60 protein-coding genes, 1 tRNA gene and 1 pseudogene (1 of these 62 cut by a window edge) are annotated in these 43,987 nt (G+C 37.9%); 44 read left to right on the plus strand and 18 right to left on the minus strand.

Features of this window, described 5'->3' with window-relative positions:
• From IYQ91_RS03540 to IYQ91_RS03595, 12 genes are all read right to left on the minus strand, one after another.
• Nucleotides 1–694 carry the start of an FUSC family protein gene (locus tag IYQ91_RS03540; RefSeq protein WP_022525063.1) on the minus strand. The gene continues 1,382 nt to the left of window position 1, outside the view, so 694 of the gene's 2,076 nt are visible here — the first part of the coding sequence; its start codon is at nt 692–694; its stop codon lies beyond the left edge, outside the window.
• A gap of 2 nt (nt 695–696) precedes the next feature.
• Nucleotides 697–3,144, minus strand: coding sequence for an ATP-binding protein (locus IYQ91_RS03545; protein WP_006906975.1), 2,448 nt, complete (start codon nt 3,142–3,144; stop codon nt 697–699).
• Nucleotides 3,128–3,520, minus strand: a complete 393-nt coding sequence (locus tag IYQ91_RS03550) for a conjugal transfer protein (RefSeq protein ID WP_006906976.1) — start codon at nt 3,518–3,520, stop codon at nt 3,128–3,130. Before IYQ91_RS03550 ends, IYQ91_RS03545 begins: the two co-directional genes overlap by 17 nt.
• Before the next feature lie 84 nt (nt 3,521–3,604).
• Nucleotides 3,605–4,102 carry an antirestriction protein ArdA gene (locus IYQ91_RS03555; protein ID WP_006906977.1) on the minus strand — a complete coding sequence of 166 codons (498 nt, stop codon included), beginning with the start codon at nt 4,100–4,102 and terminating at the stop codon, nt 3,605–3,607.
• Nucleotides 4,103–4,117: 15 nt separating this feature from the next.
• Nucleotides 4,118–4,339 (minus strand): hypothetical protein, encoded by a 222-nt coding sequence (locus IYQ91_RS03560; protein WP_006906978.1) that lies wholly within the window; start codon nt 4,337–4,339, stop codon nt 4,118–4,120.
• 38 nt (nt 4,340–4,377) lie between these two features.
• Nucleotides 4,378–5,559, minus strand: coding sequence for a MobT family relaxase (gene mobT, locus IYQ91_RS03565; protein WP_198017395.1), 1,182 nt, complete (start codon nt 5,557–5,559; stop codon nt 4,378–4,380).
• A 210-nt stretch (nt 5,560–5,769) separates the two neighbouring features.
• Nucleotides 5,770–7,146, minus strand: coding sequence for an FtsK/SpoIIIE domain-containing protein (locus IYQ91_RS03570; protein WP_006906981.1), 1,377 nt, complete (start codon nt 7,144–7,146; stop codon nt 5,770–5,772).
• Between the two features lie 35 nt (nt 7,147–7,181).
• Complete coding sequence (locus IYQ91_RS03575; protein WP_006906982.1) at nt 7,182–7,562, minus strand: YdcP family protein; 381 nt, start codon at nt 7,560–7,562, stop codon at nt 7,182–7,184.
• Between the two features lie 16 nt (nt 7,563–7,578).
• Nucleotides 7,579–7,893 carry a YdcP family protein gene (locus IYQ91_RS03580; protein ID WP_037593289.1) on the minus strand — a complete coding sequence of 105 codons (315 nt, stop codon included), beginning with the start codon at nt 7,891–7,893 and terminating at the stop codon, nt 7,579–7,581.
• Nucleotides 7,894–8,310: 417 nt separating this feature from the next.
• A complete protein-coding gene (locus IYQ91_RS03585; protein ID WP_195673084.1) occupies nt 8,311–9,468 on the minus strand; it encodes a tyrosine-type recombinase/integrase in 1,158 nt (385 codons plus the stop codon).
• Between the two features lie 114 nt (nt 9,469–9,582).
• Nucleotides 9,583–10,047, minus strand: coding sequence for a hypothetical protein (locus tag IYQ91_RS03590; protein ID WP_195673085.1), 465 nt, complete (start codon nt 10,045–10,047; stop codon nt 9,583–9,585).
• A 10-nt stretch (nt 10,048–10,057) separates the two neighbouring features.
• Nucleotides 10,058–10,810, minus strand: coding sequence for an XRE family transcriptional regulator (locus tag IYQ91_RS03595; protein WP_195673086.1), 753 nt, complete (start codon nt 10,808–10,810; stop codon nt 10,058–10,060).
• 178 nt (nt 10,811–10,988) lie between these two features.
• Here IYQ91_RS03595 and IYQ91_RS03600 point away from each other — a divergent pair, with 178 nt between their 5' ends.
• On the plus strand, nt 10,989–11,159 hold the full coding sequence (locus IYQ91_RS03600) for a hypothetical protein (RefSeq protein WP_195673087.1): 171 nt from the start codon (nt 10,989–10,991) through the stop codon (nt 11,157–11,159).
• On the opposite strand, the gene IYQ91_RS03605 is transcribed toward IYQ91_RS03600, so the two are convergent.
• Nucleotides 11,140–12,012, minus strand: a complete 873-nt coding sequence (locus tag IYQ91_RS03605) for an Abi-alpha family protein (protein ID WP_195673088.1) — start codon at nt 12,010–12,012, stop codon at nt 11,140–11,142. The genes IYQ91_RS03600 and IYQ91_RS03605 overlap by 20 nt on opposite strands.
• A 60-nt stretch (nt 12,013–12,072) precedes the next feature.
• Here IYQ91_RS03605 and IYQ91_RS03610 point away from each other — a divergent pair, with 60 nt between their 5' ends.
• The 25 genes and pseudogenes from IYQ91_RS03610 (at nt 12,073) to IYQ91_RS03730 (ending at nt 24,637) form a co-directional block, all read left to right on the plus strand.
• Nucleotides 12,073–12,282, plus strand: a complete 210-nt coding sequence (locus IYQ91_RS03610) for a helix-turn-helix transcriptional regulator (protein WP_070836486.1) — start codon at nt 12,073–12,075, stop codon at nt 12,280–12,282.
• Nucleotides 12,283–12,331: 49 nt separating this feature from the next.
• Nucleotides 12,332–12,670: a hypothetical protein gene (locus IYQ91_RS03615; protein ID WP_229311627.1), complete on the plus strand. Its 339-nt coding sequence runs from the start codon at nt 12,332–12,334 to the stop codon at nt 12,668–12,670.
• Between the two features lie 30 nt (nt 12,671–12,700).
• On the plus strand, nt 12,701–13,621 hold the full coding sequence (locus tag IYQ91_RS03620) for a DUF3102 domain-containing protein (RefSeq protein WP_195673089.1): 921 nt from the start codon (nt 12,701–12,703) through the stop codon (nt 13,619–13,621).
• On the plus strand, nt 13,618–14,052 hold the full coding sequence (locus tag IYQ91_RS03625) for an ORF6C domain-containing protein (protein ID WP_195673090.1): 435 nt from the start codon (nt 13,618–13,620) through the stop codon (nt 14,050–14,052). The genes IYQ91_RS03620 and IYQ91_RS03625 overlap by 4 nt, the downstream gene beginning before the upstream one ends.
• On the plus strand, nt 14,049–14,360 hold the full coding sequence (locus IYQ91_RS03630; RefSeq protein WP_195673091.1) for a hypothetical protein: 312 nt from the start codon (nt 14,049–14,051) through the stop codon (nt 14,358–14,360). Before IYQ91_RS03625 ends, IYQ91_RS03630 begins: the two co-directional genes overlap by 4 nt.
• Nucleotides 14,361–14,374: 14 nt before the next feature.
• Nucleotides 14,375–14,776, plus strand: coding sequence for a hypothetical protein (locus IYQ91_RS03635; RefSeq protein ID WP_195673092.1), 402 nt, complete (start codon nt 14,375–14,377; stop codon nt 14,774–14,776).
• Nucleotides 14,777–14,790: 14 nt separating this feature from the next.
• Nucleotides 14,791–15,192, plus strand: coding sequence for a YopX family protein (locus IYQ91_RS03640; RefSeq protein WP_195673093.1), 402 nt, complete (start codon nt 14,791–14,793; stop codon nt 15,190–15,192).
• Between the two features lie 588 nt (nt 15,193–15,780).
• Complete coding sequence (locus IYQ91_RS03645; RefSeq protein WP_195673094.1) at nt 15,781–16,113, plus strand: hypothetical protein; 333 nt, start codon at nt 15,781–15,783, stop codon at nt 16,111–16,113.
• 1 nt (nt 16,114) lies between these two features.
• On the plus strand, nt 16,115–17,212 hold the full coding sequence (locus tag IYQ91_RS03650) for a DNA cytosine methyltransferase (protein ID WP_195673095.1): 1,098 nt from the start codon (nt 16,115–16,117) through the stop codon (nt 17,210–17,212).
• A 3-nt stretch (nt 17,213–17,215) separates the two neighbouring features.
• Complete coding sequence (locus tag IYQ91_RS03655; RefSeq protein WP_083324122.1) at nt 17,216–17,779, plus strand: DUF1642 domain-containing protein; 564 nt, start codon at nt 17,216–17,218, stop codon at nt 17,777–17,779.
• A complete protein-coding gene (locus IYQ91_RS03660) occupies nt 17,780–18,013 on the plus strand; it encodes a hypothetical protein (RefSeq protein WP_195673096.1) in 234 nt (77 codons plus the stop codon). It begins immediately after the preceding gene.
• 5 nt (nt 18,014–18,018) lie between these two features.
• Nucleotides 18,019–18,252, plus strand: coding sequence for a hypothetical protein (locus IYQ91_RS03665; protein WP_195673097.1), 234 nt, complete (start codon nt 18,019–18,021; stop codon nt 18,250–18,252).
• Between the two features lie 19 nt (nt 18,253–18,271).
• On the plus strand, nt 18,272–18,655 hold the full coding sequence (locus IYQ91_RS03670; RefSeq protein ID WP_195673098.1) for a hypothetical protein: 384 nt from the start codon (nt 18,272–18,274) through the stop codon (nt 18,653–18,655).
• Nucleotides 18,656–18,856: 201 nt separating this feature from the next.
• Complete coding sequence (locus tag IYQ91_RS03675; RefSeq protein WP_195673099.1) at nt 18,857–19,012, plus strand: hypothetical protein; 156 nt, start codon at nt 18,857–18,859, stop codon at nt 19,010–19,012.
• Nucleotides 19,005–19,322 (plus strand): annotated as a pseudogene (ssb, locus tag IYQ91_RS03680) (single-stranded DNA-binding protein); the annotation flags it as partial. The gene IYQ91_RS03675 and the pseudogene ssb, both read left to right, overlap by 8 nt.
• Nucleotides 19,323–19,678: 356 nt before the next feature.
• Complete coding sequence (locus IYQ91_RS03685; RefSeq protein WP_195673101.1) at nt 19,679–20,062, plus strand: hypothetical protein; 384 nt, start codon at nt 19,679–19,681, stop codon at nt 20,060–20,062.
• Nucleotides 20,055–20,579, plus strand: coding sequence for a hypothetical protein (locus IYQ91_RS03690; RefSeq protein ID WP_195673102.1), 525 nt, complete (start codon nt 20,055–20,057; stop codon nt 20,577–20,579). The genes IYQ91_RS03685 and IYQ91_RS03690 overlap by 8 nt, the downstream gene beginning before the upstream one ends.
• Before the next feature lie 96 nt (nt 20,580–20,675).
• A complete protein-coding gene (locus tag IYQ91_RS03695) occupies nt 20,676–21,401 on the plus strand; it encodes a conserved phage C-terminal domain-containing protein (RefSeq protein ID WP_195673103.1) in 726 nt (241 codons plus the stop codon).
• A gap of 9 nt (nt 21,402–21,410) precedes the next feature.
• Complete coding sequence (locus IYQ91_RS03700) at nt 21,411–21,791, plus strand: hypothetical protein (protein WP_195673104.1); 381 nt, start codon at nt 21,411–21,413, stop codon at nt 21,789–21,791.
• Nucleotides 21,788–21,940, plus strand: a complete 153-nt coding sequence (locus IYQ91_RS03705) for a hypothetical protein (protein WP_195673105.1) — start codon at nt 21,788–21,790, stop codon at nt 21,938–21,940. Before IYQ91_RS03700 ends, IYQ91_RS03705 begins: the two co-directional genes overlap by 4 nt.
• A gap of 1 nt (nt 21,941) precedes the next feature.
• The gene (locus tag IYQ91_RS03710) at nt 21,942–22,709 is read left to right on the plus strand and encodes an ATP-binding protein (RefSeq protein WP_195673106.1); all 768 of its coding nucleotides are present in this window, start codon (nt 21,942–21,944) and stop codon (nt 22,707–22,709) included.
• Between the two features lie 10 nt (nt 22,710–22,719).
• Nucleotides 22,720–22,923: a hypothetical protein gene (locus IYQ91_RS03715; protein ID WP_070836465.1), complete on the plus strand. Its 204-nt coding sequence runs from the start codon at nt 22,720–22,722 to the stop codon at nt 22,921–22,923.
• A 23-nt stretch (nt 22,924–22,946) separates the two neighbouring features.
• On the plus strand, nt 22,947–23,318 hold the full coding sequence (locus IYQ91_RS03720) for a DUF1492 domain-containing protein (RefSeq protein ID WP_224785196.1): 372 nt from the start codon (nt 22,947–22,949) through the stop codon (nt 23,316–23,318).
• A 140-nt stretch (nt 23,319–23,458) separates the two neighbouring features.
• The gene (locus IYQ91_RS03725) at nt 23,459–24,031 is read left to right on the plus strand and encodes a site-specific integrase (RefSeq protein WP_070241876.1); all 573 of its coding nucleotides are present in this window, start codon (nt 23,459–23,461) and stop codon (nt 24,029–24,031) included.
• A gap of 177 nt (nt 24,032–24,208) precedes the next feature.
• On the plus strand, nt 24,209–24,637 hold the full coding sequence (locus tag IYQ91_RS03730; protein ID WP_195673107.1) for a hypothetical protein: 429 nt from the start codon (nt 24,209–24,211) through the stop codon (nt 24,635–24,637).
• Nucleotides 24,638–25,212: 575 nt separating this feature from the next.
• Here the strand turns inward: IYQ91_RS03730 and IYQ91_RS03735 are convergent.
• The 5 genes from IYQ91_RS03735 to IYQ91_RS03755 all read right to left on the minus strand — a co-directional run bounded on the left by IYQ91_RS03735 (nt 25,213) and on the right by IYQ91_RS03755 (nt 26,940).
• Nucleotides 25,213–25,398, minus strand: coding sequence for a hypothetical protein (locus tag IYQ91_RS03735; protein WP_195673108.1), 186 nt, complete (start codon nt 25,396–25,398; stop codon nt 25,213–25,215).
• 35 nt (nt 25,399–25,433) lie between these two features.
• A complete protein-coding gene (locus tag IYQ91_RS03740; protein WP_195673109.1) occupies nt 25,434–25,802 on the minus strand; it encodes a hypothetical protein in 369 nt (122 codons plus the stop codon).
• 11 nt (nt 25,803–25,813) lie between these two features.
• Entirely contained in the window at nt 25,814–25,987 is a 174-nt protein-coding gene (locus IYQ91_RS03745) for a hypothetical protein (RefSeq protein WP_195673110.1), read from the minus strand.
• 50 nt (nt 25,988–26,037) lie between these two features.
• Nucleotides 26,038–26,532, minus strand: a complete 495-nt coding sequence (locus tag IYQ91_RS03750; protein WP_195673111.1) for a hypothetical protein — start codon at nt 26,530–26,532, stop codon at nt 26,038–26,040.
• A gap of 246 nt (nt 26,533–26,778) precedes the next feature.
• Entirely contained in the window at nt 26,779–26,940 is a 162-nt protein-coding gene (locus IYQ91_RS03755) for a hypothetical protein (protein ID WP_195673112.1), read from the minus strand.
• Between the two features lie 389 nt (nt 26,941–27,329).
• Here IYQ91_RS03755 and IYQ91_RS03760 point away from each other — a divergent pair, with 389 nt between their 5' ends.
• The 18 genes from IYQ91_RS03760 to IYQ91_RS03845 form a co-directional block, all read left to right on the plus strand.
• Nucleotides 27,330–27,635, plus strand: coding sequence for an HNH endonuclease (locus tag IYQ91_RS03760; RefSeq protein ID WP_195673123.1), 306 nt, complete (start codon nt 27,330–27,332; stop codon nt 27,633–27,635).
• Nucleotides 27,636–27,843: 208 nt separating this feature from the next.
• Nucleotides 27,844–28,182: a P27 family phage terminase small subunit gene (locus IYQ91_RS03765; protein WP_148131495.1), complete on the plus strand. Its 339-nt coding sequence runs from the start codon at nt 27,844–27,846 to the stop codon at nt 28,180–28,182.
• Nucleotides 28,179–29,933, plus strand: a complete 1,755-nt coding sequence (locus IYQ91_RS03770) for a terminase TerL endonuclease subunit (RefSeq protein WP_195673113.1) — start codon at nt 28,179–28,181, stop codon at nt 29,931–29,933. Before IYQ91_RS03765 ends, IYQ91_RS03770 begins: the two co-directional genes overlap by 4 nt.
• 279 nt (nt 29,934–30,212) lie before the next feature.
• Nucleotides 30,213–30,282, plus strand: a tRNA-Leu gene (locus IYQ91_RS03775).
• 194 nt (nt 30,283–30,476) lie between these two features.
• Nucleotides 30,477–31,664: a phage portal protein gene (locus IYQ91_RS03780; protein ID WP_195673114.1), complete on the plus strand. Its 1,188-nt coding sequence runs from the start codon at nt 30,477–30,479 to the stop codon at nt 31,662–31,664.
• On the plus strand, nt 31,651–32,400 hold the full coding sequence (locus tag IYQ91_RS03785; protein WP_070241864.1) for a head maturation protease, ClpP-related: 750 nt from the start codon (nt 31,651–31,653) through the stop codon (nt 32,398–32,400). The genes IYQ91_RS03780 and IYQ91_RS03785 overlap by 14 nt, the downstream gene beginning before the upstream one ends.
• A 14-nt stretch (nt 32,401–32,414) precedes the next feature.
• Nucleotides 32,415–33,548, plus strand: a complete 1,134-nt coding sequence (locus IYQ91_RS03790; RefSeq protein WP_195673115.1) for a phage major capsid protein — start codon at nt 32,415–32,417, stop codon at nt 33,546–33,548.
• 14 nt (nt 33,549–33,562) lie between these two features.
• On the plus strand, nt 33,563–33,727 hold the full coding sequence (locus IYQ91_RS03795) for a hypothetical protein (protein ID WP_195673116.1): 165 nt from the start codon (nt 33,563–33,565) through the stop codon (nt 33,725–33,727).
• 6 nt (nt 33,728–33,733) lie between these two features.
• On the plus strand, nt 33,734–34,042 hold the full coding sequence (locus IYQ91_RS03800) for a hypothetical protein (protein WP_070836456.1): 309 nt from the start codon (nt 33,734–33,736) through the stop codon (nt 34,040–34,042).
• Entirely contained in the window at nt 34,020–34,400 is a 381-nt protein-coding gene (locus tag IYQ91_RS03805) for a hypothetical protein (protein WP_070241862.1), read from the plus strand. Before IYQ91_RS03800 ends, IYQ91_RS03805 begins: the two co-directional genes overlap by 23 nt.
• A complete protein-coding gene (locus IYQ91_RS03810; protein ID WP_070241861.1) occupies nt 34,381–34,794 on the plus strand; it encodes a hypothetical protein in 414 nt (137 codons plus the stop codon). Before IYQ91_RS03805 ends, IYQ91_RS03810 begins: the two co-directional genes overlap by 20 nt.
• Complete coding sequence (locus IYQ91_RS03815; RefSeq protein WP_195673117.1) at nt 34,791–35,171, plus strand: hypothetical protein; 381 nt, start codon at nt 34,791–34,793, stop codon at nt 35,169–35,171. Before IYQ91_RS03810 ends, IYQ91_RS03815 begins: the two co-directional genes overlap by 4 nt.
• A gap of 14 nt (nt 35,172–35,185) precedes the next feature.
• Nucleotides 35,186–35,761, plus strand: a complete 576-nt coding sequence (locus IYQ91_RS03820) for a major tail protein (protein WP_070836453.1) — start codon at nt 35,186–35,188, stop codon at nt 35,759–35,761.
• A 56-nt stretch (nt 35,762–35,817) separates the two neighbouring features.
• Nucleotides 35,818–36,165 (plus strand): phage tail assembly chaperone G, encoded by a 348-nt coding sequence (gpG, locus tag IYQ91_RS03825; RefSeq protein WP_195673118.1) that lies wholly within the window; start codon nt 35,818–35,820, stop codon nt 36,163–36,165.
• A 14-nt stretch (nt 36,166–36,179) separates the two neighbouring features.
• Complete coding sequence (locus tag IYQ91_RS03830; RefSeq protein ID WP_224785203.1) at nt 36,180–36,332, plus strand: hypothetical protein; 153 nt, start codon at nt 36,180–36,182, stop codon at nt 36,330–36,332.
• Between the two features lie 22 nt (nt 36,333–36,354).
• Entirely contained in the window at nt 36,355–40,422 is a 4,068-nt protein-coding gene (locus tag IYQ91_RS03835; protein ID WP_195673119.1) for a phage tail tape measure protein, read from the plus strand.
• Nucleotides 40,419–41,909, plus strand: coding sequence for a distal tail protein Dit (locus IYQ91_RS03840; RefSeq protein WP_229311628.1), 1,491 nt, complete (start codon nt 40,419–40,421; stop codon nt 41,907–41,909). The genes IYQ91_RS03835 and IYQ91_RS03840 overlap by 4 nt, the downstream gene beginning before the upstream one ends.
• Before the next feature lie 3 nt (nt 41,910–41,912).
• On the plus strand, nt 41,913–43,987 hold a 2,075-nt coding region (locus tag IYQ91_RS03845), incomplete at its 3' end, for a phage tail spike protein (RefSeq protein ID WP_195673120.1).

Raw genomic sequence — 43,987 nt, forward strand, 5'->3', positions numbered from 1 at the left:
TGGCTTCGGAATCCGGCAAGGTGATTTTTGTGCCAAGCGATAAGCTGGCATTGCTGATGTCCGACGAAAAATCATTGATTTTCGCAATGTAATCCGGCGCATAGGCAATGAAGGAAGCGGACAGGATAAATACCAGTACGAAATTGACAATCGCATGAACCGCCTTTGTCGTTTCTCTTTTGATAAGTCCTGTATAGCTGACATAGATACCGAGTACCAGAATAAAAATCAAAAGAAAACCGACATAAAAGCCCTCTGATGACAGACCGTATGAAGTAACACCGGCTAAGGTCTGCATGTTTTTTCCGATGGCATTCGCCGTGGAAGAAATGAAATCCAAGGAATACGCTTCTTTTACCAAGTAACCTGTGGCGTTTGAGATATACAGACTGATTGTCCAGATGAAATTGGTAATCGCATAAAGTCCATACATGACCTGCTTTCCAATGCCATCTGTCCAGTTCCACGGCAGCCAGTCCCAAGAATTATCGACATAAAAATCAAGCTGGTAGTTTGACAGCGGATATTTGCTGTATTCATTGGCAGTATTGACCGTATCGTCAACCAGTCCTGCGGCGTGTACTACGGTTCCGACCACAGACAGAAATACTAAGGTGGCAATAAGAATCGCACCTGCTATCAGTATGACTTTCCCAATTCGCTTGACTACTTTTGCTATATTTTGCTGTTTCATGCTTACACCTCAATTCTTACCGGCGGTCTGGTATCAAAGGCATGGAGCAGTTCCTCAAACACAGGGTGAAACTGTATCACGCCGACACGCCCATATAAATCACTGATTAGACACTGCCCGTTTTCCAAGTTACGCAGACGCTTTTGGTTGTACTCATCTTCGGGGTCAACCCCAAAGAACGCCAAAGTCTTTTTTATCTCATTGATGTCCGTGGAGCGGAAAGCAAATTTCAGCCCCAGATTATTTTTGAGCTTTTCATCTAAGAGGTCGTCCGTATTTTGTGTCACGAAATAGACACCGGCATTCATGGCACGACCGGCACGCACTAATTTCATGGATAGGGTCTTGCCCTGCGCCACCTGTAAAAAGCTCCATGCTTCGTCCAAGTCCACAATCTTGAAAATGCTTCTGTCCGTATGGATAAAATCCAATGCAAAGGTGCTGATAACAATGAGCATTGCCACAGACAGCAGTTCCATAGTAGTATATTCTTCAAAATCGGTTTCCTTGTCCGGAAGCACCAAATCGGCAACCTGTATGATGTTTAGCTGTTTTTCCAAGCTGATGGACTGTTTTACCTCACCGTCACTAAAGAGAAGATGAGCAAAATCATAGTCGGTAAAACTTTCAATATGCTCTGCAATGCTTGTGGCGGTATCCGTTCCCTCAATTCTCAATTCTTCAATAACCTTTAATAAGCCCCTTACTTCACTGTTTGTTACGGCACGAATGGCTTTTCTAAGGACGGGGAAACGGTCGGAATCACGGGAAGAAATCCCTGTCAAAAAGGTCAATATATCAATCGCAAGAGATTCTGAATCCTTTGGATTTTTCATAATTACATAAGGGTCAAGTAATCCCATGTTTTTCTTTTCAGAGGTCAGATTGACAATATTTATTTCATGAGCGATTTCAGGCAGGGTTTCTTTCCAACTTCCACGTTCCGCTTTCGGGTCAACAATAAGAGCCTGTGCCCCGAAAAGCACCGCATAATAGACAATCAGATTATTGGCAAAGGATTTTCCACCGCCAAGAGAGCCGACAAAAGCGGAAGCCAAGGCATTCGTCACAGAGCCTTTTACTCCCTGTGAAGCAAGAGCCGGTTTCAGATAAACATTTCTTCCCGTATCCAGATTGTAACCGACATAGATTCCGTCTTTTTCCCCAAGCATTTGTGTTGCCCCAAAGCCAAGTCCGGCAAGAAAATCCGAAGTCACATACTGGATATAGTCATTCATATAGCGTTTGCTGGCTGGCAGAAATTCTCCCTGCAAGCCCAACATGTCGCCAAACGGTCGCACCAGCTTTACGCTTAAATCATCGTAAAAATCCTTCACCTCATCACAACGTCGTTTCAGCTCATCCATATCATTAGCGGATACACGCACTACATAGGAGAGCTTATACATGGATTCCTTGCTCTGGTCTAAACTGCTTTCCAGCTCACTGACACTTTCTAAAGCGTCGGCGACATTGGTGCTGGTTTCATTGTCATTCTGCCAAGCGTGGTTATCCAAATCTTTCAGTTCCTTTTTCTTATTTCTGACTGTCCCCAAAGCCTTTTTATTGGCTACAATTTCTACATTCATGGATGTATCAATCGGAAACGTGAATTGCTGTTGCTGATAGTAGAAAATTTCACTTGATGGGAAATCCAGTTCTCCGACAACGCTGTTAATCGTAAAGTAAGCAACGTACACGGTTCTATCTTCCTGTTCCAGTTTCAAATATCGCTGCTTTTCTTCAATCAGGCAACGGGTCGGCTTAATCAGGTCATAGTATTTTACCAGTGTTTCTCCATCCGTCTTTTTCTTTGAAAGATGGTAGGTATAATCTTCATAGGCTGTGCCGGTCTGTCCATAGATGTGTTCAATGAGATAACCGAAATCATCTTTATTTAATGGTCGGATTTTAAATCTTCTTGAAATCTTGTTCGAGAGCAGCTTTTCCATCTTTGAATAGCGTAAAATCTCATCATTGCTCATGCTGACAAAATCGCCCATCAGCTTATGGTTGACATCATAGATAAAATCCAAAGCCGCATTTTTGGCTTCTTTTGTAAATTCCCTGACGGATACATCCTGTTCGCCAAAAAGGAGCTTAAAGCCGATATAAAAGCGGTAATCGACCTGATTTTCTCCAATCATGGAAATCAAAGCCTCTGTCTGCTCATCAATTCTTTTTTCGGCAACTTCTTTTAATTTCCCGACGATTCCCTTTTTGGAATTTTCCTGAATGGAACGTATGCTGGATTCCGTACTGATTTGCAGAGCATGAATTTTCCCGTTACGGTTTTGTGCGATAAGCTGTCTGAAAGAATCATGCACCTGTAATTTTTGCTCAGGGCTTAGAAAAGAATAGTTATAGGGAAGAAGTTCATAGTAGGCAAAGCATTCCCCGTCATTGTTCCAGACCAGATTGTTTTCAATATATTTAATGGGATATTTCATCGTATTCACTCCTGACTGCTGTAATTGCTTCCTGCATATTGTTTTTTCTTAAATGTATGGTTTTGCCTGCATAAGTCAGCTTCGGTCTGAACCAAAAGGAAATTACCGACTTCAAAAATCCGTAAGGCTTTTTTCCGTCGAATGTTTTCTGGCTCATAAACCAAGTCAGGACGACCGGGATTCCAAAATATTTCAGGAATGCCCCATCAATAAAAGACAGTGGCGGAAGATTCCCAAGAAGTATGACTGCAAATACAGACACCACAAACCATGTCATTTGCGTAAAGGTGATAGGGAAAGGCAGCTTAAAGTCATTGATAGAGTAAAGCACCTTTTCCACCGACCAGATATTGGTATAGCTTCGTATTTTTTTCATTTTTATTTCTTTATCCTTTCATAAAAAGGGATAGTTTTTGGACTATCCCCTTAAGTCAAACCAATCTGTCTGTGTCATCAGACATCAGTAGATAATTTCAAAAATCCCACGGCTTGCATGGATAAAAGTTCCTGAAAGCTCTAAGTCACGCCCAAAGGATTCATAATCAATATAGTTTTGCAGACTTGCCGGAACTTCACCAAGCATACCCGTTTCCTCAATGTAGTAGCGTGCCACATCTGCCATATCATCACAGCCGGAATGCAGAATAATATCGTCCTGATGTTCGCTTAATTCTTCAATGCTGGGAAAGTGCGTAAGCAAGGCGGAAAGCTCTGACTGTAATTCTTCGGGCAGATCACATACCAGCTCATAAAGATGGTTCAGTTCTGCAAGGGAGGTGTATTCGTCAATGTCAAAGGGCAGCTCGTAATCATGAATGGCGTATTCCTCATACTCATCATTCAAGCCGATTTTTTCTTTGACTTCTTCAAAATCTACGGGGAGCTTAAACCAAGCTCCCACGAGTTCCCCCTCGTTATATTTGCCGAGGTTGGCAATATATACCTGCATATCGTCCATTCATTTTCCTCCTCTCTAAGCTCCAATAATTTTATTGAACAGCTCCAGTAAAATGTCCTTGACACCGGCTGCGTTGAATACCAGTCCTACTGCAATAATCGCAATGATAAGAAAGCCGATAAGTTTGGAAAATTCACGCTTAAAGCCAAGATATAAGCCAATCACAACAATAGCTAAAAGCACCAGTGATTGTGCGTTCGATAAAAACCAGTTATAAAGATTTTGTCCAAAGTTCATTGAAAAATATTCTCCTCTCTGTTAAAAATGAATTTGTGTCATACAATGACATTTTTGATATTTGCTGACTGTTGTTTGAGAATCTGCTTATGCTTGTCCGTCAGCTTTGCATGTGCAAGCAGAGTATTTACCGTCTGTGTCTGATTGATTTCGTCCAGCTTTAGTGCCACCTTTAAGGTAGGAGCGACCTGACGAGCCAGCCAGTTTAGCGTTCGCTCATAGGTATAGGGTTCCGGTTTTGTCGTGAGTTTTAAGCGGTCACGGTGATTGCCGATAAACCAAGCCCATTCATCATTCAATTTCCAGTCACAGCGAGGTCTGTTATCATCCCTGTCTACAAAACGGATATAGCGGTTGATAATCTTAAAGGCGGTCTGCTCCGGATTGTCAAAGATAAGCAGGTCACGAACGGCATAATAGGCACGCTCATTTTTCAGACGGATTTCAAAGCGGTTTTTCACTTCCGCTTCACGGATGGGAATATGATTCTTCCTGTACTGCTCATAGTCCTTTTCATAAATGCAAAAGTAAACTTCGCTTTGAAGAGAACCAATATAGAGAGTATTTCCCATACATTCCTTTTCATCTTTGCGTACCAGTTCACCGCTTCGGTAGCTTTTGAAACTGCGAAAGACGGAGATACATTCCTCATTCCTGCATTTTTCGGTAAGCATGGGAATATTCAAAATGCCGGTTCTGTCATTGATGGCTAAATCCAGTCGCTTCATCACACCGCCAGCCGATAAGGCGTCCATGAAAAATTCATACCAGCTTCGCTCCTGTGCCAGAAGATAGGCTTCAAACTGTCTGCACCCACGTCCCTTTAGTTCTACCAGCACACCCTTACTAAGCTCCGATGAACAGAGAACAAATATATCTCCTAAAGCGTAATGCTCCGAATAGGAGTAGAAGCCGTAATCCTCATGAAGAAAATAGGACAGCTTTAATCGCAGGATTTGTTCTACCACATATCTGACATCTGTTGTCGGAAAGCGAATCCTTACATAGTCAAAAATAAGCTCAAGCGGAGAGTTAGGATTGAACCGTTCCAAGGTTTCAAAGAGTACATGTTCCAGTTCCTTTGACGGTATGACTTTCCCTGTTTCAATATCACTTAAATACTGCCTTGTAATACCTGCTCCGGTTGCCAGACGGCTCTGTGAAATACCATAAGCCAATCGTGTTTCTTTTATCTTTTCGATATGATTTTCTTTCTCCAGTAAAATCCCTCCTGTCTAAAAAGGCAGATGTCAACTTTGAAAGCTCACTTGACACCTGCCGTAATTTCTATAATCCCTTGTCCTGTAAAGAATAAGAGATGATAAATAAATTGTTTTTTGTCGATTTGTACCCCCCTGTTAGATACGGGGGGTTGAATGGTTGGCGTGGCTGCCGCCACACCAACCGGCAAACCGTCCGCACGGCAAGGCTTACGCTTCGCACGCCTTTTGTGCGTCCTGCCTGCCGTCTGTGAGTTTCCGTATCTCCTCTAAAAAATCATGTCCTTTGGGAACAAGGGGCGTATAAAATTCAGATATGACGCTTGTTCCCACATCAACATAGCCACGCCCTTTGATTTGTTTTGAGAAGAAATCCTTTTGCACATCACTTCCAAACATCATGCCGTATCCCATTTCAGACATACGACCTAAAGCTACTCTGAAATGAAACTGGTCACGGATTCCGTCGCCAAGGTATTTTGCGTCCGGTCTTTGACAGGCTAATATTAGGAAAAATCCTGCCTGACGACCTAACATGACAATCTGCTTTAATTTATTTAAGACGGCAGTATTCTCCTTTGTTCCCAGCATTTCCATAAAAGCGACATATTCATCAAAAATCAGGAAATGAGCCGGAAGCCCCAAGTAGGAATAATTTTCGCCTGTTTTATAGTTTTCCATTTCTTTCATGGCGAGGCTTCGCTTCACCATTTCTTCATAGAATCTGTCAATGCAGGAAAGGATATCTTCCTTTTGAAAATACACCTCTTTCATAACAGAGCCTAAGTCGGCAAGATCGGCATTTTTCGGGTCAAGGATATACAGCTTTGCATTTGTACGGAGCAGGGCTTCAATCAGTGTCAGGATAAAATAGGTTTTACCGCCGCCTGTACCACCGGCAATTAACATATGAGGGAGCTTGTCATATTCCCACCATATATTTTTCATAAGGCGTAGCTTTCCGCTTTTTGCCTGTACCTCGTCAATGGAAATACGATTGGCAATCATGTCATAAAGCAGGGTATATTCCACATAGGAATCTTTCAGCTCCTTTTCGGTCAGCTCACAATATAAGCCGCTCTCCAGCTTTTTCTCCAAATGCAGGAGCTGTTCCTGATACTTGCCCAGCGTAATTTCTACACGTATCTGAATCAGACCGTTTTTCATGCGGTAATAGACTTTCGGGAAGTAGCTTATCTTTTCTCTTGTCCGGCTGGAAGAATCTTTAAAAATCCCCTCTGATTTTACCTGCTTTGCTTCATACCATTTGTTTTCCAGTATCATTCTGGCTAATTTCTGACGATGATAGAGCTGTTTTATCCAGTCATAGCGATAGCGTTTAATCACCAAAACAAGCAGCAGGCAGATAACACCGGAGCTAATACAGCTTATGGAAAGATAGGGAACATTGATTTCACCTGCTTTTGGTAAATGAAAATCCTGCCAGTTTATCTCTGAGATTGTCTTTGCATGAAACAGGGCAACAACAAGAATAAAAACCGGCAGGAATATTGATACGGCTGTATGAAAGACCAAATCCTTATCGCTTGGTCGAATCCGTTTACCGGAAAGAAGCCACTGTTTCATGTGCCTGTTTCTCCTTTCGATTTGCGTTCTTTACCTTACTTTTCAGATATGGGTTCTTTTTTAGGAGCTTCCCTCTTGAAATTTCCTGAATCCTTCGCCGGCACAATATCATCTGCCTTGATATACCAGTCCACCTCTGCTCCCTGAAAGGTTGCGGTCGCTACCGTATCGGCTACCGGATTGATAAGCTCTACATGTGCGTTATAGTCAAATTCTTTCAGCGGAACGCTTGCAGGAATGCTCACCTGAATCATTCGTCCCTGTCCTTTGGATTTGAGGTCATAGGTACGCTCCTTAATTTCTTCCGAAAGCGTGCCATCTTCCTTTTGAATGCGTACCTCACGGCGAAGTGCGGAGAATTTCAACTCTCCAAATGTCGCTTCCTTTTCTAAGACGATACCGTTTGCTAATCTCATTTCTTTTCCTCGCTTTCTATGCCTTTATCATGTCGTCGGCTTCCAGAATGTAATTGGTAAATCCTCGTGTGCCGATTTTATATCCCTCTGCTCTGATACGGGGATGGATGAGTTTTACTTTTTCCTCAAAGGCAAAGTTCTTTTCGCCTGCTTCTGCCGGAAGTATCACGATAATATCGTCTGCTCTCTGCACATCGGAATAGAGGTTGTAGCTTCTTGATAAGACCGTAAGCTGTCCGTTGATTCTTCTTTGTATGACTTTATCCTCACCGGCAAATTCTAAGTTTCCAAAAGTCTTTTCCATGTTGGGAATAACAAATTTTAGTTCCATATTTTTTCGTCCTTTCTGTGATCTATTGATTTTTATGTTTTCAGCGTATCTTTCGTAGGAGAACGACATTTCCTTTCCAAAGTTTTTCTTTCCATCATTATCACGACCTTTCAAATTAAATACAAAAATAGACACCTCATTGTTGAAGTGTCTACCTTTATGAATATTCAATTTGTGCTGGAGGTATCTATTAAATCTTCACCTTTCAAGGAAAATCGTCGTACCAAAGCTCATTCATACGTAGTAAATCAGTAGTAATTTAATTGGTTTTATCCTTGATAAGGTGCAGTGTCTCCAGTGTTTATGCAGATAATTGGGATTTTATGATGTTTTTATGCTAAAATAGAACATATTTTCCAAATAACTTAGTAATATCAAGGTTTTGAGAGGTTGTAGATTAAGTGACTACGTTTTTAACTACGCTTCTTTTCTTTCGGACATGTATTCGTTAAAACGATTTGCTACTTGTTCGTGTCGTTCTTTGGTGACATGAGCGTAGATTTCCATAGTTGTTTTTATGTTACTATGTCCTAATCTTTCTTGAACCTCTTTAATGGTTGCGCCAGATTCAAATAGTAGGGAGCAATGAGTATGACGGAAGCCATGTATTGTGATTCTCCGCATGTTAAATCTTTTCGCAAGCACATTATTTAAATCAGATATATGGTTGTAGGAATACCATTTGCAATCTCTATTAGTGAATATATATTGTTCGTTACCCTCAAATTTTACTCCATGAGCCATAAATCGTTTCATTTGGTAAATTTTCCAAGTTTTCAACAATGAAATTGTATGGTCATCGATGGAGATGGTTCTACGGCTTTTTTTAGTTTTTGGAGATTGGCAAAATTGTTTTCCGTCAACTTTTACTGCTGTTCGAGAAACTTTTAGAGTTTTATTTTGAAAGTCTATGTCTTTCCATTTTAGTCCAAGAGCTTCACCTTTTCTTAGCCCGGTATATCCTAAAACGTGGAAAAATGTCACATTAAATGGTGAGCGTGAATTTTGACATTTATTTAAAAATTCTAGTAACTCCATTCTAGTATAGAAGTTATCTACTTGCTCTTCTTGATTTTCTTCTGTATATTTTTTTCTAGGGATAATGACTTTATCCATAGGATTTTCAGGGATAATTTCTAGGTGGTAAGCGTATTTAAAGATACGCTTGATAACACTAAATAATAGACTTGAACTTTTATATTTATCCTGTATCTTTTGAACGTTATTTTGACAAATTAAAACAGTAATATTTTTTATCTTCATACCGTCAAAATATTTTATGACAGTTTTAAGCATATACTTTGCTGTTGCGAGAGTAGTTGGTTTCACCGTGGATTTATACGAATCCATCCACATCTCGGCGATTTCTTCGAAGGTATAATCTTGGTATATTTTTGTAAATTTTTGTTCTTCTGCTTGAAATCGCAAGAGAGCTTCTGCTTGCCTTGCTGCTCTCTCTGACTTGAACCCTCTACGTGTCGTCCGTCTTTGCTTTCCTGTCAATGGATCAATGCCGAGATAGGCTTTCAATATGTAGCGAGTTTCTCCATTTGCTGTAGTATATTTTTTAATCATCTTTCTTCTCCTTTTTTAGCTTGCCCGCATAGTTGAGAGAATGAAGTGATTGTGTTATACTAATGTTGGTATATTTTTTAATCCATCACCTTTGACTACGGGTGATGGACTTTTTTAATTTCTATTTGCAAAATCAGGTAAATATCTAAAGGATGCAAGAGCAGGATAGCCTTCTTGCTCATCAGTAACAAAACCGTATGAAATAAATTTATCTCCTTTTTTTAAAGTGTACTTATAATATTCTGGAAGTATTAAAACTAAAAACTTATCTTTTCCATTTTTACAAACAATAACTTTTGCATTGTTTCCCTCCATAACGTCAAGGACAGTCCCTCTAACTCGTACTTTGTCATTGTAAGCCCATTCTTCAATTGGAGTTTCTTCATATCCTTCGTTTTTGACTTCAGGGTAAAATGCTTCAAACTGGCTGTAAGTGATCTTTTCTTTTTTCTTTGATGAAGTTGTTTCAATGCTAGAGTCACCCACTGTGGACTTTTCTTTTGAATGTTGGTTACTCGAACAAGAAACGAGAATAATTGTCGCAAAAAGAGCCAATCCTAAAACAAATACTTTTTTCATAATTTTTCCCCTAATTTTCCATTGGCATGAAATTACCGACTACTTTACCTATAATCCGTGGTTCTTCACTAAAAGGTGCGAATTTATCAGCATATTTATCATTTAACGAGACGAGTCTTAAACCGTCTTTTTCTTTGTAGACTTTCTTGATGTAGCTTTGTCCGTCCCAATCAACAGCGTAGACGGCACCATCATAGTCCCATCCGGTTTCTTTGATAAGAGCAACAGAGCCGTCAAGGAATTTAGGCTCCATAGAATCACCATAGACCCAAGAAGCAAAGTCATGGTCTATATCTTTGTTGTAAAATACGACATCATAATTGCGGTCTTCCATGTAGTCGTAACCATTTCCTGCAGAGAGTTTTTCAAAGACATGATATTCTGTTCGTTCTTCGTTGAGTTCGTTCTGTGCTCGTTTTTGCTCCTCTAGCTGCATTTTAGCTGTGTCAAGCACAATTACTCTACGAGGTTCTTCTAAACGTTCTACAGTATCGGAAATTGCCTTAGCAGTATTAGTTAAAGGTAATGAAACAATATTAGTTGTTTGAATTGGTGGAAATAAATCATCAATAGATATGTCAAATGCTTTAGCCAATTTGAATAAGGTATTCTTTTTGGGAGTTCTGAAACCTTTTTCGTAATTAGCGATTGTAGTATCCCCCATGCCTATTTTTTTAGCTAACTCTTTTTGAGTCAATCCTTTTAATTTTCTATATTCTTTTATCTTTTCACCAATATAGATAGCTAGTTCAACGTCTGTCATGTTACACCTCCTGCTACTGTTTGTTAAAAGTATTATAACAAAAATCTCACGTTTTGAAAAGTTTTTTTGTTTTTTTCACAAAAAACTGTTGACACTTCACAAAACGTGAGGTAAAATATAATCAAGGTCAGGGAAATGACCAAAATTGAAATTTTATTTTTAAGGAGGGAGAAAACAAATGATTATTATTGTTATAGTTATTTCTTTTGCGGTATCGGCAATATCTTCATTATTGCTCATGAAGTATATAACTGAAACATTAGCAGCTTCTTGGCTCCATATTTCAGTTGATAGTTATCGGAGAGCTAAAGGAGAATATGATGCTATTCTCAAAGAGGGTCGTAGGTGAGGGCTTCTTTCAGTTCTTCACCGATTGGAGTTAGAGTATAAACTTTGTGTTTGATATTAAATTGTACTTTAGAAGTATAGAATTCATTTTCTTTGATAATATTTTGTACTTGTTCATCATTATCAAAGACAAATTTTTTGATACTAGGAATGAATTGATGGCAGTTGTATTCTGGACTTTCTTGTATTAATTTTTTTGATAACAAGAATAAGACAGAGTTTTCAATTTCTAAGCTTTCAGAGTAAGATACATTGTATTTGTAAATTTCTTCAAGAGGAACAGCATTTTCGGGTAAAAATTGACTATCATAGTCTCTAAAAACCATAAAATTTTCTACAATTTTAGATTTAAAATAGCGTTTTGGCCAATACCATCTATATAAGTCTGGGTTAGAAAATAAGTGGTTATCACTAGTTATTTGCACTTCGAATAAAAAAGTATATTTAAAAAAATAGTCAAGCAAATTAGCTTCTTCAGACGACATCTCTCTGATGAGTGAAGAATAAAATGGTTTAACATGCTTTCGGTTATCACAAGAAGCAGCAATCAATTTAGCATAATATTCTCTAAATTGTTTATTGTCTAATTGATAAATTGAGTCGTCTAGAATTTTACCGATTTGTTTTATATTTTCAAAACTTTGATTCTCATAAGGGATATCGGCAAATTTATTTCTAGTAGATTTTGCTAGTTCTTCTAATTCAATTTTAGAAATAACATTGTATTGTCTTGGCTTTTGAAAAACAAATGCAAATATTCCTGCTAAACCTTCACTAAGGGGCTTTAAAATCTCACTAGAAGATTCAATAAAGGGAGTTAAATCGCCTTTTAAGTCAATGTTAATGGGTGACATAAACTTTTTCTCCAATCGTTTTTATTTACATTATATCAAATTTAGAAAGGGGTGAGGAGTGTGCAGATAAAATTATATGAATTGCGAAAGAAAGCAGGGTTAAAACAAGAAGACCTTGCTAAAATGTTAGGAATTTCTCAAAATTCATACGGTCATAAAGAAAGAGGAGACACAGATTTCAAATTATCTGAAATGTTTAAAATCGCCAACTTCTTTAATAGAAAAATTGGCGATATTTTTAGCGACTCAACTTCACGAAAAGTGAAATAAATTATATAACTAACTACGCTTGCCCGCATAGTTGAGGGAAGGAGAAGAAATGAGACCAAAGAAATATCCATATAATAAAAAGCCTGTAAAAGAGCAGGAAAGAAGACTTGTTTTAAATAAAGGAGTACCGCTAATTCAAAAGTTAGAAATTGAGATTAGCAACGAGCAAAGCTATCCTAAGGTTATTCTTAACGGTATTGATTTCAAAGAAAAGAAGATTGGTTTACAGGGATTGAAAATTGATTGGAGGACAAGAGATGACGCTGCTGTTGATACAGTCATGCAGGTTGATTATCTAGTTATGTCTGATGGTTTCAATGAAGTGTCAGTAAGACAGAGTTTTCCAAACACTCGTTTAAAAATAAAGGATGATGAAGACAGTAATTGATTACTGTATATCAAATTAGAAAGGAAAAAAATGAATGAATTAGCATTATCAAATAATCTAGCTCAGATTGAATATGAAATCAGAGAACATAAAGCCAAAATTGGTGAGTCGATTTGGGAAATCGGTAGACGGTTGAAACATGTTAAAGAAAATGACTTAACACACGGACAATTCTTGAACTGGGTTGAAACAGTTGGCATCGCTAGGAATGAAGCTCAGAAATACATAAGAATTGTTAACGAACTTAGCCCAAATTATGAAACGTTTAATAATTTGGGTCTATCAGCCCTCTATCTCATAGCCACTTTGCCAGATGACCAAAAGCAAGAGCAACTAAATCGCATTGAAGAGGGCGACAATCCAACAGTTCGAGAATTGCAGGAACTGCGTCGGCAACTCAATCTGTCTAAAGCAGACAATGAAGAATTGCGGCAAAAGAATGAGCAACTAGCCGAGCAGGCTTTAGCAAAGTTTGAAACAAAGATAGTCACTAAGGAGGTTGCACCTCAAGACTATGACTCTACTAAGTCTTTAAACAAGACATTGATGGAAAAGAATAAGGAGCTGAAAAGTGACTTAGAAAGTTTAGAAGAACGAAATAAATTTGTTGAAAGTCAATATCAAAGCCTTTTGAAAGAACGAGAAACGGTGGATGCTAATTCTAAGAAATACGAAGAATTAACAGAAGCTATCCAACAGTCGAAAGGGCAATTAAATGACGTTCAGAAAAAAATGTCCGATTACAAGGACATTTTGGAAATTGTCCGTTCAGGGGACGATTTATTAACAAAGATGTCGGGATTGATTTACAAAGATGAGGAGAAATTTAGACAAGCAGACCATGTTATCGGTCTTGAAATTGATAGCTTGGTGAATCGCATGCAGTTACTCATCAACGACCTTTCGCAAATGAGAGGGGCGACAACTATTATTGAAGGAGAGTTTAAATGAAGAATGAACTTTTAGAGAGTATTACCGATGTTACACAAGAAGATATTTTGATTCAGGTTTTGGAAAATCAAAAACAATTGAAGCAGCAACAAAAATCATTAGAGAGTGATGTTGATTACTTGAAAAATGAACAACCTGTTAATCCGTCTGTTTGTCTTGATTTGGAGCGGATACGCAAGAAAAAGGTGATTGATATTTTAGGTGGGAAAGATAGTCCTGCTTATCGTGATAGTCATTTTGCTCGTTCTGTGTTTGCGCAAGCTGCAAAGGATTTTAAAGATCATTTTCGGATTCCACGTTATGATTTGCTGAAACGCAAGGACGAATTGAATGCTTATGAGTATTGGCGAAATTGGGAACCAAACACAAATACTAAGATTTGTATTAAGACAAAAAATAAGCAGCTTGAACTTTTTGGAGGTTTGTTATGAATGAATCAAGCCAATCAAGCAGATTGCCACCGTTAATGTCTGACGAGATGGCGCAGTTATACATTCGTGAGCAGACGAATATTATCCGTGAGGAGGTTCGGAAAGAGCTAGAGGCGGAAAAAGTTCCTTTAAATCAAAAAGAACTTATGGAAAAGTTTGGCTTTGATGCTAATTATTTGAAAAAGATGCTAGCGAATGGATTGAAAAGACGTAAGCAAGGTAGGGATTGGAAGTACGACCTTGCGGATGTCTATGAGGTATTGGACTATCTGAAAGAGAATTTCAGAGGGTATCAGCCGAAAAGATGAGAGGATAGAGGAAAATGAAACAAATTAAAAATATTGTACTTACAGGATTAGTTTTAATTAGCTTATTTGGATTAGCTGCTTGTCGTGAAAGCGATAAGGTCTCACATAATATCAGCCAAGAGGCAGATAATTTTAATGTTATTCGTCGTGTTGCAGTTATCAATACACGAACAGACAAAATAGAATTTGAAGTGATTGGACGGATTTCTGTTGACACCGAAGCAAACAAAGGAAAACGTTTGGAAATTTTGGTTGAAACAGATAAAGGTGTTTATAAGAAACACATGGTCAATTTAACTGGTTGGAATATGTATGTCGTTGAAGATATTGAGGGGGCAAAAGTCAACCAATATAAATACGAAATCAATTATATGCCAGAAAGCATTGTCCCGTTTAATATTACAAAAAAGAAATAAGGAGAGAGTAGAAGATGATACCAAGATTTAGAGGACGGTCAACCGTCGAAGATGATAAAGGTAAATGGGTATATGGACATCTTCTAATTGATAACAACATAATACTCATCATCAATGGAATAATTGAAGCTAATGATGAATATGTTGCGTTGGGAGACTGGTGTAGTGTCGACATAGACACGGTGGGACAATCAACAGGGTTCAAAGACAAGCACGAAGTGGAGATTTTCGAGGGTGATGTGGTTGAACAAAAAATGCTGATACCAACTTCTGGAATTGAAGAAATTACAGGAGTAGTCAAAATGCTTGAGGGTGCTTGGACGATTGTTAATGACAAGAAAAAAATAGCTTGTAACTTGTGGCGTGAAGGAGCTGAAATGGAAATTTTAGGGAATATATGGGAAGGAGGAGAATAAAATAATCAATCTTATTATAGGAGTTATATCTCTATTTGTTCTTACTGGATGGATTGCGTTTGGTCTTCCGTTGATAATCAATATAATTGTCCGAAAATTTAACTCGATTCACAAGCGGATAGATAAGAGCAATAAATGCAATGATTGATGTTACTGTAATAAAAACTGTTTCAGTCATAGTTATTGATAACGATACAGTAATTGAGATAGAAAAATAAAGAACTGTAAATGGTTTAAATAATTTCTTAATAGATCTAGGAATTTTTTCTTGAAAAGAAATGGGAAAATATAATATTCCAATAAAAAAGATAAGAAAAATGACTTGCAGAATTGAAAATTGTATAAAAAATTTCCACCAATTAAAATTTATAATATGCGAAAAATAACTATGTTTAACCCATGATTGGTCAATAAATTTTGCCCAAATAATAATTGTAAACATACTAGAAAATAAAAAAGTTATTCCGGTTATAAGAATCGAAATATTAACTAGTTGCATTAATAATTGGTATGAGGTTTTACTTTTCATAACCATTCTCCGTCGTTTTTATTTACATTATACCAAATTTAGAAAGGATGTAGTAAACGATGACACTAAATGAACGAGTTAGCACGCTAGAAGTTAAGCACATAACGAACAAGCGCTCAATAGCGAATGCTAATCTAATCATGACTGCTTTAGCGTTTGTTATGTTGCTGTTTGCTGTAGGCTTAATCACATCCACAGAACATCAGCAACGGCAAATCAGCGAGCTAAAGACAGAGCTGCAAAAGAAAGCGGAAGAAATCGAAAAGCTACAAAACAGAAATTCGGCGCAGGATATTATCTTGAACAAGCTGAATAGCGAGTATCAGCTTAAAGAGCGCCAGAAAGCAGAAGAAGCGAAACGGATTGCGGACGCAAACGGAGTGGGAGGATAGATTGAAATTTCTTGATTTATTTGCGGGAATCGGTGGCTTTCGTCTTGGAATGGAATCAGCAGGGCATGAGTGCATTGGTTTTTGCGAAATTGATAAGTTTGCTCGCAAATCTTACAAAGCAATACACGACACAGAAGGAGAAGTTGAACTACATGACATTACAACAGTCACAGATGAGTTTATTCGAGGAATCGGAAGTGTGGACGTTATCTGTGGAGGATTTCCGTGCCAGGCTTTCTCAATTGCAGGAAATAGACGAGGTTTTGAAGATACACGAGGAACTCTGTTTTTTGAAATCGCACGGTTCGCATCTATTCTCAGGCCTAAATATCTATTCCTTGAAAACGTCAAAGGACTCCTCAATCACGAAAACGGAATTACGTTTGAGACCATTATCTCAACCTTGGACGAATTGGGGTATGATGTGGAATGGCAAGTGCTTAACAGCAAAGATTTTGGAGTCCCCCAAAATCGGGAACGTGTGTTCATTATCGGACATCTTAGAGGAGGATGTACCAGAGCAATATTTCCTCTCGGCGGAAATGACAAAACGACTGATTGCAAACAACCAAAAATCAAAAAAGTAGGAAATATTCGTAAAAAAGGCAAATCGCAAAGTGGTGATGTTGTCTCAACAGATTCGCTCGCTCCAACACTATGCAGTACGACCACTCAAAAAGACCCTTTGAAAGTGGCGATACCAGTCTTAACTCCTAATCGCATTGACAAGCGACAAAATGGTCGCAGATTTAAAGATGACGGAGAGCCTATGTTTACCTTGACCAGTCAAGACAGGCACAGGATTGTGGTTGCAGGGAAATTGCCAGGTAATCACGACCAAAACTCAAGAGTATATGATACAGATGGACTAGCTCCTACATTGTCCACGATGCAAGGTGGTGGGCAAGAACCTAAAATCATGCAGAACTTTCGTATTCGCAAGCTAACACCTCGTGAGTGTTGGCGACTGCAAGGTTTCCCAGACTGGGCGTTTGATAAAGCACAAGAGGTCAATTCTAACAGTCAATTATATAAGCAAGCAGGAAATAGCGTGACGGTCAACGTCATCGCTGAAATAGCAAAAAAGATTATGAGGTAAGAAATGAACAAACAAGAAGCAATCGAAAAGATAAATGAATCCAGACTAGCATTTGCGGCAATTTTGAGCAGACGAAACGGAAAGAGGCCTTATTTTGAAAAAGAAGTCGTGGTAATGAAAGAGAAAGACCTTGTTGACATCATTAACCAAATTGACGAGGTAGAAAAGACTATTGTGCCGTGGTTCGTGGCTGATTGGTATGAGAAATATAAAGATGAATTTGAATATTATCTAAAAGGATTTATTGCGAAAGTTGGTTATGAAATCAACCACAACACCAAAGATGAATTTTATCAATGGCTTGGCAATCCTCACAATGACTCTATTTTAAAACTTGTCAACATGCACCAATTCGGCTATGAGGTCGAGAAAGAAAAACGGTACCAAGTTAAATTCATCCAAACCGGGCAACATCTCGCAAAGAATGTCTTTCTGCCAGGCGAATATTTTGTCATCCAGGCCAACGCCATTAGCTCCACTGATAGTTTTACTCGCAAAGAGCTAGAAGAAGCAGGTTTCGGCTGGGTGTTTGATTGCGAGGGTGCGAAAGTGGAAGAGGTGGAATAAATGGAAGATAAAGTAATTCATTTTCACATCAAGCAAGATTTCAACCTACTTGACATGGGAAAAGTTCAATCCATTGTGTATACAGGAATAAAAAATGAAATTGAATTTATTTCAACGGTGCACGGGTTACGTGCTAGATTTCGACTTGACAAATCCATGTTTGAGACGGACGAAGGGACTGCAAAAGCATTGGAATATTATAGACAACAAGCTTATATGTATTTTAGGAGATAGAAAAAATGAGTGAAATTTTAGGAGCGGTCTTCATGCTCGCATTCGTTTTCGTCGCTGGGGCATTCTGCAACCATCTTGACTGGCGCAAAGCCAGAAAGCAAGCAGAGCAGCAAGCACGAGAAGACGAACGCATAGAGCTAGAAGCTATGTATGTGGTCTGCGCAATCGAGCATGACCGCAAAGAGCGCATGCGCAGATTAGCAGAGGCACGGAAGAAGAATCCGGGTTGGCAGTATTGAATATAAGGAAGAATGCTGAATGAATAAACGTATCAAAAAGAAAGTCAAAAAAAGAAGTTATAAAATACCTAAATATATTATTCGACTAACTAAAAAGTGGACTGAACTAGACGATAACATGGTATTTCTAGCCGAATTCCGAAACATTGAAGATCAATTTCCAAAAAAGTTGATAGAAAGTATGAAGCGGAAATACAAAAGAATTAACTCATTCCTTGATGAAATTGAAGATGATGGGATATTTCGATACAATTTTTCCATTTATCACGGAGCGTACGGGGATGAGCAGTTGAACGGAGAATATTGTGACCAATCTTGTGGCTATTCTGGAGATGATTTCCATGGTGTTTATTATTATCCAATAGGTAACAAATTATATTTTGCCTATAATTATGAATGTTAATTAGAAAGGTATTATTATGCTTCCAATAACAATAATTGAATTTAAAGTCAGATCTATTGGAACTAAAAAAAGGAACGGAAAGTAAAAAATGTGGAAGATAATCTTGATTGGAGTAGTAATACTATTTTTTGCGCAGACACTTTTAACTTACTCATTACTAAAAATATCAAGTCTGATAGATAAACGAGAGGAGAAAAATCGATGATTAGAAAAAGACCGAAACGTTATCCATACTCAAAAAGTCAGTACGAATATTCCTGCAGACCGGTTTATCTTTATGGTGAAAATAAACCATATTTTAAAATGTGGTTTAAAAGAAATGTGATTACAGGGGAGGTAGGGTCTATATATGATTAACAATGTTGTACTTGTGGGGCGCTTGACCCGTGATGCTGAACTTCGTTATACTCCACAAAATCAAGCGGTCGCAACTTTTAATCTTGCTGTCAATCGTAACTTCAAAAATCAAAGTGGCGAAAGAGAAGCGGATTTTATTAACGTTGTGATTTGGCGGCAGCAAGCAGAAAACCTTGCAAATTGGACGAAAAAAGGTTCTCTCATTGGAATCACAGGTCGCATTCAGACACGTAGTTATGAAAATCAACAGGGACAGCGTGTCTATGTGACGGAGGTTGTGGCAGACAGTTTTCAAATATTAGAAAAACGGGATAATTCAGCGAACCATTCAAGTATGGATAGCCAGATGCCGCCATTTTCAGATGATGACTTGCCATTTTAAAGGAAAATTTATATGAGATTAAAAATTTTAAGAAGGAACAGTCCAATTATAAATTATGAATACTGTTACATTATTTTTAATCCAAGTGACAACATGGATGTAGTGGAAATATATGATAATAGCATTCAAATTGATAATTTTGAGGACTTTTCGTATTGGCTTGAGCAACAAATCTATTATCTTACAAGAGATCAATTTCGAAAGATTGATGGTATCTGGTTGAGGATGATGATTGACTGTTATAAAAAACGGGACGAGCTGTTATTTTAAGGAGAAAAAGAAGAATGAATGAAGAAATATTGAATGAATTGAAAAAGCTTCTAGGGTTATTTCCTAAATCATATATCAATCAAAATTTAGAAGTGATTCTAATCCCAAAAACAAACACTTATTTTAATCTTGAAGGAGTTGGCTCAAGACGTGATATTATCGCAAAATTGCTGATGTGGTGTACCAGAACAATCGTAAAAGGTCAACCGTTTCGAACTCAGAAAAGGAATAACCTATTTATAGAAGTAACTAAAAAGTCTTTAAATTACTACTTAGGAACACTTTTTTCAGATGAAGATATGGATTTGATTTATCAAAGATTAGGTAATGGCATCAATCCAGAATTAACCTATAGATTTATTGATAGCGATTTTGATATGGAGGTATTAAATGGCTAAACTAATAGGTTTTGGAAGATGCCTTGGTAAGACAACAATGGCTATTTTAGAAAGCCATGCGACAGGCAATCAGATTATCTGTGCAAATAATATAATTGCAAAGAATACCTCTACTTATGCCCGACAGCTAGGCTATACCATTCCTCAGCCAATATCAATCAACAACCCTAACTTAAAAGAAATTATCAACAACCTCAATAGAGCCCATATTGGTATTGTGGTTGACGATGTTGAAATGGTTTTACAATCATTGCTAGGCTGTCAAATTGACACTATCACATTTGACAGCCCAAATGTACAATCAGTTGAAGATCGTTATGCTGAAGAAATAGCTGAGTTGAAAAAAGAGGTAAATGCTTGTTATCGAGAAAAAACGGAAGACCAGAGTACAATCGAATCCTTAAAAGACAAATGCGTGAATCTTATGCTTGAAAATGCAGATTATGTCTGGGACGAAATGGCTCGCTCTGATATGGCAAAAAGAGCAAACAAAAGAAAATGGAGGGCGAAAGTGTGAAATGTGAGTTATTTCATGACAATTTTCAAACTTTCAAGCCAGTTTATTTTGAACAGGGGGAACAGATGACGATATTTGATTTTTTGGAGGATGAAAATGGCACAACGTAGAATGTTTAGTAAGAAAATAACTGATACAGATAAGTTTTTGGAGATGCCGCTTTCTTCTCAGGCTCTTTATTTTCACTTAAATATGGGAGCAGATGATGATGGTTTTATTGATCGACCGAAAACGATTCAAAAAACTATTGGGGCAAGTGATGATGATATGAAATTGCTAACTGTAAAACAATTCATCATTCCTTTTGAAAGCGGTATTGTAGTAATTAAGGATTGGAGAATCCATAATTACATTCGTAAAGATACATATCAGCCAACAATCTATCAAGAAGAAAAAAGATTGGTTGAAAATACGATGACAAAATTACCAGAAAAAACGTCCACGAGCCGTCCACGAAAAGTTGACGCAGGTAAGGATAGGATAGGTAAGGATAGGATAGATAAGGATAATCTATATAATGCAGATGATAAAGAAAAAATTCCGTTTCAAACTATTATTGATTATCTAAATTTAAAAGCAGGCACGAAATATCGTGCTTCCTCAGCTAAAACGAAACACTTTATCAAATCAAGATGGAATGAGGGCTTTAGAGAGGAGGACTTTAAGCAAGTTATTGATATAAAAGTTCGTCAATGGTTGTATGATCCAAAAATGAATAAGTTTCTTAGACCTGAAACGCTTTTTGGTACAAAATTTGAGAGCTATCTCAATGAGCGACCGATTAAGCAAGCACAGCCAATTGATGATGATATTGGAATTTGAGGTGATGTGATGAAAATTGAAAAGAAAAATCGTTTTAAAATTAAAAATATAGAACTTATTCGACAACTAAAAGAAGGAGATAAGTTAGCTGATAAATACTTTATGTTTATCAATGATGCAATGGGTGGCATACCTTGCCATAATCGATCTTTCGGGAGCAAAGCAGATTTTAAATATGGATCAAATTATGAAGTTCTGTCTCAATTTTATGCAGACAAAGGCTATATGGAATTGTCTTGTTGCGCTTTTGGAGGTATGTGCGGTTTCACTTTTGACACAGATGAAATAAGTACTGGCAATATGAGCAATCTAGAACGCGAATGTGCAGGTTATGCCAAAAACTATATTAATAATTTAGTAGAAGCAAGAATAATTGAGGTAGACGAATGAAAACAGTAACTCTTGAAGAAGTGATTGAAGCTTTTGAAAAGCAATTTTATCCGCTAGGAGAGCTACAAAAAGAAAAGATGTTACAGCATCCAAATCCTCAAGCAGTTCTTGGGAAGTTAGCGTTTTTAATAGATTGTGCGAGGTGTTGATATGGAATTTGGAAGATGGGCATCGAAACCAGCTCAAAAAGTTTGTCAAATACACGGAGAGCAAATGTTTTATATCGGCCCTAACAATGTTCTTGTTTGTAGTAAATGTGGTAAAGAGCTTATAGAACGAGATGAGCAAAAATTGCAAGATGATTTTTGGGAAGTTGAAGAACAACGATTAGAAGCTAAGCGAATTGATGTGTTATTTAATTCGTCAATTGTTAATGCAGAGCTAAAACAAGCAACGTTAAATAATTACGAAGTTTTAAATCAAGACCAGAAAGAAAAGTTAGATATTGCTTTCAAATTGGCTAGTGGTTATATTGCAGGAGATACGAATAACACATTATTTCTGGGGCCTGCAGGGACTGGCAAGAGTCATCTGGCTTATGGCATTATCAAGCATATTTCTGATAAAACCAAGAAGCATGCTATGTTTATCAAAATTCCTGAACTGTTAGCTAGGATTAAGAGTGATTTTAACTCATCAGAGCAGACACAGCAAAAATGGATTGCTCGTTTGTCAAAAGTTCCTTATCTTGTTTTAGATGATTTGGGAACAGAGAAAGTGACAGATTGGAGCAAAGAAATTCTATTCTCAATTTTAGACAATCGTAATTGTACGATTATTACAAGTAATTTGCGGAGCAGTGCTGAAATCGGGAATATTTACGGTGAAGCGATTAAAGACAGGATTTGTAAGGGTGTTGATAGACAACATGGCATATCTTTTGATGGCATGAAAAGCCAACGAAGAAAATATTATTAGAAGGTGAAAGATGATACAAAAAAAGATGTGGGTTGTTCGGCAATATGCGAAGAAATTTAGTTGGTCAGGTAATCATCCAGTAGATTTCAAAGAATGGGAATTTGAAAGTAGATCAAAAGCAATTAAATTTGAAAAAAGATTGCAAAAGGGAATGATTTCAGAAGCATTTAAAAATACAAATATTGAAATTTATGAAAGGAGTTGGCAGTCCTGAACATTAAGCAACGACTGCAATCATTGAAATATATTGATTGCAAAATAAAATCTAAACATCAAGAACTAGCTAGTCTCAAAACGGGCATTGTGAGAGGACAGAAATTTGATGGAAAACGAGCCAACCAGGATAAAAATCAATCAGAAGAAATAAATATTAAACTAATTGATAAAGCGGATACACTTTATGATGAAATAACAGCTCTTATAAAAGAGCGGGAAGATTTAACAAAAGCAATTGAAACGCTGGATGATCCTTTAGAAAATATTGTGATGAGATTATTCTTTATCAATGGCTATTCTTGGTCTGAGGTTGAAGCTAAGCTCAATGCCGGACATGGAACTATTCAACGCGTTAGAAGTTCTGCTTTAAAAAAAATATCGCAGCTTGTATAATTTTTGGTACGATTGGTACACATTGGTACAATCAAAGTGATATTATGATAGTGTCAGAGTGTGACTAATAATACTTGCGAAAAAGAGTGCAGTTAATAACTGTGCTCTTTTTTAGACAAAAAAAAGAAAGGAGAAAAGATATGAAAAACGTCCAACCGATCAGAGACAAAGACCAAATAGAGATGTTAAAGGATTATTTAAAAGAATGGAATCCTAGAAATTTCTTGTTACTGGTTTTTGGGTTGAATTCTGGCCTGCGAATAAGTGACATTCTGCCTTTAAAAGTAAAGGATTTGGAAGGTACTCATATTGTTATTGTTGAAAAAAAGACAGGAAAACCGAAGACATTTTTTATCAACGACACTTTAAGAAAGGAAGTCAACAAATATGTGAAACTAAAAGGCTTAAAACCTTATGATTATCTTTTTGAAAGTAAAAAGAGAAGCAAACAGCCGGGAAAAGAAGGGCAGAAACAGCCAATTAGTAGGGAGCATGCTTGGAAGATTTTAAACAAAGCTGCAAAAGAATTTGGTATCCATCACATTGGAACGCATTCTATGCGAAAATCATTTGGTTATCACATGTACAAGAAAACGCAAAATGTAGCGTTACTTATGGAAATGTTTAATCACTCGTCGCCTGATATTACTTTAAAATATATTGGAATAAATCAGGAAGAGCAGGATAAAGAAGTGGCTGATTTTAGCCTATAATATTTTTTTTAAAATTTTATAATGATACACAATGAAAAAATATTGCATTATATATTTTTAAAAACGGGCTGATGTCTTAGAAAATATAGCGATTAGGCTATATTTAAAAAAAGAAACACTCTATAAGATATGTGACATTCGAGAGGGTAAAAAACATTAAAGAAAGGTTGATGACTTTTGAATAAAAAAGATTTAACAATTGAGTTTAATTCTGAAATTTTATGGCTACAGCGTTATTTTAAAAGTACGCTTAAAAAAATGATTGCTGACAGACGAGAAGAATTGCGCTATCCATTCAAAGAAAAAAATGATAAGTTGGGGATTAAGTCAAATAAGCAAGCGACTCCACGAGCGTTGCAGATTATCATAGCAGAGGAAGAAGATCCACGCTTACAAATGATGTTGACATGGGAAAAGGTTATCTGCGATTATGTAAATGCGACAGATGAGAGCCTTTTGCGAGTGATTAAAGCTGTATTTGTTGCAAAGTCTATGAATATTTCTGGCGCTGGCCGTCGTTATATGTATTACGGAAAGACGACCACTTATAAAATGATTTATGAATGGCTGCAGGGGCTATCTATTGCATATTTTAAAGCAAAATAAAAGAGCCGAGAAGGCTCTTAGTTTTTATTTGGGTCATTGTGAAAATCAATTATTAGGCAGATTATTGCAATAGCAAGAACAAATAATATAAACCCGATAATAATTTTTATAATGATATTCGAAAAGTAAAACAAGGAAATAAATAATAATAAAAATAAGATTAACCAATTCCACATAAAAGGCTCCTTTTAAATATTATAACATGAAGAATTAGAATTGTGTACAAAATCCATTGTCTTATCGTTTACATCTGCTATATTCCAACGCTATTTTGTTATAATATTTTTTAATTATTTTTAAAATTTCTTCACGTTTTAAATTGATATCTTTTAACTTCAAACATTCCAATTTGTCATCTAAGATTTTCCAACGTGGAAAATCTTTATCTTGAAGCGCTTCTCTTGCTCTGAGAGAAAAGAAGTAACCCGAATTGTTTTGAAAACAAGCGATAACAATTGTATAGTTGGTGGTACTACTTTGCAATAATAGGACTATCAAATGTAGCAAGTTCTAAATTGTTGTAAATGTTTTCTTCAATCCAAATATTTGGATTGTCTGTTAGAGTATTAAGATAGTTAGCCATTTTGTTGTATCTCCTTTATTTTTGGTAAGTTTAATTGATTTCTGAAATTTTTAAAATATCTTTTTTCAATCATTCGTAAGGCTGCTTGACCTTGCCTAGTTTTAGGCTTTTCAGTTGCTGTTTTGATTGTTTTAGTTATGATTGTAGGGCTGCCTACATAATCCATGATATAGTACATGTTTCTTACCTCTTTCTTATACGAATAACTCAAATTTAAGAAATTTTTTCAAAAATATCTATTGTTTTAAGAGCATGCGCCATTTGCTCGGCTTCAAACCAATTATGGGGTTTGTTTGCGATAGCTTCATGGCATTTCTGTAAGTTTGTTATTCCATATTGAGCGGCATCACGAAGTAACATAACTTCATGGTAAGGTAGACAAATGGCTTTTAATGTTTTGCGATTGACAGAAAAGCAGTTTTTATCCCAAGGGCGCAGGCTTTCGCAAAGCGGGATATAATAATCCGTTCCCATTCGTTGTCCGATGTTCCAAACGTGGAAACCGTTTGGAATTTTCTTGACTGTTTCAAATGTGCGTGTTCTGCTTGCGTTATTAATCGTTAGTATTTCTTTATTCTTCATTTTTTTGATCCTTATTTATTTTTTTCAAGCAATCCCGAAATGTGATAATCTAATTTTTCGTTGTATTCGTAAAGCTGGTTTATTTGTTGTTGTAGTTCTTGATTTTTCTTTTCAAGTCTATAAAAACCAAATGCGATAGTAAGCATGATAATGATTGTTGTAATGATAGTGATTGATTTTTTCATGATGTTTACCTCTTTTTTTATTTTTTAGGGGGGCGGAGTGTTCTGCTCGGTTATGCTGTTAATCTTTCAATTCTTATCATGGCTTTTGCCATGTCGTAAGAGTCAGAAATGCTGAAACGTTTTTGTTTATTTCCTTGATGAAATGACAAGATCTTTTCATTAGGGAAGATGTAGACTTTAATTTTTTCATCTTCATAAAATATTTTTCCATATCCAGATTCACACTCAAATTTATCTAAATTATCAAGAATCTTTTGAGCGTCGGCTTTGCGTTGTTTAATAGCTTGATACATAGCTTCTTCATCGTATTCAACCATTACGAAAGTATTTCCACCTTGCAAAATTTCACCCGTTCGATAGTCATGATCGATTGATTCATATTGTTCTTTTAAAATGCTATCAATTTCATCTAAACTAAGCATTACATTTTTAACTGTCACATTGATATAGATATCAGCACAGCCACGATGTTTGACGCTTATTTTTAAATCTTTGACGTTGTAACCTAATTCTTTAAGTTCGTTCTTGATGTCAGTTGCTTTCATAATATACCTTCTTTCTTTTTTGGCGAGGTACGAAAAAACGTACCTAGTTGACTCAATAGGTACGCTGTGATATACTATGTATATCGGCACTCTATTGAGTGTTGGACGGCTTGTTACACTATCGGATTGGCGTTTGAGAGTGTAGCAAGTTTTTTATTTTTGTAAGGTCTATCTCAACCTTACAAGTCTATTATAATCCAAGGATTTTATTTTGTCAATATCTTTTTTTAATTTTTTTTAAAAAATTTATTTGACACTTTCTAAAATAAAATTAGGAAGACTTTTTTTATTTTCTTTTGCTTTAGTTTTTAAAAAGTCTATTTCTTCTTGTGTGAAGTTGATTGTTAATTTTTTGTTACGTTTCAAACCGGTTGGCGGTCTTCCTCGTGGTCGTTTTGTTTCTTGCATTTTGACCCCTTCTTTGCTATAATAATTGTAAGGGAAGGCAAATAGATGTTAATCATCTACTTGCCATTGAATGTTAAGAAAGAGCCTTGATTATTTCAATAAGTATTTTTATCAATCTAGCGATTGCAGTCACTAGCTTGATTACTTTTGAAAAGTCAAGGCTTTTTCTTTTGCCTTTGCGGCTTTTCACATTCTCACCCCCTTTCAACCCTTACTTTGAGGGGGATTTTGTAAGGTCTATCTCAACCTTACAAGTCTATTATAATCCAAGGATTTTATTTTGTCAACACTTTTTTATAATTTTTTTAAAAAAATTTTTGGAGCCCGATTTTTTTCGGGCTTTTTTTATTTGCGGAAATTTTTTAAAAAATATTTGTTACTTTAATAATATGAGAGAGATTGACACGACGAGCAAGAAAACTATATATGACACGTTTTATAACACAAGGGATTGGCAAAGATTACGAGAGAAAGCAATAGAACGGGATAATAAAGAATGCGTTTGGTGCAAACGAGCAGGAAGACTGACGACGTCAAGGCTTGAGGTTGACCACATTAAAGAAGTAAAAGACTATCCGCAATTTGCTTATGAGCTTGACAATCTGCGAACGCTTTGTAAAGATTGTCACAACAAGCGTCATGGACGCTATCAAAAGCAATCTAAAAGCTTTGATGATGAGCTTTTTAGTTGGTAACTTGTCAATTTTGTAAATTTCTGTAAAGTAAAAATATAAAAAACGAACGATATACCCCCCTACCGAATAAATGTGCGTTTTTATCCAAAATCCGTAAACCGGTGGATGCTCAACTAACCAAAAATGTGCGTTATTTTTACATATTAGGGGGGTGTTTTTGGAAAAAATCCGAACAAAATTCTGTAAAGTATATAGGAAGTGAAAAAATATGGCTAAAACAAAAAAACAGATAAAAATGGAGAAATTAAAGCGAGAATTGGGACTTTTAATTGACGAAGATAATGAGATTGAGGTTGAAAAGGTTGATAGATATTTGAACTTGGTCAGTATTTTTTATGATCTTGATAAGTCGATTAAAGATAAAGGTGTAATGGTTGAGACGGTGAATGCTAATCAAACTTTTTTGAAAGAAAATCCTGCGGTTACTGCTAAGACCAAAGTTAATGCTTCTTTGCTTAAGCTTGATGTATTCTTTGATAAGAAGCGAGAGGAGTATGAAGCGAAGATGGCTAAGAGTAATGAAATTGATGAGGAAGACTTTACATGATTCAACGGTATGTGGATGCATATATCGAGGATTATAACACTGGCCGTATAGAGTTCAATCAGGAGAGGATTGAGCTTTTTGAATACTTAGAACGTGAGATAGTTCCTCGGTTAGAAAGTGGAGAGATTTATTTCAATGAAAAGCAGATAGATGATTGTGTTGGGTACATTGAGCGGTGGTTCTTTCCGTTGGAGCCGTTTCAGAAGTTTCTGATACCATTTATCTTTTTGTATTTTAAGAAGAATAATCTTATTGTCTATCGTAAATTCCTTTATATGATGGCTCGTGGTGCTGGGAAGAATGGTTTGATTTCTGGTGTTGCGAGTTTTCTTTTGACGCCTATGCATGGGGTGAAGAATTACAATATATCGATTATTGCTAATAGTGAAGACCAAGCAAAGACAAGTTTTCATGAAATTTATACAGTCATAGAGGAAAATGCGAAGTTAGAGCGGTTATTCTATAAGACAAAGTCCGAGATTTTGAGTAGGCAGACGAAAAGTATTATTAAATTTCGGACGTCTAATGGGAATACGAAAGACGGTCTGCGAGATGGTGCGGTTATTTTTGATGAGATTCATCAGTATGAAAGTAATCGAGATGTGCGGGTTCATTTGTCTGGGCTTGGTAAGGTTATCAATCCGAGAGAGTTCTATATTGGGACGGATGGGTATGTTCGTGAAGGCTTCATTGACAAGCAAAAAGAAAAGGCAAAAGCTGTTTTAAAGGGGCGTGCTCGTTGGAATTCTACATTCCCTTTTATTTGTAAGTTGGATAGTGTGGAACAGGTGGACGATAAGACGAAGTGGCAATTGGCAAATCCAATGTTTCATGAGCCGATGAGCGATTATGCGGCTAATTTGTTTGAAACGGTGTTAGAACAATACGAGGATTTGCAAGATGATCCCTCTAACCGTGAGGAATTTTTGACGAAGCGGATGAATTTGCCAGTCACAGATACGGAGCGGAGTGTTGCTACGTATGAGGAACTAGTGGCAACGAAGGAGTGGAAAGAGCCTTATGAGGGTCAACGTTGTATTGGTGGGTTTGACTTTGCTTCTACTAGGGACTTTGCTGCGGTTGGTTTGTTGTTTAAGAGTGACGAGAAATATGTGTGGAAGACACATTCTTTTGTGCGCAAGGGATTTGTGGATGCGATTTATGGTTATTCAAAGCCAAAGGATACAATCAATGGAAAGCGACAGTTTGCTCCTATTCGTCTATGGGAAGAAAAAGGCTGGTTGACGGTTGTTGATACACCGACAATCGACCCGCATGTGGTTGTTAATTGGTTTGTGGAACAACGGGATTTGTATGCTTTTGATATTGATACGATTCTTGGGGACTATTTCCGAATGGATTTGTTGCGCCCTATCTTTTTAGAAGCAGGTTTTGAGCAGGTGTTTAGTGAACGTGATAGGCAGCGTGTGCCGTCAGGTTATCGTTTGGAGGTTGTAAGAAATCCTCGTGCGATAGATAGTTTACTAGCTCCTAGAATAGAGAATGCTTTTGCTGGTCATAAAATCCTATTTGGTGAAAATGATATGATGCGTTGGTATACTAACAACGTTCTTAGAAAATTAAAATCTGATGGGAATGTTGAATACTTGAAGAAAGAAGATGTCCGAAGAAAGATAGATGGTTTTAAGGCCTTTGAGTGTGCTATGTATCGAGCTGATGAGCTGAATGAGCCTAGTTATGATTTTGAGGACTTTTACGATGATGTAATGGATTGGTATGAGGTGGGGTAAAGTGCGGAAATTTTGACGTTTTTATCTTGTATAATGAAGTTATCAATGGGGTAAGGACAGGCTAGTTAGCTCTCCTGCTGAAACGGTAATATTTTTTTGACTAAGCATGATGGTTCGATTCCATCAACCCCTATATGATTTCCTGGACGAGCGTGGCCATCTCTCGTTATCGTCAAAAATAAAGCCTAATCAATGTCAAGATGGTGAGCACATTTTAAAACTTTACACAAGACAGGTTGCGTGTAACAATTTTGCTAGATGAGGTTCAGGCAAAGTGGCAGACTTTTGGTGTAGTGGAAACATAGGAGGTGCAAGCTTGCTGACGTAGGTTCGATTCCTGCAGGGTCTATTGGCAATCTATGGTGGTAGATTGTCAGCCTCTCTAAATTTTTCATTCTTCTAGATGGTGGGAGTGCATTTGTACTCCCGTTTTTATTTTTTTCAAGAGTGGAAATTTTGACGTTTTTTTATTTTAAAATAGTATTGTGGACATAGAGAGGCAGAAATGCTTCTCTTTTTATTACCGCTGGGAAGGAGGAAACTATGGGGATACTTGATTATATTTTTAATCGCGGGAAGCAACGTTTGTCCTATGATTTTGATGATATTTTTAAAGATGTGCAACAGAATTCAATGAAATCTATAGCACTTGAAACCTGTGCGAATTATATCGCTAGGACTTTTTCTAAATCTTCTTTTGTTTTCTTTTGTGATGAAACAAAGAAACGGGATATTTGGGATTATCGAATCAATCATAAGGCAAATCCTAATCAGACGGCGGCTGAATTTTGGTCGGAATTTGTAAAATCTCTTATCAAGAATGGTGAAGCGTTAGCGTATATCAATAATAGACAAGAAATGTTTGTGGTTGATAGCTATGTACAGAAACATTCGCTTACTGGTGATGTTTTCGATATATCTACTATCCAGAATGTGCCTGTATCTATCACAGCTCACTATGATGAGGTGTTATTTATTCGGGTTGAGAATAATAATCTGGAGACTTTCATCGATGATTTATGGAATGAATATGGTTCTGTTTTGGGGCGGTTATTTCAAAACCAAAAAACTGCTAATCAACTGCGTTTTCACATGGAACTCCCTCGTGATAAGATTCGTGAGCGTGCTCGTGACTTAGCAAATCAGGCTTCTGATAAGTCAGAGGATACTAAAGAGTCCGTGTCAGAGAAAAAGGAAAGTTTTTTAGCTACTATAACTAAAAAGCTAGAGAATGATAGTGTTGTGCCTATTTTGCTACCGAAGGATGCTAAATATGAGGAATATCGTTCTCAAACATCGATAAAAGTTTCTTATGTTGAAGATATTGCTAAGATGAAGCAACAGTATATCAATGATGTTGCAGATATTCTTGGTATACCGAATGGGCTGATTCATGGGGATTTAGCGGATAATCAGAAAAACTATGACACTTATATTGCTACGGTGATTGAGCCGTTGGCACAGAAAATTGTTTCAGCAATGAACTACATTATCTTTAATCGTAGAGAGCTTCAAAAAGGCAATAAAGTTCAAATGGTCGGTTTTAAAAACTATGACCTTTTTTCTTTGTCTTCTAACATCGACAAGCTGGTTAGCTCTGGTTCATTTACACGAAATGAAATCCGACGTGAGCTTGGTTATGACCCAGTAGAAGGTGGGGATGTCTTCTTGCTGACGAAAAACTATATGGAGTTAGGCTCCATAGGAAAGGAGAAAGATGAAAAGACTTGATATTAACGGAGTTGTCATTAACGATGACGACAAATGGTTTTATGATTGGACTGAGCAGAGTGCGGTATCTCCAAAGGATGTAAAAGATTTTCTGGCTAAGACTGATGGTAAGGAAGCTATTCAAGTTGCGATTAACTCACAGGGCGGCTCTGTCTTTGCTGGTAGTGAGATTTATACGCTGCTTAAATCTTATCAGGGAAATGTTGAAGTCGTGGTTACAGGGCTTGCAGCAAGTATCGCTAGCATTATCATGATGGCAGGAGATACTATCAAGATGTCACCGATTGCACAAGTGATGATTCATAATGCAAGTATGTATGCACAAGGAGATTATCGTGACTTGGCACATGCGAGCGAGGTGAGTGAAAATACTTCTATCTCACTTGCGGATTTATACCAGCAAAAAACGGGTAAATCTACAGATGAAGTAAGGGAACTTATGGATAAGGAGACCTTTTTCACAGCGCAGCGAGCTCTTGAAATTGGCTTGGTAGATGAAGTTCTCTTTGCAGAATCTGCTCCGGACTTGGCAGCTTCTTTCGGCGGTATCGTATCTCATGCGAAGCTAGTGGAGCTAAAAGCAAATATGGAGCAAGACAATCAATTGAATCTCTTATTGACTCGCTTTGATCGTATGGAGATGCAGTTGAATGAGTTGCAGAAGTCTCAGAAAGAGCAAAAACAACAGACTGAAAAACCAGCCGTGCACGATGTATTGGCTGATTATTTATTTTAAGAAAGGAAATGTCAATGACAATTAACATTACTAAATTGCCTCGTTATCAGGAGGCTGTAACAAAATTTACTGAAGCAGTAACAAACGGAGCGGAAGCTGAGCAACGCAATGAGCTATACGCTGATGCTATGAGCATTATGGGAGAAGAATTATTGGAAGTCGTTTCAGATGCTAGCAAAAAGGAAGCAGAAGAGCTGTTTAATAACTTCCAAAAGAATCCTAAATTGACTGCAAACGAAATCAAGTTCTTTAATGAAATCAATAAAGAAGTTGGTTCAAAGAATGGTATCTTAATTCCAGAAGAAACTTACAATCAAGTGTTTGATGAGTTGACTACAGAACATCCGCTGCTATCTATTATCAACTTTAAAAATGCAGGTATGCGCCTAAAAGCTCTGACTGTAAAAAGTGAAACTGGTACTGCAGTTTGGGGAAATGTACATGGAGAAATTTCAGGTCAACTGGATGCGATTTTCCAAGAAACAGCATTCGAGCAAAACAAACTGACTGCCCTTGTCGTTATTCCAAAAGATGCATTGAAATTTGGTGCAACATGGCTGAAACAGTTTGTCATGGAACAAATCAAGGAAGCTATGTCAGTAGCTCTTGAAACAGCTATCGTAAAAGGTAACGGGGACAAACAACCTATTGGCTTGATCAAAGACTTAGCAAAAGGGACTGTTCAGAGTGAAAAAGTTGTCTACAATACTGACAAAACAGCTCTAGCTAGTCTTGCCACATTAGAGCCAACCAACGCTCCTAAACTACTTGCCCCAGTCATGAAAGCTTTGTCTATTTCAAATAAAGGGAATCGTCTAAACATTGCGGGGCAAACTTATCTTTTAGTAAACCCAGCGGATTATTACGATTTGGTAGCTAAGTTCACTTCTATGAATTTGAACGGTGTTTATACAACTACTTTGCCATTTGGTGTTCAATTAGCAGAATCAAAAGCGGTAGATACAGGCAAGGCGATTGCTTTTGTAGCAAACCGTTATGATGCTTATATTGGTGGCGGTGTAGCAATTGAAGAGTTTGATCAAACATTAGCTATTGAAGATATGCAGCTTGTAACTGCTAAATCTTACTGGTACGGTAAAGCGAAAGATAATCATACTGCTGCATTGTTGACACTAGCTGGTGGTTAAGAAAGGAGTAGCTTATGGAAGTTAAGGTTTTAAAGCCTTTTGAGGATTTGAACAAAAATGTACTTCGTCAAGTTGGTGAAGTTATTACAGTCAACAAAGAGCGCTTTGCTGAATTGGAAGCTCGTCTTCCGGGATTTGTAGAAGAAGTGGGCACTTCTGATATTCAAAACGAGGAGTAGAAGAAAATGGCTATTGATACAACAAAGTTTGTTGATGAGCAGTTAGCTGCTTTTAAGGAGCGTATGCGAATTACGAGCGCTGATGAAGATGATAATCTAAAAAAGATGCTTTCTTCTAGTATCGTAGCCGTTGCTTTACTGGTCGGAGCGGATGAAATTGATGATATGCTGGTTGAGCTGGCTTTTGAGCGAGCTCGCTATGTGTATCACGATGCCCTTGATGAATTTCAGACAAACTATGCGAATGAAATCGAGCTACAAGCAATGGTTCATTCTCTAAAGGAGGCGGAACATGCTAGGAAAAAAGACGATTAAAAATGAGACAGTAGACAACGGAAAGTTGAATACAATGGTTGTCTTTTACAATGCGAAGCCTAGAGGGCGTTTACCTAGTGATAAGCAGGAATTGAAAAAACTTTTCACTGCATGGGCGGAGGTTTATAATCCGTCTTTAAAGGATATTGAAATCATGAGAGGAAAAGGGATAAAAAGAGCGGTAACGATTGTTATTCGTAATCCGCTGTCATCTTATCGTCCGAAGAATAATCACATAGTAGAAATTAAACATGTTGATTATAAAGATGAGAGGTGGAATGTTGAGGATATTCGCCCTAAGCCAGACTATATCACTTTACTTTTGAAAGGAGAGGTCAATGGAGACTTGGGGAATTAGTGTTGAGGGAGTGGATGAGGTTATTCGCACTCTTAATCAAAAACTTGGAAAAACTCGACGTGACCGCATATCTCGTGAAGCAATCAATTATGCTGCAGAGGAAGCAGAAAAAGACTTAAAGGAAGTTACGACTAGCTTTCAACGTACAGGACGAACAACGGAACAGACGACGCATTCCAAGGCTCGGAAGATTGGGGGAGAGATTTTTCAATCCAAGGTTGGTTGGGGTGAGGGTTCTCGTTGGCGTCTGGAACACTTAAATGAGTTTGGTTATACTCGTTGGGGTAAGACATATGTACCACGAGGATTTGGGAAATTGCGGCAATATGCTGAAGCGCAACAAGCTCCATTTACCAAACACATGGTAGAAAAGATGAAGGAGTTGGCTGAATGAAAAGCATGCTTGATACATTAGCGGATAAGCTGGCAGAAGTGCCAGCTTTATCTAATATTGCTATTCACTATTTCCAACGTCCTGAAAGCTTGTCAGAAAGTGATAGTAGCATTGTCTTGATACCTCTTGCTCCTCCTCAGCAAGAGACATTTGGTAGTGATAATTTCTTACAGAAGCGGTTTAGCTATCAGGTGAATGTTGAAAGTAGTGACTACTACGAAACAAAGCGAATAGCTCATGAGGTTGAGAAAGCATTCTTGGAAGCGGCCTTTTATCAAAATACAGGCGGCTTAGATGAATATTTTGAAGAAACAAAGCGTTATGTAGACGCAAGAACATACAGAGGTTCTAGCTCTGTATATGACATTGAATATTGAAAGGAAAATTAAATATGACATTAGTTGGTTTTAAACGTGCCACAATTCGTGTGCTTGATGGTCAAGCCGCAACAGCAGGAACAAATTTATTTGTTGTTGAAGGGAAGAAAGGAGAAGGGGCAACTCAAACAGCTGACGTTACGGGTCTATCCTCTACTCCTATTAAAGTTTTTGGATCAAATATTGCTTATTACGTAGCTAACAAAGGCGTAGGCGATGTGAAAGCAGAACTCACACTTCTTGACATCCTTGAGAAAGTAAACGACATTCTACTGGGATACAAAGTAAAAGACAAGCTAACCTATATTGGTGAAGAGTCTGAACCGCCATACTGCTCACTTCTCTTAGAATCTGAAACACTAGCTGGCGAAAAAGCCTACTTCGGATTCTTGCAAGGACAGTTCTCCCGTGATGCCGTCAACATGAAAACCAAAAAAGGAACACAAGAAGAACCAGATGGGGATAAATATGAATTTACATCTGTTGCTTCAGACGATGAAGATACAAAAGGAAATTACGTTGTTAAGTATATTGGTAAAGAAGAAGAAACTATCAAGAAACTAAAACAACAAATGAAAATTGCAGAATAGAAAGAAACGGGTTTTCCCGTTTCTCTTATTTTTTAGAACTTTGGAAAGGATTTCTAATGACAAAATTACGTTTGGAATTAAAAAAGAAAAATGGCGATGTGGTAGTTTATGAACAGGACAAAGTACCAGCTAGTCGTGTGTTGGATTTTTGGAATATACAAGAAAAGTTAGAGGCTGGTGATACTAGCTATACTCCCAAAAAATATCTGTTGGATCGTATTGATTATTGTGCTTCGTTGTTTAGTGCAAAATCAGTTACTAGAGAAGCAATTTTAGAGGGGCTGAATGCTTGGGAGCTTGAAGAAACGATTGACGATATTATCTTGACTGCGGTGGGGGTCAAAAAAGAAGTAGACCCAAAGCTGATGGAATTAGTGCAACAGAAGCCCGAAAGCGTTTCTTAAGTCTTGTAAGGGACTTGGTAGCTAGTAATAACGGCTTTACTATCAATGACATTATGGAAACGGATTATGTGACTTTGTTTAATGTTCTTAATGCCGAAGAATTAAAACAAGATAAAGAAGAAATCATGTCATTGGAAGACTTTATCAATATGACTGGAGGTGATTGATATAGCTACGCCAATAGGAAATATGGTTGTGCATTTGGGGATGGATAATAGCGGATTTGCCAGAAAACTGACAGAGTCAAGTAATAGTCTCAAATCTTTTAAAAGAAGTATTGGGCTAATGGAAAAACAACTCAATACAAATAATGCTCTTATCAAATATGCGAATGGCGGGGCTGCGGCGTTTAAGGCTTATGGCGCTAAGGCAAATACTTTGAATGGTCTTATTCAGCAACAATCACTTTTTCAAGCGAAATTAGCTAATGACTTTGAGCGAAGCAAGACAGCGACAGGTGCGCTAACAGACCAATCTTATAGATTGGCAGCACAGTATCAAGACGGACAAACGAAGTTAGCAACTTACCGTGGTGAGTTAGCACAGACTGTGCGAGAGCAATATTCGCAATATGGTCTTACCGCTCGACTGGGACAAGGGTTGACAAAGATAAGTCAAGGACTAGGAAGAGTAAGTTCTGCGACAAGAGGGATGACGACAGCTCTGGGAGCGGGTTTTGTACAAGCAACGAGAAGTGCCGTTTCGTTTGAAAATGGGATGAAGACGATTCAAGCACTTATTAGCGATGATATTCCTGCAAACAAAATGACTTCTACGATGGATCAGTTGAGTAATGCTGTCAAAAAATATGCTACTGAATATGGTATATCTACTGGCGATGTCATTGAAGGGATGACTGAAATGATTCGTCGTGGTTATGATGTTAATCAAACTATGGCAGCTATGCCACATGTACTAGAAGCCAGTAAAGCATCCGGTGAAGGTTTTGGGACGGTCATGCATGCAACGACTGCTATCTTAGAGCAATTTAATTTGAAAGCGGAAGATACGCAGCGTGTTACGGACAGTTTGACTTTCGTAGCCAATAAAACAGCTTCGGACTTTTCAAGTCTTGGTGTGGCAATGGAGTATGTCGGGCCTATGGCGGCTACTGCTGGAATCTCTCTTGAAGAGACGGCGTCAGCTATTGGTTTGTTATCTCAACGTGGTATTGAGGGCGAAAAAGCGGGTACTAATTTGCGTAATATCTTGACAGCTCTTGTAAAACCAACCAAATCGCAAGCTGTAGCGTTTGAAAAAATGGGGATCTCTCTCGAGGAATTCCGAGCTGGCAATCTTTCTCTGGCAGATGTTTTGGATCTTGCACGAGTGAATACCGAGGGCTTGACAGGTGCGCAAAAGGCCGCGCTTTATTCACAAGCTGTTGGAAAAACCGGGCAAGCTGGTTTTAATGCTTTGATAGCTCAAGGCGGAGATGCTCTGAGACGTCTCACACAAGAAACTAATAATGCTAAGGGAGCTACTAAACGGATGTCCGACCAGATGATGGAATCATCTGAAAATCAACTTAAGAAAGCCCAAGCAGAATTAGAAGTTCTTGGAATTGAGATTGGTTCAAAGCTCTTGCCAAATATTAACAATCTTTTAAAAGAAGGGGTAAAAGTCATAGATTGGTTCAAAGACCTATCTCCTGCTACACAGGACATGATTTTAAAGTTTGCTTTGGGAGCGGCTGCTATCAGTCCCTTCACTGGGGCGCTTAGCCTTCTTACTGGCGTGACGGGCAAGACCTTATCAGGTATAGCTAGCATGGCAGGGAAAGTAAAAAGTATAAAGGCTCTATTAAATGTTTCGAGAGAAGCAACTGGAGCGGCGCAAGGTATCGCTCTGTTGGGAGAAAGTGCAACAGGAGCGACAGGAGCTGTCGGTGATCTTGCTGGTAAGGCGGGACTATTGGGGGCTTTATTTACCCCGACTGGTGCTCTTGTAGCTGGTGGTGTGCTTGCTGCTGCAGTAATTGGTTACTTTGCCCAGAAAGCTATTGATGCTAGAAAACGAGCTGAAGAGTGGGGGACTGCTGTTAATTCCACCCAAGCCGTTGAATTACAAGGTTTTAAAAACAAGGTGGACGAAACCAACCATGCAATGACTGAATTTGGTTCGGGTGCTGTCAAGGATATTGAGAATGTCAGAAAAGCTTTTAAGGGTTTAACTGATGAAATCACAAAACTTGCTGATAAGGACTTGGCAAAAAAAGTTAAGCTAGCTGAAAAGCTAGGAATTAGCCAAGAAACAATTAACACCTTAACAAATCAGACTGAGCAGGTAAAAAACAATGTTCAGCAGATGTCGGATGAAGTTATTAACATCTACAAAAATGCTAGTGAACAACATCGTCAACTGACAGCAGAAGAAAAAGCAGTTGTTTTGGCAAATCAGAACGAACTTATCAAAACGCAATTGAGTTTGATGAAATATTCTAGTAATGAGAAAATTGCCATTACTAAGGCTATGAATGGGCAGCTAGATGAACTTAATGATAGCCAAATCTCAAAGGCTAAGAAAGTAGTTGAGGGTTGGATTAAAGATGAAAACAAGGCTTATAAAGAGCGTAAAAGTAATTTACAAAAACTTTATGATGATATTCGTGGAGAAGATGAAGCTGCTTTAAAAGCTCGTGAAGAAATCCGAACTAAAATGCAGACATTAGAAGCAGAACACAATGCCAAGATGGATGCTTATGGTGAAAAATGGGTTAAAATTCAACAAAAATTAACTGAAACAGCTTTGAGCAAATCTACATCGGAAGCTCAAAAAGCAATTTTGGATCAAATGAAAAGGAATGCTAATGAGTTAGGGCTTTCTTATGATGAACTTGTTAATAAGTTTTCGAATGCGTCTTCTAAAATTCAAGAAGAAAGTGAGTTGTGGGCGAAGACGACAGAGAAAACTACTGCGGCCGGAAAACTTGCCAATACGCAATGGAATGCGATGGTTTGGGATTCTAAGACAGGTAAGGTGAAAACCAACGCTCAAGAAGAAATTCAAAAAGCGCTTCAAGCCGAAGGCGGCTGGGAAGCTATGAAATTTGTTGTTAAAGAAGCAAATCTGAAAACCAATGCAAAAATTGCGATTGGTGAAGCCTTGGTGGCTACTGGTCAATGGAACAATCTTAAACCAGAGGATAAGAAACTCATCACGGACGGTAAGCCTGCGATTGAAGCTATTCTCAATAGCAAGGAGATGCTTGAAGTATGGAATGCTATGCCCGAACAGGTCAAGAAGATTTTAGGAGATAGCGAAAACTTTCTTAATAGTGCCGAAGTCGCTCAACACGCTTTGGATGCTTGGAATCTGATGACACCGACCCAGCAAAAGCTAATGGTTGAGGATTTAGCTAGTGGAAATATCGAGACAGTTCGTAGGGCGGTTGAAACTTTAACCGGCAAGACACTTCCAATCGAAGCGACAAATAATACAGCGTTGCCTGCACAAGAAGCACAGAACACGATCGATGCAGTCCGACAATATCAATCTGTGTATATCAATGCTAAAAATAATACACAAGGAGAAGCGAATGCAGCTAGTGCAGCTATCAATAGTGTGAAGCAAAATAAGGCGGCTGATATTAACGCTACCGATGTGACAGGAGGGGCAGTTACAAGTGCTAAGTGGCAATTATCTACAGTACCAGGACAAACATTTACAACAATCACAGCTATAGATAATGCTTCTGGTGTTATATCCGGCATCGCAAGTAAGTTGGCGAGTGTAACAGGAAATTTCATTGCGAATGTTGCAGCTGGCAGATACGCTCGTGGTACGGATCATCACCCAGGGGGACTTGCTGTTGTCAATGACGAGGGAGGCCCTAACTATCGTGAGCTGGTTACTCTGCCAAATGGACTATCCTTTATTCCAAAAGGGCGGAACGTCTTGTTTCCATTGCCTAAAGGGTCTAAGGTTTTGCGGGCTAGTATGACAAAAAGGCTATTTCCGCAATACAAAGATGGTGTGGGATATTCTAAGGATTCTCCACTCTTTAAACAAATGGACGCTGTACAATCTGTTATTATTCAATCTAATCAGAGCTCGGCAAGTGCTAAGCAGTCCGATACCAGTCAAGTGGTATCCGAGATTGCTATTTTGCGTGATAGCTTAACAGAACTACTAGAAAAGATATTAAAAAAAGATAATAATGTCTATCTAAATGGTGAAAGAATGGGACAGAAGTTGACTGACATTCAAAGCGACCAAGAGAAATTGCAACAGATGCTGAAAGGAAAATTTATTTGAGTAGAAAATTGATTATGAAATACAACGGGCAAGAACTTGACATCATTGTTCGTGATATACAGCGAGATATAGGAAACGAAAGGAGTATTACGTTGAATGATGCTCCTTTTTTGGGGCAGAATGTTCAAGATTTTAAGATAAGCTCAAAGACTATTGTTGTTGATTTTTTGATTTGGGGATTTGATCGAAACAAAATTAAGCATGATTTAGCTAGTATCTTTCATTTTAGTGAAGTGAAGCGCCTAGAATTTAGCGATGAACCGGATAAGTATTATCTAGCTATCGTGACTGGGGAAATCAAAATGAAAGAAAGTAAGGGACTATTTTCAGAGGGGACGATTACTTTTCTCGTACCTGATGGGGTAGCTCATTCTACTACTTATCGGCGTTTTGATAAGCCTAAAGAAGTAGGGGATAAAATCGTCTTTGATTTGGAAAACAATGGTAATGTAGATGCTTATCCTATCATTACGGTAAAGCATAATGCAGAGAATGGTTATCTCGGCTTTGTCAATACCAGCGGAGCTTTAGAGCTAGGAAATAGAGAAGAAGCGGATACACAGACTGTTCAAAAATCTGAAATCCTATTTGATTATGTCTCTAACAATGGCATTGTCAAGGGGTTTCAACAAGGGCAAAAGAATGCTGCTATTTTGAATGATTTGTCTCAGAACCTAAATGGTACGCTTGCTATTGACAATACTTGGGGACGTCCTCATATAGCTCTTACAAATCGCGGGAGTGGTTCGCGACCAAATAATGCAGGTTCGGTCAGTTGGGAAATTCCTCTTGACAGTACCGGTCAGCGTGGCGCACTTCATGAATACATTTGGTGGCGGCAAATCTTCTGGCTTGGCGCAGCAAACCAGCTCGGATTTATAAAAATTTCTGTCTCTGATACAGAGGGGCAGTTTTTATATGGTGTTGAAACAATCAAAAGGTCGAATGGTTTGGGGTGTGAGTACAATTTCTTAGCTTCTAACGGAAAAGGTGGATACAAACTTATCAATCAGTGGTTTTTTTGGGGTACACACCGAGAAGACCAGAACCCATTTAATGAGCCTAGAGGTTCGTCGGATTTATTACGTCGTGACGATATGGTGCAAGTGTACTGGTGGGGAACATACCCACAGTTTCGCATTCCTGAAATTAAAGGGCGCAAGTCCGCAAAAATACATGTTGCTATCGGAGCGTTTGGAAACAAGCCGCAGGTCACGCATGCCTATCTTGATAGCATTGTTTATCGCAAGGACTTTATTGATACGATTGAGGATATACCGAATCGTTATCAGAAAGGTTCAACGGTGGTGGCAGATAGTGAGCAAGATAGAATACTGGTTGACAATCTAGACAAATTTAGTGATCGAGTTCATGGTTCTGCGTGGTTGAAAGTTCCTCCGGGAAAATCGCAATTAGAAGTGTTTTGCTCTAGTTGGATAAAAGCAAAGCCTACTGTAACTGTAAATTTTGAAGAAAGGTTTTTATAAATAATGTTATTAACAATTCATGACGCACATTTACGACAGGTGGCGTCTATTGATAATGATAAGCAGGGGACACTGAATTATTTCAATGATACGTGGACAAGCTACCTTGAGACTGGTGCGGCTACTTTTGACTTTACAGTTAGTAAAAAGGAGCTTGCGACCGATACATATTCAAAGCGTGCTTATCAGTTCTTGAATGAGAAAAATTTTATCTCTTTTGAATACGAAGGTGAGACACAGCTTTTTATCGTTCGTAAAGTTGTTGAAAATGAAAAACTCATCAAGTTAAATTGTGTCAATTTGAATCTAGAGCTTATCAATGAATATGCCAATCCTTATAAGGCACTGAAAGATATGTCGTTTGAAGAGTATTGTAAGGCTCTTGATTTGCTGAACTTTACGATGCTTAAGATAGGTGTGAATGAAATTTCTGATAAGAAGTTGACCCTCGAATGGGAAGGGCAAGAAACGAAATTGGCTCGGCTTTTATCGCTTGCCAATAAGTTTGGTGCAGAGATTGAGTTTAAAACATTCTTGAATAGTAATAGTTCTATCAAAGCCTTTGTGGTGAATGTCTATCATGCAAATGACGGTTTTCATCAAGGTGTTGGTAAAAGACAGTCTAAGGTATTACGATATGGGCGAGATTTTAATTCACTTACTCGAACTGTAGATACAACAGGGATTTATAATGCTATCCTCCCAACTGGGAATCGTTCAGAGGTCACTTCGACCAAAACGAGTGTCATTCATAATGTAGATGGAAGTGTAACTACAACTAAAAAGGTGCGAAATCCTGATGGAAGCGTTACGACGACTTCTAAAAGGGTACGAAATGATGGTTTCGTACTTGGGCAGGTTGTCACTAAGACTGTAAAAAATCCTGATGGAACTTCCTCTACGACTATGGAACGAGAGATGACAACGGTCTACAAAAAACGAACCGGCAGGAGGAAAAAGGCAGAGGAGCAACCGCCTTTTAAAGTTAAACACTCAAAGACTTCTAAAACGAGTGCTTATAGCAATGACAGTACGTTTGATTTGTCGGATTTGCCAGATTGGAAGTTAGAGAATGAAAACGGACAAGTAGAGTTTTATAAAGCAGGAAAAATGTTGTATGCTCCTCTTTCTATGCAGATGTTTCCTGCAGCGTTTACCTCTGATACGATGAGTGACCAATGGATCAGACGAGATGCAACTATTGATGCCGAGACACAAGAGGAATTGTCCGATAAGGCACTTGACATGCTACGGAAAAGCTGTTATCCAGCAGTCACTTATGAAGTCGATGGTTACTTGCCATACGGTGTAGGTGATACTGTAGAGATTGAAGATGACGGATTTGCTCTTACTTTGTTACTTGAAATGCGGGTGTCCGAAAGGTCTATCAGCTTTACTGGTACAGGTACGAATAAAAGCGTTTTTGCAAATTTCAAAGCGCTTGAAAATCAATTATCATCTGGCATTCAACAACGGCTAGAAGAAATGTTGGAAGAAGCAAAACCTTATGATATTAAGGTTGCATCAGATAATGGGACTGTTTTTAAAAACAATAAAGGAAAATCAACAATTTATCCTACCTTGCTCAAAGGAGAGAAAACCATCCCAGATTCCGAAGTTAGTTGGAAATGGAAAGTAGATGAACGTGATTTTCCACTTGCTCCAACATTTACTGTTGAAGCTGCTGGACTGACTAAGCCACTCACTGTAACAGTTATAGCTATTGTAAATGGTAAGGAAGTAGCCCATAAAGAATTAGCTTTTACCAACGTCAATGACGGTGCGAAAGGTTCTGACGGAAAATCTATCACGGTCGCTAAAGCTGAAAAGCAAGCGGACGGGGTCAAGGTGACGTTCTCGGACAACAAGAGCATTGTTGTACCGAAAGGCGATAAAGGTGACCCGGCAGACCCAGCTCCTCTCAATGCTCTAGAACAAGAGATGAAACAGACCAAGCAAGGGTTAAACGATGTTAAGGCAGATCTGCTCAAAGAAAAGGCGGAAAGCTCCGCTAATATTGAGCAGGTAAAAAAAGAAGTCGGTGCTATCAGCTCCCAACAAACCGCTTACGAGAAATC

This window comes from Streptococcus sp. HF-2466, assembly GCF_015594645.1.
GTDB lineage: Bacteria > Bacillota > Bacilli > Lactobacillales > Streptococcaceae > Streptococcus > Streptococcus anginosus.

Bases quoted from the DNA above. Each gene is read 5' to 3' on its own strand.
- IYQ91_RS03665 (WP_195673097.1), top strand. From the start codon at position 18,019: ATGAGTGAAATTTTAGGAGCGGTCTTCATGCTCGCATTCGTTTTCGTC.
- IYQ91_RS03605 (WP_195673088.1), bottom strand. From the start codon at position 12,012: ATGTCACCCATTAACATTGACTTAAAAGGCGATTTAACTCCCTTTATT.
- IYQ91_RS03600 (WP_195673087.1), top strand. From the start codon at position 10,989: ATGATTATTATTGTTATAGTTATTTCTTTTGCGGTATCGGCAATATCT.
- IYQ91_RS03545 (WP_006906975.1), bottom strand. From the start codon at position 3,144: ATGAAATATCCCATTAAATATATTGAAAACAATCTGGTCTGGAACAAT.
- IYQ91_RS03770 (WP_195673113.1), top strand. From the start codon at position 28,179: ATGATTCAACGGTATGTGGATGCATATATCGAGGATTATAACACTGGC.
- IYQ91_RS03655 (WP_083324122.1), top strand. From the start codon at position 17,216: ATGAACAAACAAGAAGCAATCGAAAAGATAAATGAATCCAGACTAGCA.
- IYQ91_RS03580 (WP_037593289.1), bottom strand. From the start codon at position 7,893: ATGGAACTAAAATTTGTTATTCCCAACATGGAAAAGACTTTTGGAAAC.
- IYQ91_RS03690 (WP_195673102.1), top strand. From the start codon at position 20,055: ATGGCTAAACTAATAGGTTTTGGAAGATGCCTTGGTAAGACAACAATG.
- IYQ91_RS03785 (WP_070241864.1), top strand. From the start codon at position 31,651: ATGAAAAGACTTGATATTAACGGAGTTGTCATTAACGATGACGACAAA.
- IYQ91_RS03755 (WP_195673112.1), bottom strand. From the start codon at position 26,940: ATGCAAGAAACAAAACGACCACGAGGAAGACCGCCAACCGGTTTGAAA.
- IYQ91_RS03700 (WP_195673104.1), top strand. From the start codon at position 21,411: ATGAAAATTGAAAAGAAAAATCGTTTTAAAATTAAAAATATAGAACTT.
- IYQ91_RS03705 (WP_195673105.1), top strand. From the start codon at position 21,788: ATGAAAACAGTAACTCTTGAAGAAGTGATTGAAGCTTTTGAAAAGCAA.
- IYQ91_RS03800 (WP_070836456.1), top strand. From the start codon at position 33,734: ATGGCTATTGATACAACAAAGTTTGTTGATGAGCAGTTAGCTGCTTTT.
- IYQ91_RS03780 (WP_195673114.1), top strand. From the start codon at position 30,477: ATGGGGATACTTGATTATATTTTTAATCGCGGGAAGCAACGTTTGTCC.
- IYQ91_RS03805 (WP_070241862.1), top strand. From the start codon at position 34,020: ATGCTAGGAAAAAAGACGATTAAAAATGAGACAGTAGACAACGGAAAG.
- IYQ91_RS03645 (WP_195673094.1), top strand. From the start codon at position 15,781: ATGACACTAAATGAACGAGTTAGCACGCTAGAAGTTAAGCACATAACG.
- IYQ91_RS03835 (WP_195673119.1), top strand. From the start codon at position 36,355: ATGGTTGTGCATTTGGGGATGGATAATAGCGGATTTGCCAGAAAACTG.
- IYQ91_RS03620 (WP_195673089.1), top strand. From the start codon at position 12,701: ATGAATGAATTAGCATTATCAAATAATCTAGCTCAGATTGAATATGAA.
- IYQ91_RS03550 (WP_006906976.1), bottom strand. From the start codon at position 3,520: ATGAAAAAAATACGAAGCTATACCAATATCTGGTCGGTGGAAAAGGTG.
- gpG (WP_195673118.1), top strand. From the start codon at position 35,818: ATGACAAAATTACGTTTGGAATTAAAAAAGAAAAATGGCGATGTGGTA.
- IYQ91_RS03820 (WP_070836453.1), top strand. From the start codon at position 35,186: ATGACATTAGTTGGTTTTAAACGTGCCACAATTCGTGTGCTTGATGGT.
- IYQ91_RS03660 (WP_195673096.1), top strand. From the start codon at position 17,780: ATGGAAGATAAAGTAATTCATTTTCACATCAAGCAAGATTTCAACCTA.
- IYQ91_RS03615 (WP_229311627.1), top strand. From the start codon at position 12,332: ATGAGACCAAAGAAATATCCATATAATAAAAAGCCTGTAAAAGAGCAG.
- IYQ91_RS03765 (WP_148131495.1), top strand. From the start codon at position 27,844: ATGGCTAAAACAAAAAAACAGATAAAAATGGAGAAATTAAAGCGAGAA.
- IYQ91_RS03570 (WP_006906981.1), bottom strand. From the start codon at position 7,146: ATGAAACAGTGGCTTCTTTCCGGTAAACGGATTCGACCAAGCGATAAG.
- IYQ91_RS03685 (WP_195673101.1), top strand. From the start codon at position 19,679: ATGAATGAAGAAATATTGAATGAATTGAAAAAGCTTCTAGGGTTATTT.
- IYQ91_RS03590 (WP_195673085.1), bottom strand. From the start codon at position 10,047: ATGAAAAAAGTATTTGTTTTAGGATTGGCTCTTTTTGCGACAATTATT.
- IYQ91_RS03815 (WP_195673117.1), top strand. From the start codon at position 34,791: ATGAAAAGCATGCTTGATACATTAGCGGATAAGCTGGCAGAAGTGCCA.
- IYQ91_RS03670 (WP_195673098.1), top strand. From the start codon at position 18,272: ATGAATAAACGTATCAAAAAGAAAGTCAAAAAAAGAAGTTATAAAATA.
- IYQ91_RS03740 (WP_195673109.1), bottom strand. From the start codon at position 25,802: ATGAAGAATAAAGAAATACTAACGATTAATAACGCAAGCAGAACACGC.
- IYQ91_RS03810 (WP_070241861.1), top strand. From the start codon at position 34,381: ATGGAGACTTGGGGAATTAGTGTTGAGGGAGTGGATGAGGTTATTCGC.
- IYQ91_RS03745 (WP_195673110.1), bottom strand. From the start codon at position 25,987: ATGAAAAAATCAATCACTATCATTACAACAATCATTATCATGCTTACT.
- IYQ91_RS03715 (WP_070836465.1), top strand. From the start codon at position 22,720: ATGATACAAAAAAAGATGTGGGTTGTTCGGCAATATGCGAAGAAATTT.
- IYQ91_RS03575 (WP_006906982.1), bottom strand. From the start codon at position 7,562: ATGAGATTAGCAAACGGTATCGTCTTAGAAAAGGAAGCGACATTTGGA.
- IYQ91_RS03585 (WP_195673084.1), bottom strand. From the start codon at position 9,468: ATGATTAAAAAATATACTACAGCAAATGGAGAAACTCGCTACATATTG.
- IYQ91_RS03710 (WP_195673106.1), top strand. From the start codon at position 21,942: ATGGAATTTGGAAGATGGGCATCGAAACCAGCTCAAAAAGTTTGTCAA.
- IYQ91_RS03675 (WP_195673099.1), top strand. From the start codon at position 18,857: ATGATTAGAAAAAGACCGAAACGTTATCCATACTCAAAAAGTCAGTAC.
- IYQ91_RS03725 (WP_070241876.1), top strand. From the start codon at position 23,459: ATGAAAAACGTCCAACCGATCAGAGACAAAGACCAAATAGAGATGTTA.
- IYQ91_RS03635 (WP_195673092.1), top strand. From the start codon at position 14,375: ATGAAACAAATTAAAAATATTGTACTTACAGGATTAGTTTTAATTAGC.
- IYQ91_RS03625 (WP_195673090.1), top strand. From the start codon at position 13,618: ATGAAGAATGAACTTTTAGAGAGTATTACCGATGTTACACAAGAAGAT.
- IYQ91_RS03695 (WP_195673103.1), top strand. From the start codon at position 20,676: ATGGCACAACGTAGAATGTTTAGTAAGAAAATAACTGATACAGATAAG.
- IYQ91_RS03750 (WP_195673111.1), bottom strand. From the start codon at position 26,532: ATGAAAGCAACTGACATCAAGAACGAACTTAAAGAATTAGGTTACAAC.
- IYQ91_RS03795 (WP_195673116.1), top strand. From the start codon at position 33,563: ATGGAAGTTAAGGTTTTAAAGCCTTTTGAGGATTTGAACAAAAATGTA.
- IYQ91_RS03760 (WP_195673123.1), top strand. From the start codon at position 27,330: ATGAGAGAGATTGACACGACGAGCAAGAAAACTATATATGACACGTTT.
- IYQ91_RS03555 (WP_006906977.1), bottom strand. From the start codon at position 4,102: ATGGACGATATGCAGGTATATATTGCCAACCTCGGCAAATATAACGAG.
- IYQ91_RS03790 (WP_195673115.1), top strand. From the start codon at position 32,415: ATGACAATTAACATTACTAAATTGCCTCGTTATCAGGAGGCTGTAACA.
- IYQ91_RS03630 (WP_195673091.1), top strand. From the start codon at position 14,049: ATGAATGAATCAAGCCAATCAAGCAGATTGCCACCGTTAATGTCTGAC.
- IYQ91_RS03560 (WP_006906978.1), bottom strand. From the start codon at position 4,339: ATGAACTTTGGACAAAATCTTTATAACTGGTTTTTATCGAACGCACAA.
- IYQ91_RS03735 (WP_195673108.1), bottom strand. From the start codon at position 25,398: ATGTACTATATCATGGATTATGTAGGCAGCCCTACAATCATAACTAAA.
- IYQ91_RS03595 (WP_195673086.1), bottom strand. From the start codon at position 10,810: ATGACAGACGTTGAACTAGCTATCTATATTGGTGAAAAGATAAAAGAA.
- IYQ91_RS03640 (WP_195673093.1), top strand. From the start codon at position 14,791: ATGATACCAAGATTTAGAGGACGGTCAACCGTCGAAGATGATAAAGGT.